Source organism: Panacagrimonas sp. (assembly GCF_965216805.1).
Classification (GTDB): domain Bacteria; phylum Pseudomonadota; class Gammaproteobacteria; order Nevskiales; family Nevskiaceae; genus Panacagrimonas.
The window spans coordinates 172,337-230,007 of the sequence record NZ_CBDCGN010000003.1 but is presented as its reverse complement, the minus strand read 5'-3'; the positions used below and the strand labels follow the sequence as shown (position 1 = coordinate 230,007).

The following is a 57,671-nucleotide window of genomic DNA, read 5'->3' as shown; positions in this document are numbered from 1 at the left end:
ACCTTCAGGCCCGGTTCGAGTTGCAGCAGATCCACCGCCCGTTGCGCGGCGGCGTCCTGCACCGACACCTGGCCTTCGATGAATCCGGGAATGCGTTCGACCGGGGTCGGGTGCTCCAGCACCAAGGCGTCGGGCGCGGCCTCCACGGGATGTGCGGCGAGGCCGGCGGCGGCCAGGGTGGCGCGGTAGGTGTCGCGATCCTGGCGCCGACGATTCACCCGCAGGGTCATCGGTGCTTGTTCGTTGTTGCGCTCCAGTATCGACTGCCAGTGTTCGGGCCAGTCGCGTTGCAGCGCTTCGATCAGCCACGACGGATGCGAATACTGCGCGGTCAGATCGCTGGCGATCGCGGCTTCCAGCGCTTCGCGTTCGCGCTGAAAACGTCGCAGCAAGGCATTGAGCAGCGGCTTGCGCTCGGGGCGGCCGAGAATCTCGCAGGCCAGCACGGTCTCGTTGACCGCGGCGTGCGGCGAGACCCGCAGCGAGCGCAACTGAAACAGCCCCACCTCGATCAGCGCGCAGATCAGGGTGTCGGCCTGCAGGGACGACTTGAGCATGCGCTGCGCCAGCGCCGCCAGGCGGCCATGGTCGCGCAGGGTGCCGTAGGCCAGCGCGCGCAGCAGGCTGCGATCACCCGGAGACAGGTTGGTTTCCAGCGGCGGCAGCGCATCGTCCAGGCTGCGGCCGGACAGCACGGCGGCCACCGCCAGTGCGGCGGCCGAACGGGGGGTGGGTTTCATGGCGCAATTGTGAGGGTGTGGATGCGAAACGTCGCGTGGGCGCTATCGTCCGCCGTGGCCCGGGCGCAGCCCGGGTTTTCGCAGCGGGCTGCCCCGGGTTGCACCCGGGCTGGTCTGTGCTGAAAAGTCCGCCGATCAACGCGCTACTGCGAAGGCTCCGCCCACGGCAGGCCGATGCAGAAATGCGCACCGCTGGGGCTGGGCTGCAGCGCGATGTGGCCGCCATGGGCCTGCAGCAGCGAACGCACGATGGACAGGCCCAGACCGGTGTGACCGCCGTCGCGTGCGGTGGTGAAGAAAGGCTCGAACACGCGCGCCGCGTTGTGCTCGGATATGCCCTTGCCGTTGTCGATGACGTCGATCGCCAGCTCGCCGCCGTGTGCATGCAGATGCAGCGCAACGCGGGTGTCGGCGCCGCCGTGCTGGCGAGCGTTGTCGAGCACGGTGCTGAGAATGGCGTCCAGCGTCTCGGCGTCGATGGCCGCGTGCAGGTTCGTTGCCGGGAGCTGCAGGTCCACTGCCAGGCCGCGCTCGCGGTAGCGCTGGGCCAGGGCCTGCAACAGCGGACTCAGCGCGGTGATGACGGGTTCCGCGCCCGGCCTGGCCATGTCGGCGCGCGCCAGTTCGAGCAGGCGGCTGACCAGCCGGTCCAGGCGCGCGGCGTCGGACTCCAGCAGGGCCAGAAACCGTTCGCGTTCGTCCGGGTTCATGGTGGCGGCGTGATCGCGCAGCAGTTCCACGGTGCCGCGGATGGCGGTCAGCGGCGTCTTGAACTCGTGCGAGACGTGGGCGGCGAAATCGCGGATGTAACGTGCGCGCTCTTCCAGGGTGCGCGCCATCGCCGCCACGGTTTGCGAAAGCTCGGCGATTTCGCGCGTGCCGGCGTGCCGCAGCGGCACCACCGCGCCGGACTCGCCGCGCGCCGCGCGTCGCGCCTGGCGGATCACCGCGCGCACCGGCCGGCCGATGGTGACCGCCGTGAGCAAGGACAGGCCCAGCACCGTCAGCAGCAGCGCGGCGCCGGCCCAGGCCAGCTCGCGACGCTTGCCGCGCAGCGCCTGCCAGATGTTGCCGGGTGTGCGCAGCAGGGTGACCGCGCCGATCACGCGATCATCGGCCAGAATCGGCACCGCCACCGCCACCCGAATCCGGGCGCCGCGCGAAATCGAATCCAGCGGCGGCGGCGGGCGCTGGCTGCCGCGCTGACGCATCAGGCTCACGTACTCGCCGGCCAGCGCGCGCTGCGCCTCCGGCAGTGCCGCCATCGACAGGCCCAGATCGCCGCCGGTGGTGGCGACGATGGTGCCGTGTACATCGAGCACACGGATGCCAGCCAGGGTGATGACCTGGGCGTCGCGCAGGATGGGTTCGATCTGGGCGCCGACGGCGGCGGCGATGGCGTCCGGGGCGATGGTTCCGGGCTGCGGTTCCGGCGGTGGTGGCAGCACCGGGTCGGTCGCCAGGTCCAGGCTGACCAGGCGCGGGCGCCACGGGCCGTCCGGGTCGGCGCGCGGCTCCACGTGGCGGCGTGGCACACCGTAATCGGCAGGCAGCGCAGGGCCATCGGCCAGCAGCGTGCGGTAGGTGGCGCTGATGAACACGCCCTGGGCGATCAGCTCGGATTCGGTCTGGCGGATCAGCGCGCTCTCATACACCCGCAGCACCGCGATACCGCCCAGCGGCAGCAGCAGGATCACCAGGTGAATCAGGATCAGGACGGTGGACAGGCGCGGGCGCATGCAGGGCATCGTCGGGTATCAGGGGTCTCGGGAACAAACCGCACGGTCGCCGCGTGCGTCGCGAAGCGGCCAATGACAGCGCCTGGTATCGCAACGCGCCAACATTGAAACGAGACCGGTCTTTGGTTCCCTTCTCCCGCAGGCGGGAGAAGGTGCCCCGCAGGGGCGGATGAGGGGTTTTACGAGCGTGGGCGAATCGAGAATCAAGGAAGCCCACGCGCTGAAAGCCCCTCACCCCTGCCCCTCTCCCGCCTGCGGGAGAGGGGTTCCCAGGGCAACGGATTACAGAACTCTGGTAGCGCAGCGCGCCAGTATCGAAACGGAACGAGTCATCGGATCCCTTCTCCCGCAGGCGGGCGGATGAGGGGTTTTCACGAGCGTGGGCGAACCGTGCAATCGAGAGCGCCCACGCCCTGAAAGCCCCTCACCCCTGCCCCTCTCCCGCAGGCGGGGAGAGGGGTTCCCAGGGCAACGGGTTCCGAACGGCGCAATGAAATCGAAACCGCGCTACGCGCAGGGCCCCAGCTTGTAGCCGATGCCGTGCACCGTCTCGATCGGGTCCACGCCCAGCGCCGCGAACTTGGCGCGCACGCGTCGCACGTGGCTGTCGATGGTGCGGTCGGAGACGATCTTGTGCAGCTCGTAGGCCTGATCCATCAGGTGCTCGCGCCGGCACACCTTGCCCGGCCGCGTCATCAGCGTACGCAGGATGCCGAACTCGGTCAGCGTGAGGACCAGCTCCCGCGCGTCCCAGAACGCCTTGTACTGCTCGCCGTCCAGACGCAGGCGGCCGTGTTGCAACTGCAGGCCGGGCGCGTCCGGCGCCGCGGCCTCCGGCGCCAGCGCGCCGCGACGCAGAATCGCGCGTACCCGCGCCACCAGTTCGCGTGGCGAAAACGGCTTGGAGACGTAATCGTCGCCGCCCAGCTCCAGCCCGACGATGCGGTCGATCTCGTCGTCCTTGGAGCTCAGGAACACGATGGGCGTGTGGCGGTCGGTGGCGCGGATGCGCCGACACACCTCGGTGCCGTCCAGTTCCGGCATCAGGATGTCCAGCACCACCAGCGCCGGCCGCACGGCGACGAACCGGCTCAGCGCCTGCTCGCCGGTGTCCGCCGTCACCGTCTCGAAGCCGGCCTTGCGCAAGGCAAAACACACCACCTCGCGGATGCCGGCGTCGTCGTCCACCACCAGGATGGTCTGCATGCGGCGAGCTTAATCGGCGGTGTGCGGCGCGTGCCAATGGCGTGGCGTGATCGGGCACGGCCCTTCGACCGGGATACTCCGGGGACGAGACGGGACGCGGCGGGCGCGGCCGCCCTACGAATCCGACTCGTAGGGCGGCCGCCGGCCGCTCTAGACCGCCGTCACGTCTGCGGCATCGAACGTCGACCCCACGGCTACCTGCACCGTGGCCAGCAGGTAATCGAAATCGCCGTTGTTGTCGGTATCGATGCGCAGTTCGAAGTTGCCGCCGGTCAGATCGACGATGTCGAAGATGTCGGCGTTGTTTCCCGGCAGCGAGTCCAGCAGCGCCACCAGATTGAACATGTCCTGTCCGTCGGTCCCGTCGCCATCGAAGTCGAGTATGGTGTCGGCGCCGCCGTCAAGTGCGTTGGGTTCGTAGACGATGGTGTCGTTGCCGGCGGAGACGTCGATGGTGTCGCTACCGGGGCCGCCGGCGACGTTGTTGCTGCCGGTGCCGCCGTGGATCAGGTCGTCGCCCATGCCGCCGCGAAGCCGGTCGTCATCCGCGTTGCCGTACAGGAAGTCGTCTTCGGGGCTGCCGAGCAGGCTGTCCTGGCCACCAAAGCCGTACAGGATGCTGCCGACGGCGGATGCGGTGGCGTCCAGGGTTTCGTCGAACGCGCCCATGCCGGCGCCGGTGGCTGCCGTGCCCAGAATCAGCCGTGCCACGTCGGTTTCGACCGTGCCGTCGGAAACCCGGTAGATGGCATCGGTCACCGCAGTCTGCGCGGCCACGTTCTGCGTGGTGGCGCTGCCGTCATTGGCCAGCGGATTGGGCAGCGTCAGGTTGCTGCCGGCGTACAGCGCGTTGATGACGGCTTCCGAATCGACGTCGGTGGCGGTGAACGAGAAGCTGTTGGTGGTGGTGGTCAGGTCCGTGACGACGGGGGCGTCGTTTTCGCCCTCGATTTCGAACGTCAGCGTGGCCTCGTTGGACACGGCGCCGAACTCGTCGATGGCGGTGTAGGCGAATACGTCGCTCACCATGTCGCCTTCGTTCAGAGCGAGCAAGGCAGCTTCGTTGTTCGATGCGTAGAAGTAGCTGCCGTCAGCATTCAAAACAAGGTTGCCGAATGCGCCGGCAAGCGGTTCTTCAACGGTGCCCGGCGTGTTGTCGAAGGACACGGAGTTGACGGTTCGCATCGCACCGTTGTCAGGGTCCATATCGTTGTCGAGTACGCTGCCAGTAGATGCGACAGCGGTAATCGTCAGATCGGTCGCCCCGATCGGGTTCCCATTATTAAAGTCATCGTTGTAATTGTTATTCATCGCTACCGGCGCATCGTTGGTGCCGGTGACGGTGATGGTCAGGGTGGCGGTGTCGTTGACGGTGCCGTCGCTGACGCGGTAGGTGAAGACCTCGTCAGCGGTGGTGCCCTGTGCTAACGCCTGGGTGTCGTCGTCATTGTCGTCCAGCATGTAGACGTAGCTGCCGTCGGATTCCAGCATCAGCGAGCCGAACATGCCGGTGACGGTGGCGTTGCCACCGGGGGTGATGACGCTGTTCGCCCCACCGGCAGGCGTCACGCGATTGACCACCAGCACGTCCGGATCGGGATCGTTGGCGAGGTCCGGATCGAGGTCGTTGTCCAGCACGCCATCGAGGCCCGCTTGGCCAATGGCCACCGACATCCCCGGCTCGGTGACGCCTGTCTCGGTCACCATGTTAGTGTCGTTGACCGCCATCACCGGATCGTTGACGTTGGCCACCGTCAGGTTGAACACGTCGGAGATCGACAGGCCGCCCGGGTCGGTGGCGATGACGCGGATCATCAGGTCCTGGACGTCGCCCGGGCCCGGGGTGCCGCCGAAAGTGCGGGTGGAGGGGTCGAACAGCAGCCAAGCGGGGCGGGGTGAGCCGTCGGCGAGGGTCGCGGTGAAGGCGAAGTTTTCCTGGTCGCCTATGTCGACGTCAGCAAAGCTGTCGGCGTCGAACTGGTAGGTGAAGGGCTGATTCTCGGTGGCCATCTGGTCCAGCAGCGGCATGGCCACGGTGGGCGGGTTGTTGGCGCCCACCGAGATGCGGAAGGTGTCGGTGGCGGTCAGGCCGCCGGTGTCGGTGGCGGTGACCTCGATGTCGAAGTCCATGTCGCCTTCTGCCTGGGTCGGCGTGCCGGTGAAGGTGCGGGTGGCCGCGTCGAAGTCCAGGAAGTCGGGCAGCGGGTCGCCGTTGGCCAGGGCGGCGGTGTAGGTGAGCATGTCGCCGGCGTCCTCGTCGGCAAAGATGGCGCCCATCTCGCCGAGGTCCGGGAACTGGTATTCCAGGTCCTCACCGATGTCGACGCCCTGGTCCAGCAGCAGGTTGGCGACGGTGGGCGCTTCGTTGACGTCCTGCACGTTGACCGTAATGGTCTGCACCGCCGTGCCACCGTCGCTGGCATCGGTGGCGGTGACCTGCACCACGTAGCCATTGTTCATGCCGGCGTCCTGCGGCATCTCGAAGTCGCGCGGCGTCTGGAAGGTCAGCGCGCCGGTCATCGGGTCGAGGTTGAAGAACTCCTCATCGGCGCCGCCGGTGATGGTGTAGGTCAACGGCTCCATGTCCGCGTCCGTCGCCATCACGGTGGTGACGACGGTTTCGTTCTCACCCACGTTCACGGTGCGGGCAGCGACCGCGAACTCGGTGGGATCGGCCGCGCCGGTGAGGGTGATGGTGAGGTTGGCCGGGCCGGATTCGGCGCCGAAGTCATCGATGGCGTTGTAGGTGAAGGTTTCGGTCACCACCTGGCCTTGATCGAGCGCCTCGGCCGCCGCGCCCAGGGTGTAGGTGTAGTTGCCGGTGGCCGCCATGTTCAGGGTGCCGTAGGTGCCGGCCACGCCGACGCCGACATTGCCGGCGTCGCCGTTGACCTGGGATACGGTCAGCACCAGCGGGCCGCCGCCCTCCGCCAGTCCGTCCGGGTCCACGTCGCTGAGCAGCACGTTGTTGGCGCCCGCGCCGGTGAGCGGCGCACCGCCCTCGTTCATGGTGCGGGTGTTGGCCACCGCCATCGGGGTGTCGTTGGTGCCGGTGATGGAGACGGTGAGCAGCGCGGTGGCGGTGTTGTCCTGGGGGTCGCTGACGGTGTAGCGGAAGACGTCGGTTGCGATTTCGTCCTGGTCCAGCGCCTGGGTGTCGGCGTCGGCGTTGTTCAGTGTGTAGGTCCAGGTGCCGTCGGAGGCGATCACCAGACTGCCGTAGGTGCCCACCAGGGCCGCGCCGCCGACGAAGCCGGCCTGGCCGCCGCCGCCCTCGGGCACGGTGCGGATGGCGGTGATGGTGAGGCCATCAGTTTCCATGCCCGGTGCGTTGTCCGGGTCGACGTCGTTGGCGATCACGTTGCCGGTGGCGGTGTCGTCGCCCGGGAACGCGGTGTTGCCGGGGTTGACGCCACTTTCGACGACCGGGTCCACCGGCGCGGCGAGGTTGCTGTCCGCGTTGGCGATGGGGGCGTCGGGCTCGCCGATCAGGGTGATGGTGCTGACGGCGGCCGGGTCGTTGTTGCTGGTGCCGTCGTTGATCACGAAGGTGGCGGTGCGGGTGGGGCCGGGCACCACGCTGTCACCGTCGTTCTGGTAGCTGACCGTTCGCAGCACCAGCTGGAAGTCCGCCACGGTGGCATTGAAGCCGGTGAAGGTGAGTACGCCGGTGTCGGGGTTGTACTCGCCGACGATGCGGCCGGCGGTGACCGGTTCGAGCATGTCGTTGAACACCAGGCGTTCGGCGCCCGGGTCCGGCAGGCCACTGGGCGCGGTGAGGGTGACGGTGGCGCTGGCCAGATTGGCATTGTCCGGATCGACCACGGTCAGCGCGTTGTCGTCGACGATGGGGATCAGCTCCGCATCGTCGGTGCCTTCGCGGAAGGTTGCCGAGTTGAAGTTGATGCCGTTGACCGCCGGGCCGTTGAGGTCCAGCACCGGGCGGTCGTTGGTGCCGGTGATGGTCAGGTTCAGGACCGCGGTGTCGCCGGCGGCCAGCGCCTGGGTGGCGGCGCGAGCATTGTCCAGGGTGTAGGTGTAGCTGCCGTCGGCTTCGATCAGCAGGTCGCCATAGGTGCCTTGCAGCACCGGGCCGCCCACCGTGCCGGCGGTGCCGGCGCCGAGGGTGTCGCCGGTTTCGATGGCGGTGATCTCGAGGCCGGTGATGTCGTCGGTGTCGGGGTCGACGTCGTTGTCCAGCACGTTGCCGACGGCGGTGTCGTCGCCGGCCACGGCCATCTCGCCGTTGACACCGGCCTCGACCAGCGGGTCGGCGTCCTGGTCGGCGGTTTCGAGGTTGGTGTCGTTGGCGGCGACGGGCGCATCCGGGAAGCCGATCAACGGGATGGTGCTGACGGCTTCCGGGCTGGTGTCCTGGCCGTCGAACACGGTGACGGTGACCACGCGGCTGTCGCCGGCGGTGACGTTGTCGCCCAGGTTGTCGTAGGTCAGCGTGCGCAGGGCGGCCTGGAAGTCGGCCAGGGTGGCGTTGAAGCCGGTCAGCGTCAGGACCCCGGTGTCGCGGTCGTAGGCCGCGGTCAGGCGGCCGGCAGTGAAGGCCGCGAGGCTCTCGTCCACCGCCAGGGATTCGTCCAGTGCGTCCGGCAAGCTGCCGTCGGCCAGGCGCAGGGTGACGGTGGCGCTGACCAGGCGCGGATTGTCCACGTCCGTCACGGTGCTCATGGTGGCGGCGACCAGCACCGGCCCGCCCTGTTCGGTGAAGGCCGAGGGCACGAAGTCGATGCCGTTGGCGTCGCCGTTGAGGTCCACTTCCGGCGTGTCGTTGGTGCCGTTGAGGGTGATGTCGAGCTGGCCGGGAACGCGCAGGGCGTCGACGGCGTCGTCGTTGGTCGCCTCGTAGACGAAGCTGTCGATCAGTTCGTCGCCGGTGTTGATGCTCTGCACGCCGGGCGTGGCGGTGTCGAAATCGAAGGCGTCGATCAGGTCCTGGTCCGGGGTGTAGGTGTAGCTGCCATCGGGACGGATCAGCAGAGTGCCGAACAGGCCCTGGATGGTGGTGCCGCCGCCGGGCATGCCGTTGTCGGTGACGTCGGTGGGCGCGTCGCCGGGCGCGTTGGCGGTGGCCACGGTCAGCGGCGCGCCGGCCTCGTCGGTGTCGTTGGTCAGCACGTTGCCGGACGCGGTTTCCACGTCGCGGGTGTTGTCGACGCCGCCGGCCTCGGATAGGTCGTTGACGTCGTCCACCACCTCGATGGCGTTGACGTCGAGCACGGTGATGGTCAGGCGCTGGTAGTCCACGCCGTCGTCGTCGCTGGTCTGGACGATCAGGTCGTACTCGTTGTCGCCGTTGAAACTGCCCGGCATCTCGAAGTCGGGCTGGAAGGCGTCGAGGAAGCTGAGGATGGCCGAGCCGGTGTTGGGACCGTTGGGCGCCGGTTCGATCTGCTCGATGCCGAACAGCTCGGCGTCGTCGCCGCCGGCGATGCGGAACACCAGCGTGTCATTGGCGCCGTCGAGGTTGATCAGCTGGCCGCCGTTGGCGTCGAGCTGGGCCACGAACAGGGTATTCTCGGGAATCTCGTACTGCGCCTCGTCGAGCCCGCCGCCGCTGGTGAACTGCGGCGGCAGTTCGCCGATCTCGCCGAGCAGGCCGTCGTTCTGGACCTGGACGGTCAGGGTCTGCTCGTCGGTCAGGCCGGTGTCGTCGGTGGCGGTGACGATGACTTCGTAGGAGTTGCCGAACAGGCCGGAGCCCTGGCCCTGCTCGGCGCTGGGCGGGGCCCAGAATTCGAGTACGCCGGTGTCTTCATCGATGCGGAAGAAGGTTTCCTCGGCGCCGCCGGTGATGCTGTAGGTGACGACCGCGCCAGTGTCTTCGTCCTCGGCTTCGACGGTGGTCACGGCCACGGTGTTCTCGACGATCTGGATGCTGGCCTCGTCACCGCCGCCGTTACTGACAATGACCGGGGCGTCGTCGTTGGCTTCTGTGACGTCGACCGACACAGTCTGTTCGGCGGTGCCGCCGTTACCGTCGGAGACGGTGACGACAAAGCTGTCGCGACCGACGAAGTCGGCGGCCGGCGTGTAGGTGAAGACACCATCGGCGCCGCCGGTGAGCTGGCCGCCTTCTTCGCGCGGGCCGGCGGTGTAGGTGAGGTCGTCGCCGTCGACATCCATGCCCTCGACGGTGATGGTGAGCGGCATGTCCTCGACGGTGGTGACGACTTGCGCGGCGTCTACCGCGGGGTCGTCATTGGCGCCGGTGATGGTGACGTCGACGGTGCCGACGCTGCCGTCCAGCGAGGTGACGGTGAAGCTGTCGCTGAGGGTGTCGCCCTCGGCGACGCCGTTGACGGTGGCGTTGTCGTTGTCGAGCGTGTAAGTCCAGATGCCGGCGGAGGAGACGCTGAAGCTGCCGTAGGTCGCAGTGCCGCCGCTGACCGGGCGGAACACGTTGTCGGGCCCGTCGGGATTGTCGGCGGTAAGTTGACCGCTGTCGGTGGGGGTGCCGTTGTTGTTGTCGCTACCGGCCTCGACGACGGCGCCGATCAGGTCGCCGCCGACGGTGGAGTTGGGCGTGGGGTCGATCACGCCGTCCTGGCCGTTGACCACGATGCTGACCGTGGCGGTGGTGCCGTCGATGGCGGTGACGGTGAAGCTGTCGGCCAGGCTCTGTCCGGTGTTGAGTACGGACACCGCCGGGTCGGAGCTGTCGAGGTTGTAGGTCCACAGGCCACCGGCGCTGACGCTGAACGTGCCGAACTGCGCGGTGCCGTTGGACACCACGAACATGTCGTCCGGCCCGTCGGGATCCGTGGCACTCATCTGGCCCGTGGCGGTGGGCACGCCGGGGTCGGTCGAAGTGGTTTCGGTGACGCTGCCGCTGAGCACGCCGCCGATGACGGTGTTGTCTTCGTCCTGATTGGTGACCGTGACGGTGAGGACCTGCGAGTCGGTCAGCTCGCCGTCGCTGGCCAGAATGGTGACGACGTAGGTGTTGTTGCCGTCGGCGTCTGCCGGGTCTTCCGAGTCCTGGGGACCCAGGGTGAGCACGCCCGCGGAGGTGATGGTGAACAGGCTCGCATCGGGCCCGGTGAGGCTGAAGGCCACGTCGTCGCCGTCGGGGTCGGATGCCACCACGGTGGTGATGAAGGTGGCGCCTTCATTGACGCTGCCGGTGGCGGTATCGCCGTCGCCGCTGATGATTTCCGGTGCGCGATTGGGCTGGCCTTCGTTGATGTCGGTGACGGTGATCACCAGGGCCTGGGTGTCGTTCAGTTCGCCGTCGCTGGCCTGCACGATGACGTTGTAGATGTTGTCGCTGCCGTTGTCGGCCGGCATCTCGAAGTCGGGCGCGGCCAGGAACGTCAGCGCGCCGGTGCCGGAGTTGATGCCGAAGCGCAGCGCATCGGCGCCGCCGACGATGCTGTAGGTGAGCGTGTCGTCGTCTGCGTCGCTGGCCACGACGGTGGCGACAACGGTGCTGTTCTCGGCGACCGAAACCGATCGGACGTCACTGCCGAAGAAGGGCGCGGAATTACCGGCCGGGGGCGGCGTGCCACCACCGCCGCCTCCGCCGCCACCGCTGTCGCTGGCGGCAATGGCGATCAGACCGACGCCGCCGACGCCGCCGGCGATCGCCCAGCCGTAATCGCCGGGCGCGAAGCCGCCACCGCCACCGCCGGAGGAGGCATTGGGATTGACCGGGATGGTCTCAACCGGCCGCGCCGATCCGCCCGGGCCGCTGGGATTGGTGGGGAAATTCTCGTAATTCGGGGCCGGATTGGACGCTGGGGCCTGCGCCGGGTTCTGCGCCTGGGCCACCAGCACTTCGGCACCTTCGGGCAGGAAGACGGTGTAGACCTCGCCGGACTCGTCGACCAGCACGACTTCTTCGGTCTGCTGCCCGTGGTCGACCTCGCTGTCGTCCAGCTCTTTCTTGCGCTTCAGGCCCTGGGGAATGATCAGCTTTTCGTCGGGCCCCAGTGCCAACCTTGCCTCGGCGTCCAGGTCCAAGGTTTTTTGCGTGCCGTCGGCGGCGATCAAAATCGTCTGCAGAGCCATCTTTATTCCCCCAATACAGCGTCTGGTGAGCATGTAAGTCGCGGCCCACGCAATGCGTGCGCCAAGTTACTGGACGCTACCACAATAAAATGGCGTAAAGCCATACACGGCGGATAGTTACCGCAAATAGTTAGCGTAGGTCTGCGCGGCTCGGAAGCGATCCCGGTTTGCGGTCAGTTGCGCCGCCCCGACCCGGGCTGCGCCCGGGCTGCTGTTCCTAGTCTGAGCGGCGGCGTCTGAGCAGCGGCGGATGCTTGCACTGCGCTTGCACCATGTTTCGCGGAGCTTGCACCGTCGCGGCGCCGATTCTGCAAGTCACGCGCAGACACTGGTCGCACTTGCACCAGAGCCCCTGTTCGCCATGAAAATCGCCGATCCCGTCCGTGCCGCAGCCTTGGGTCTACCGATCCTGTCGCTGGACAGGTCAATGGACCGGGCCGGGCCGATCGGCCCCGAGCTGTGAGCCCGCGCATGGCCGACATCCACGCAACCCGGTCGCGATTCGATCGTCTGCTCGGCGGTCCTGGCGCACGCCTGGCCGGCCTGGGCGCACTGGTACTGGTGTTGCTGATCCCGCTGGCGATGATCGAGGGCCAGGTGCAGGAACGCGGTCAGCGCCGCGACCAGGCCACGTTCGATGTCGCTTCGTCCTGGGGCCACGCGCAGATCGTGTCCGGTCCGCTGCTGCGTCTGCCGTATGTCGTGCGCTGGCAGGATCAGGAAGGGGAAGCGCGCAGCCGCCAGGGCTGGCTGGTGCTGACCCCGCAACGGCTGGAAGCGCAGGCGCAGCTCGACAGCCAGGTGCGGCGTCGCGGCATTTTCGAGATCCCGGTGTATCGCTCGACACTGAAGCTCAGCGGCCGCTTCGTGCTGCCCGATCCCGCCGGTCTGCCGGTGGGGTTGGCACAGGTGGACTTCGGCCGTGCGGAGTGGATGCTGGGGTTGTCGCAACCCGGCGCCTTGTCGGCCGACAGTCGTGTGCAGGTGGCGGATCAGGACCTGCGTCTGGAGCCGTCCGCTCTGTCGCTGGGGGCCCAAGGCGTCCACGGGCGCCTACCCGAAGGCGCTCCAGGGCTGCGATCCGGGCAGGCGCTGACGTTCCACGCTGAGCTTCAATTGCAGGGTTCCGGCAGCTTCCATCTGGCGCCGGTGGCGCGCGAGACGCTGCTGGACCTGCGCAGCGATTGGCCGCATCCGGCGTTTCGCGGCACCGGCTTGCCGCTGCGCAGCGACATTTCGGCGCAGGGCTTCGCCGCGCAGTGGTCGGTAGCGCATCTGGGGCGGGGGTTCGCGCCGGCCTGGCTGGACCAGGAGGTCACCCGCAAGCAGATCGACGCCGCCGCGTTCGGGGTGGAGCTGGCGGTGCCGGTGGACCCCTACCGCATGGCCGAACGCATTGCCAAGTACGGCGCCCTGGTGCTGCTGCTGAGTTTTGCCGCGATCTGGGCGATGGAAATGCTCGGCGGTGTGCCGCTGCACGCGGTGCAATACCTGCTGCTGGGCGCCTCGGTATGCTTGTTCGGTCTGCTGCAACTGGCCCTGGCCGAACACCTCGGCTTTGTCCCGGCCTTCGTGCTGGCGGCGGCAGCGGTGGTGACGCAGGCAGCGGGCTACGCCTGGATGGCCACTGGCAGCGCCCGGCGCGCAACGACGCTGGCGCTGGTGCTGTGCGGATGGTTCGCTTACCTCTACGTAGTGCTGCAGGCGCAGGACGTGGCGTTCCTGATGGGGGCCGTCGCCCTGTTCGCAGCCCTGACCGCGACCATGTGGGTCACGCGGCGCATGAATCGGTCCGCGCAAGCCGACACCTGGGACGTGGCCGACGCAACGGTGGAGTAGCGGTTGCCGTTCAGCCTCGCGGGCGCGACGCCGGTTGGCCTGGATAAGCGATTTGCCACGGATTTCACGGAGGACACGGATCGAAGCGGGCGGCTCGTGTGCAGCGATTCGATTCTGCGATCCCCTCTCCCGCAGGCGGGAGAGGCTGGGGGTGAGGGGCTTTCAGGGCGTGGGCTCACGTGACGACATGAGTCGCCCACGCTCGTGGCAGCCCCTCTTCCGCCCCTGCGGGGCACCTTCTCCCGCCTGCGGGAGAAGGGATCCGATGGCCCGACACGAACATCCTTGGATACGCTTGGATGATCGGTTCGATTGCGCTTTCTGCATGCTGATCGGACCGCTCCAACAGCCGCTTTTGCAGGTCAAGCGTCGCGCCCGGCCTGGTGCGCCTGTTCCAGTGCCTCCACCTCGGCCTGCCAGCGCATCAGTTCTTCCTGGTAGGTGTCGAGGACGCACACGGCGCAGCCGCCACCGCAGCAGTCGGGGCGTTCCGGCGGCGGCGGCAGTTGCGGGGACGGGTGGGGCTCTGGAGGCATCGGGAGCGGCAGGCCTTGGTAGTGCTACGGACCGGTTTTGCACCTCTTGTCGGCAATACGTCAACGCTCGGCCCCCGCGGCCGCTGCCCGCCACTGCCGGGTCTAGGATGCACGGTGTCGCGAGTTCGAACTTATGCCCATCCTTACTCGATTCATTCTTCGGTTTGCCGTGCTGCTGGTGCTGACCGTGGCGGTGCTGTCCAGCGTCAGCGTCAAGGCGTCGCGCGCGCCCGACACGCCTTCGCCGGCCGCTCAGGCCGCGGATTCGATGCCCCCGCAGTCGCCATCCTCACTGCAGCTCTAAGGTCGGCGGTGGCCTGCTGCCATAGGCTGACCATGGCGGCATCGCGCGACCGCCGGGGCGCTGCACTTCGCTGATGCGCAGCAGGCCGGCGCCGCTGGCCACGATCCAGCCGCGCTCGTCCGCGGCGACGATGTGACCCGGCAGGCAGCCGGGGGGCGGCGCAGCCGCCTCCAGTTGTGCCCTCAATACTTTCAGGCGTTCGCCGCCGCATTCGCACCATGCACCCGGTGCCGGGTTGTAGCCGTGCACGCGGCGCAGCAGCTCGGTTGCGTGCAGCGACCAGTCAAGCCGCGCCTCCAGCTTGCTCAATTTGGCGGCATAGGTGACGCCCTGAGCGGGCTGTGCCTGCGGCGACAACGTGCCGGCCTGCAGCCCCTGCAGCGCCTGCACGATCAGTTCGGCGCCGCAGGTCGACAGCCGGTCCTGTAACTCGCCAGCGGTGCTGTGCGACGGGATCGGCACCGCCCGTCGCAGCAGCATGGGGCCGGTGTCCAGGCCGGCGTCCATCTGCATGATGGTGACGCCAGTCTCCACGTCGCCGGCCAGGATGGCACGCTGCACCGGCGCCGCCCCGCGCCAGCGTGGCAGCAACGAGGCGTGGATGTTGAGACAGCCGAAGTCCGGAATGTCCAGCACCGCCTGCGGCAGGATCAGGCCGTACGCCACCACCACCATGCATTGCGGCCGCAACGCGGCGAGCTGGGCCAGGGCGGTGGGGTCACCGCGCAGTTTCTCCGGCTTGAACACCGACAGGCGCAGGCGCGCCGCGCATTCGGCGACCGCGGAAGGACTGAGCTTGCGGCCGCGCCCGGCGGGCCGGTCCGGCTGGGTGTAGACGCCGACGATGTCGTGACCGGCCGCGGCCAGAGCCTGCAGCGCCGGAACGGCGAATGCCGGCGTTCCGGCGAAGACCAGCCTCAAGCGGTCTGACGCTGCTTGCGCAGCTTCTTGTTGATGCGCTCTCGCTTGAGGCTGGACAGGTAGTCGATGTAGAGCTTGCCGTCGAGATGGTCGATCTCGTGCTGGATGGCCTGTGCCATCAGGCCTTCGGCCTGCACCTCGAAAGTCTGGCCGTGACGATCCAGCGCCCGCAGGTGCAAGCGGTTGTAGCGCGGCACTTTCTCGCTGGTATCGGGCACCGACAGGCAGCCTTCTTCCATGTCCTGGCGGTCGGCGCTCGAAAGGATGTCGGGATTGATGATGACCACCCGCTCCGGCGGTTCGTCCTTGGGCGCGCAGTCCATGACCGCGACCCGCAGCATCACGCCGACCTGGGTTGCCGCCAGGCCGACGCCGGGGGCGTCGTACATGGTTTCGAACAGGTCGTCGATGAGGGTCTGCAACCGGGCATCGAACACGGTCACCGGCGCCGCCTTCTGGCGGAGTCGCGGATCGGGGTGCTGGAGAATCGGAAGGAGCGCCATGGCAAGAGTTGCGAATCGACTGCTAGAGTTGAATCCAAGCCGGTGTCGCTGTTCGGCTTTGTGACAGAATCGGTCGGCAAACCAGGGGGAACGCCGTCATGCGAAATTATAGTCGGTCTGGTGGGGGGAATGATCGAGTCCCGGCTGCTTGGGCCGCCGCATTGGCGACGGTGCTGGTGTCCGGTTGTGCCAGCACCCGCGGCGTTTCCGAAACGACCTCTGCCGGTGAGGCGCCCTCGGTCTCCGGCCAGCCGGCCGACGACCCGACGCCGGCGGCTGCCGCGCCGCTGCAGACCTCCGCTGCCGCGCCCGGTTCGTTGTCCTCCGCCGGGCCGGCCACGCGCAGCGACGCCCCGCTGATCTACACGGTCAAGCCCGGCGACACGTTGTGGGGCATCGCAAACCGCTTCCTGCTGGACCCCTGGCAATGGCCCGAGGTGTGGTACGTCAACGACCAGATTGCTAATCCGCACCAGATTTATCCCGGCGATGTGCTCAAGCTGGTCTACGTAAACGGTCGGCCGCGCCTGCTGCGCGACAGCGATACAGCCTCGTTGGGCGTGGAGCGGCTGTCGCCGCAGGTGCGCGAACTGCCGCTGGACAGCGCCATACCGACGATTCCGCTGGAGGCAATCCGCAATTTTCTGCGCGGTCCGCGTCTGGTGACCAACGACGAGTTGAGCACCTCGCCGTACGTGCTGGCGTTTGCCGACGAACATCTCATCGGCGGGTCGGGGGTGCAGATATTCGTGCAGAACCTGCCGGAATCCAGCGCGTTCAATTACGCCGTGGTGCGACGCGGACAGATTTATCGCGACCCCGATAACGGCGATCTGCTCGGCTACGAGGCAATCCCGGTCGGCGAGGCCGAGGTGCGCGACTTCGGGGCGCCCAGTACCGCGGTGTTGTCGCGCACGTTCCGCGAAGCGCTGATCGGCGACCGCCTGCTGACCGCCGAGCCGGAAGCCTTCAGCGAGAATTTCTACCCGCGCGCGCCGGATGCTGACATCGACGGTCGCATCATCGCGGTCACCGACGGTGTCGCCCAGATCGGCCAGTACTACATCGTGGCGATGAACCGCGGCACCGACCACGGGCTGGAGCCCGGCCATGTGCTGGACATCCTGCAGGCCGGTCGCCGCGCGCCCGATCCCTACAGCATCCGCAGCATCGCGTTGCCCGAAACCTTCGCCGGCCAGCTGATCGTGTTCAAGGTCACCCCGCGGGTGAGTTACGGCCTGGTGATGTCGGTGACCGAGCCGGTACACGTGCTCGACAAGGTCGAAAAGCCCGTCGCCGGTCGTCGCTGAGTCCGGTGCCGCCGCCATCATGCCGCCGGAAGAACTGCGCGGCTGGCTGCGGCTGATCCGTAGCCCGGGGTTGGGAGCCAAGGCACTGCTGGCGCTGATCGAGCGGTTCGGCAGCGCGGCGGCGGCAGTGGACGCAGGGCGCGGGGGCTGGAAATCTTGCGGAGTCGGCGTCGAGAGCTGGGACGCGCAACAGGCCTTGGACGGCGAGCGCATCGAACGCGATCTGCAATGGTGCCTGCAGGAACGCTGCGGCCTGCTGACCTGCGCCGATGCGCGCTATCCGGCACGCCTGCGCGAAATCGCCCACTTCCCGCCGGCCCTGTTCTGGCGTGGCGATCCCGACCTGCTGGCACTGCCGCAACTGGCCGTGGTCGGCTCGCGCAACGCCACGCCGCAGGGCGTGGAAAGCGCCGACGGCTTCGCCGCCGAGCTGACCCGGCGCGGACTGGTGGTGACCAGCGGACTGGCGCTGGGCATCGATGCCGCCGCGCATCGCGGCGCGCTGCGCGCACAGGGATTGACCGTTGCCGTGTGCGCGACCGGGCTGGATCGCGTGTATCCGGCGGCACACCGCGAGTTGGCCCAGCAGATCGAGGGCAGCGGCCTGTTGATTTCCGAATTTCCACCCGGCACCTCGCCGCGGCCGGAGCATTTCCCGCGCCGCAATCGTCTGATCTCGGGCCTGTCGCTGGGCGTGTTGGTGGTCGAGGCGGCGCGCGAGTCCGGCTCGCTGATCACCGCGCGGCTGGCCGCCGAGCAGGGCCGCGAGGTGTTCGCGATTCCCGGTTCGATCCACAATGTCATGGCGCGTGGCTGTCACCAGCTGATCCGGCAGGGCGCCAAGCTGGTGGAGACGGTGGACGACATCCTGGAGGAGATCGGCGATCAGGTCGGCGCCTGGCTACGCGACGCCGTGCCCGTGCCGGCGAGGTCCGGATCGGCGCCGCACCGGTTGCAGGCCGTGCTCGATGCACTGGGCGACAAGCCCAGCGCGATCGACGAGCTGGTGGATCGGCTCGACATGGGCGTGGAAGACCTCAACGCAGCACTGCTGGAGCTGGAGCTGGAGGGGCTCGTGGCGAGCGCCGGCGGCGGTCGGGTCATGCGGCTGGGCAAGGCGCCTGCGCGACGTTGAGGCCGTCATCGAAACGACGTGGACAGCGGCTCTGTGGACCGTTAATGTCGAACGCGGACCGGCCGCACCGGTCCTGACGTCGACACGAGGCCCCCATGAAAGAGACCGTGCTGGACGTGCTGATGTACCTGTTCGAGAACTACCAGCACGGCGAGTTCTCCGATACCGGCAACCAGGCGACCCTGCGTGACGAACTGACCGCTGCCGGTTTTCCGGTGGACGAGGTCGACCATGCGTTCGCCTGGCTGGACGGCTTGTCCGATCAGCGCCAGCGGCCCCTGGTATTCGGGCCGGCCGGCGCGCTGCGCATCTATGCGCGCGAAGAGCAGGCGCGGTTGTCGTCGGAGTGCCGCGGCTTTCTGCTGTATCTCGAACAACTCGGCATCCTTGAAGGCACCGCACGCGAAGTCGTGATCGACCGTCTGATGGCGATCGAGGACGAGATCGACCTGGAGCGGGTGAAGTGGGTGTGCCTGCTGGTGCTGGTCAATCAGCCTGATGCCGAAGACGCCTTCGAGCATCTCGAAGACCTGGTCTACTACCAGGGCGATTACATGCACTGAAGGCGCACGGAAGGCGCGCGGACGGCTCCGGCCGTCCCGGCATCGGCGGCGCGCAGGCGGCAGTTGCAGGCGGCTTTGCCGCGCTTTGCGGTGGCGGCGACACGCAGGCCGAACACCCGGCCGCGCTGGACATCGACCGACACCACGCATATAAGCTTGCGCCCCGCTGGCCCTTTCGGCCGGCGCGAGATAGCGAGCGGATGAGCAAGAACCTGGTCATCGTCGAGTCGCCTGCCAAGGCCAAGACGATCAAGAAATACCTCGGTGCCGACTACGAAGTGCTGGCTTCGTACGGCCATGTGCGCGACCTCGTGCCCAAGGATGGCGCGGTGGATACGGCGCACGGCTTCGAGATGAAATACCAGTTGATCGAGAAGAACGAAAAGCACGTGCGAGCGATTGTCAGCGCGCTGAAGACGGCCGATAACCTGTTTCTGGCCACCGACCCCGATCGCGAGGGCGAAGCGATCTCCTGGCACCTGGTCCAACACCTCAAGGAAAAGGGCGCGCTCAAGAACAAGCCGGTCCGGCGCGTGGTGTTTCACGAGATCACCAAGAGCGCGGTCAACGAGGCCATTGCCAATCCGCGCGAAGTGGCCACCGATCTGGTCAACGCGCAGCAGGCCCGACGCGCGCTGGACTATCTGGTGGGCTTCAACCTGTCGCCGCTGCTATGGCGCAAGGTTTCGCCGGGTCTGTCGGCCGGCCGCGTGCAAAGTCCCGCGCTGCGTCTGATCTGCGAACGCGAAGAAGAGATCAAGAAATTCGTCGCCCAGGAATACTGGACGATCGAAGCGCGCGCGCAGAAAGAATCGCAGGGCTTCGCGGCACGCCTGATCGAGCTCGACGGCGCCAAGCTGGAACAGTTCACGCTGACCGATGCCGGCGGCTCCGAGGCGGCGCGCGCGCGCATCCTGGACGCCGCGCGCGGCGAGCTGATGGTCAAGAGCGTGGACAAGAAGCAGCGTCGCCGCTTTCCGTCGCCGCCGTTCACCACCTCGACCCTGCAGCAGGAAGCCAACCGCAAGCTTGGCTTCACGTCCAGCCGCACCATGCGCGCTGCGCAGCAGTTGTACGAAGGCGTGGACATCGGCGGCGAAACGGTCGGTCTGATCTCTTACATGCGTACCGACTCGGTGAGCCTGGCCAACGAGGCGGTCAACGAGATCCGTCACGTCATCGGCCAGCAGTTCGGGGCCAAGGGGTTGCCGGATGCCCCGCGGTACTACAAGGCCAAGTCGAAGAACGCCCAGGAGGCGCACGAAGCGGTGCGCCCGACCTCGGCGGCGCGTCTGCCGCAGCAGATGGCCCGGTTCCTGTCGCCCGATCAGGCGCGGCTGTACGAACTGATCTGGAAACGTGCCATCGCCTGTCAGATGGTGCCGGCGGTGTTCGACACGGTGGCGGTGGAGCTGCGCGCCGGCCAGCCGCATGCGTTCCGCGCCAATGGCTCGGTACTGGTGGACGCGGGCTTTCTGGCCGCCTACAACATCAAGGCCGACGATCCGGCCGACAAGGACGAGGAGGACGAGGACGACAAGCGCCTGCCGCCCCTGGCCGAGGGCGATCGGGTCAAGCTGCTTGAGTTGAGCGCCGACCAGCATTTCACCGAGCCGCCGCCGCGCTACACCGAAGCCAGTCTGGTCAAGACGCTGGAGGAGTACGACATCGGCCGGCCCTCGACCTATGCCTCCATCATCTCCACGCTGCAGGGCCGCGAGTACGTGCGCCTGGAGGGCAAGACGTTCATTCCTACCGATGTCGGCATGATCGTCAATCGCTTCCTGACCGATCATTTCGCCCGCTACGTCGACTACGACTTCACGGCCAATCTTGAAGGCGAGCTGGACGAGATCTCGCGCGGCGAGCGCGACTGGGTGCCGGTGCTGGAGTCGTTCTGGGGCGACTTCAAGAAGCGCGTGGACGAAAAGCAGGAACTGTCGCGCAAGGAGTCGGTGGCGGACGCCCGCGTGATCGGGACCGACCCGGTATCGGGCAAGCCGGTCACCGCACGGCTGGGACGCTATGGTCCGTTCGTGCAGATCGGCACCAAGGACGACGAGGACAAGCCCCGCTTCGCCAGCCTGCGTGCCAACCAGCGCATCGACACCATCACGCTGGAGCAGGCGATGGACCTGTTCAAGCTGCCGCGCAAGCTGGGCGCGTTGCCCAACGGCGACGAGGTTGAAGTCAATATCGGCCGCTTCGGGCCTTACGTGCGCCACGGCAAGAGCTTCGTATCGCTGAAGAAGGACGACGATCCGTTCACCGTGGAGCTGCCGCGAGCGATCGAGCTGATCGAGCAGAAGGCCGCTGCGCTGGCGGCTGCCACCATCAAGGATTTCCCCGGCACCGGCATCCGCATCATCAAGGGCCGCTTCGGCGCTTACATCACCGACGGTGAGCGCCGTGCCAACATTCCGCGCACGCGCGAGCCCGAGTCCCTGTCGGCACTGGACTGCGAATTTTTCCTGAACGAGGCAGCGCAAAAGCCGAAGACCGGGGCGAAGGGCAAGGCCGGCAAGGCGGCTGCAAAAGACAAGAAAGCCACCAAGACGGTGGCCAAGAAGGCGACCGGCAAGGCGGCGAAGAAGGCCACAGCCAAGTCGACCCGCAAGCCGACATCGAAAAAGAAGCCTGAAGCTTGACGCAAGGAGAGTGCGTCCCGAGAATACGCGGCCGTTTTGCGGGTTGCTCGCGCGGGAGGGATACTCAAGCGGCCAACGAGGGCAGACTGTAAATCTGCTGACTAACGTCTACGAAGGTTCGAATCCTTCTCCCTCCACCAGCGAACTCGGATGCAGGCAGGTGCGCGGTTAGCGGCGAAGCGGGTGTAGTTCAATGGTAGAACTTCAGCCTTCCAAGCTGATAGCGTGGGTTCGATTCCCATCACCCGCTCCAGTTTCCAGGTGGTGCGTAAAGAAGCAGCAAGGCAGCATCGCCCTCATAGCTCTAGTGGTAGAGCGCACCCTTGGTAAGGGTGAGGTCATCAGTTCGAATCTGATTGAGGGCACCAATTTTGACTTGAGAGGCATGGTTCGGAATCAGATTCGAACTGATGACCTCCCAAGGTCAGAGTCATCTGATGGTTGGCCGCAGGCCGAACATTGGTTCGAAACTGATTGAGGGCACCATTTTGTTGGGTGTTAGGCGTTAGGACGCTTGCTACACAAGCTTTGGCGGCAGCGGATGCGCTGGGCCGCCGTTGCTGTTCCTAACGCCTGATCGCTGACAGCTTGACACAAGGCGTAGGGCGGCCCGTGGCCGCCGCTACCCACGGTTTGATTGCAGTCGGCGGGTACGGCCCGCCCTACATCCGAAAGGTAGAGAGAGATGGCCAAGGAAAAATTCGAGCGCATCAAGCCGCACGTGAACGTGGGGACCATTGGGCATGTGGATCACGGCAAGACCACCACTACGGCGGCGCTGACCAAGATTTCGTCCGACAAGTACGGCAAGACCAAGTACGTGGCGTATGACGAGGTGGCCAAGGCCTCCGAAAGCCAAGGTCGTCGCGACAGCACCAAGATCCTGACCATTGCCACCAGTCACGTCGAATACGAGACCGACTCTCGTCACTACGCCCACGTCGACTGCCCGGGCCATGCCGACTACGTCAAGAACATGATCACCGGCGCTGCCCAGATGGACGGTGCCATTCTGGTCGTGTCGGCGGTCGACGGCCCCATGCCGCAGACCCGCGAACACGTCCTGCTGGCCAAGCAGGTCAACGTGCCCAAGATCGTCGTGTGGCTCAACAAGTGCGACCTGGTCGAAGACGAAGAACTGCTCGACCTGGTCGAGATGGAAGTGCGCGACCTGCTCAGCAAGTACGGCTTTCCGGGCGACGACACCCCCGTCATCCGTGGCTCTGCCACCAAGGCCATTGCCGGCGAAGCCGACTGGGTCAAGAAAGTCGAAGAGCTCTATACCGCCCTCGACACCTTCATCCCCGAACCCGCTCGCGAGACCGACAAGCCCTTCCTGCTGCCCGTCGAAGACGTCTTCTCCATCTCCGGTCGCGGTACCGTGGCCACTGGCCGTATCGAGCGCGGCATCATCAAGGTGGGCGAATCCGTCGAGATTGTCGGCATTCGCCCCACCGCGGTGAGCACCATCACCGGCGTCGAGATGTTTCGCAAGCTGCTCGACCAGGGTCAGGCTGGCGACAACGTCGGACTGCTGCTGCGCGGCACCAAGAAGGAAGACATCGAGCGCGGCCAGGTGCTGTGCAAGCCGGGCTCCATCACCCCGCACACCAAGTTCGAGGGCGAGGTGTACGTTCTGACCAAGGAAGAAGGCGGCCGTCACACCCCGTTCTTCAAGGGCTACCGGCCGCAGTTCTATTTTCGCACCACCGATGTCACCGGCAATGTGCAGCTGCAGGAAGGCACCGAGATGGTGATGCCGGGCGACAACGTCAAGGTCACGGTGGAACTGATCAACCCGATTGCGATGGAAGAGCAGGTTCGCTTTGCGATCCGCGAAGGCGGCCGCACCGTCGGCGCCGGCGTGGTCACCAAGATCCTGGCGTAACGTTCCAATCCCCGCCGCGAGCTTGATCGCGGCGGGGATTGAATGTAGGCACCTGGGCGCGTACAATCCGCGCCCCTTTTGTTGCACGTGGTCCGGCATCAACGCTAGGGGCGTAGCTCAACTGGTAGAGCGTCGGTCTCCAAAACCGAAGGTTGGGGGTTCGAAACCCTCCGCCCCTGCCATTCGAGCAAGCCCAGCGGTCCGAGCGACGTGCGGTTGGTATCGATGGAATCCCAGACAGAAGCTTCATCAGCGCCGCGCTACGACTCCCTGTTGCTTGCGGCAGCGGCCCTGCTGCTGGTCGGTGCCATGGGGGCTTTCTATTACTTTGCCAACGACATCAACGCGCTGGTCAGGACACTGCTGCTGATCGCGGCGATCGGCGTTTCCCTGGCGCTGGCGTATCAGACCCAGTTCGGGCGCACCATCTGGTCGTACATCTCCGGCGCACGCACCGAGTTGCGCAAAGTGGTGTGGCCTAGCAAGCAGGAATCGGTGCAGGCGACCCTGATGATTGCGGTGGTCGTGCTGATTACCGCCCTGCTGTTGTGGGGGCTGGACTCGCTGCTGCTGTGGGGCGTCAAGTTGCTGACCGGCCGGGGCTAAAGGGGCCCAATAACGCTATGAGCATGCGCTGGTACGTGGTTCACGCCTATTCGCAGTACGAAAACAGCGTCAAGAAGGCGCTGGTCGAGCGCATCAATCGCGCGGGGCTGCAGGAGCAGTTCGGCGACATCCTGGTTCCCACCGAGGAGGTTGTGGAAATCAAGGATGGCGTCAAGCGCATGACCGAGCGCAAGTTCTTTCCCGGCTACGTGCTGGTGAACATGGAGATGAACGAGGACACCTGGCATCTGGTCAAGTCCACGCCCAAGGTGCTCGGTTTCATCGGCGGCACGCCGGACAAGCCGGCGCCCATCTCCGAGAAAGAGGCGAACTCGATTCTCAACCGTGTCGAAGAAGCGGTGGAGAAGCCCAAGCCGAAGACGCTGTACGAGCCGGGCGAAGGGGTGCGGGTGGTCGACGGACCGTTTGCGGACTTCTCCGGCGTGGTCGAAGAAGTCAATTACGAAAAGAGCCGCCTGCGAGTGGCGGTGCTTATTTTCGGTCGGTCGACACCGGTCGAGTTGGAATTCAGCCAGGTCGAAAAGGGCTGAAAAGCTTGGGAATGGAGAATCGGGAATCGTAGAAGCACGCGGCTTTTGACGATTCCCGATTCCCGATTCTCGTTACACCCACCGGGGAGCCCTAAACAGGCGTTCGCACCCACCAGGAGTTTTGAATGGCCAAGAAAGTACAGGGCTACGTCAAGCTGCAGATTCCAGCTGGCAAAGCCAATCCCTCACCGCCCATCGGACCCGCATTGGGCCAGCAGGGCGTGAACATCATGGGTTTCTGCAAGGACTTCAACGCAGCCACCCAGAAGCTGGAGCCCGGCATGCCGATTCCCGTGGTCATCACGGTGTATTCGGACAAGAGCTTCACCTACATCATGAAGACGCCGCCGGCGACTTACTTGATCAAGAAGGCGGTGGGCATCGAGGCCGGCTCCAAGACGCCGCACACGGTCAAGGTCGGCAAGATCAAGCGTGCGCAGCTCGAGGAGATCGCCAAGATCAAGATGGCGGACCTCAATGCGGCTGACATGGACACTGCGGTGCGCATCATCGCCGGCAGTGCCCGCTCGATGGGCGTCGACGTGGAAGGGGTGAAGTAATCATGAAACTCACCAAACGACAGAAGCTGTTCGCGTCCAAGGTCACTCAGGGCAAGGTGTACCCGCTGGCCGAGGCGCTGGACCTAGTCACCGCCTGCTCCACCGCCAAGTTCAAGGAGTCGGTGGACATGGCTGTGAATCTGGGTGTCGACGCCAAGAAATCCGACCAGAACGTACGTGGTTCCACCGTGCTGCCGCACGGCAACGGCAAGACCGTGAAAGTCGCGGTCTTCACCCAGGGCGCCAAGGCCGAGGAAGCCAAGGCCGCCGGCGCCGATGCCGTGGGCATGGACGATCTGGCCGCCCGCATGAAGGCGGGCGAGCTGGATTATCAGGTGGTCATCGCCAGCCCCGATGCCATGCGCGTGGTCGGCCAGTTGGGCCAGGTGCTGGGCCCGCGCGGCCTGATGCCCAACCCCAAGACCGGCACCGTGACCGCCGACGTCGCTGGTGCGGTCAAGAACGCCAAGTCAGGTATGGCCAAGTTCCGCACCGACAAGGGCGGCATCGTGCACTGCTCGATCGGCGCCGCCAGCTTCGACAAGGACAAGATCCTGGAGAACCTGGCAGCGGTCGTCCGTGACCTGCGCAAGCAGAAGCCGGCGTCGAGCAAGGGCGTCTTCATCAAGAAGGTCACCCTGTCCACCACCATGGGTCCCGGCGTACGGGTGGATGTCGGCACGCTGCCAGAGTAATTCGAGGACGGGGCCGAAAGGCCCCGGTTGAAAGTAATTCGAAATGTGTGGCGCAAGCCACATCGTCGAAGACCGTAAGTGTCCCAAGCTCGTCAAGGGACCTAAAGGCGCAAGCCGCTTACGCAGACGGTGTCACCGGAAGCAGGACGTAGCAGCAACGCCGATGGCAGCACCGTGAAGTGAATCCGGTTCAGGCGGATTTTTGCGAAGCATGTTCGATTTGCTTGCTTCGTAAGGGTCCCGCCGCAGACCGGGTTTCGTTCGTGAACCGTAGCACCAGGAGCAGTTCCGATGGCACTTAGATTGGAAGACAAGAAGGCCCTGGTTGCGGAAGTCAACGAAGTCGCTACCAAGGCGCTCTCGGCGGTTGCCGCCGAGTATCGCGGTCTGACCGCCGGCAAGTTCGATGTATTGCGTCAGAAGGCCCGTGCCAACGGGATCTACCTGCACGTGATCAAGAACACGCTGGTGAAGCGGGCCGTGGAAGGCACGGAATTCGAGTGCCTGACGCCGGCCCTGACCGGCCCGCTGTTGCTGGGATTCTCGCTAGAGGATCCGGGTGCGGTGGGGCGCGTCATCAAGGACTTCGCCAAGGACAACGAAGCGCTGGTGGTCAAGGCAGTCGCGGTCGGCGGGACGCTGTACGGTCCCAGGGACATCGAACGCCTGGCCTCCCTGCCGACCAAGGAGCAGGCTCTGTCCATGCTCCTGGGCGTCATGCAGGCACCGGTCGCCAAGTTCGTTCGTACGCTTGCCGAACCCACCGCCCAGTTCGTGCGCACGGTCCAGGCCGTCGCCGACAAGCAAAAAGAAGCAGCGTAATCCGCATCCCGCATCCAGGCTTCAACACCACACATTCAACGTTTCAGGAGTCACACCATGTCGCTCAGCAATCAGGAAATTCTTGACGCGATCGCCGCCAAGTCCGTCATGGACATCGTCGAGCTGGTCAAGATGATGGAAGAGAAGTTCGGCGTTTCCGCCGCCGCCCCCGTCGCCATGGCCGCCGGTCCGGCTGCCGGTCCGGCTGCGGCCGCCGCCGAAGAGCAGACCGAGTTCACGGTCGTGCTGTCGTCGTTCGGCGAGAAGAAGGTCGAGGTCATCAAGGTGGTGCGCGAGCTCACCGGCCTGGGCCTGAAGGAGGCCAAGGATCTGGTCGAAGGCGCGCCCAAGGAAGTCAAGGACGGCGTGTCCAAGGCCGATGCCGATGCCATGAAGGCCAAGCTGGAAGGTGCCGGCGCCAAGGTCGAGATCAAGTAAATCTTGACGCGCGCGGTCCCAGTTGTCGTCAGGCCGTCCGGGGGGCTCTCTCCCCGGACGGCTTGGCTGTTGCCGTCGAGTCGTTAGCCCTCAGCGCTTTGCAAGCAGGACAGCCGCGGTGCTGTTCCCGACCGCCAAGCGCTTACGCATACCGACTTGTATTGCCCATTGCCGTAACCCGAGGTGCCGTCGAAATGACGTATTCGTTCACCGAAAAAAAGCGCATCCGCAAGGATTTCAGCAAGCTGCCTGAAACGCGCGAAATCCCCTTCCTGCTCGCTACGCAGCTCGATTCCTACCGCGAGTTTCTGCAGGCCGAACTACCCCAGGCCAAGCGCCGCGAAAACGGCCTGCAGGCGGCGTTCAAATCCGTGTTTCCGATGGTGTCGTACAACGGCGCCGCTGCGCTGGAGTTCGTCAAGTACCGTCTCGACGAGCCGGTGTTCGAGGAGGTCGAGTGCCGTGTGCGCGGCCTCACCTATGCCGCCCCGCTCAAGGTCACCGTACGCCTGGTGATCTTCGACCGCGAGTCCAAGGAGAAGAAGGTCAAGGACGTGCGCGAGCAGGAGGTCTATCTCGGCGAGATCCCGCTGATGACCGACCATGGCACCTTCATCATCAACGGCACCGAGCGTGTTGTGGTGAGTCAGCTGCACCGCTCGCCGGGCGTGTTCTTCGACCACGACAAGGGCAAGACGCACAGCTCGGGCAAGCTGCTCTACAGCGCACGCATCATTCCTTATCGCGGCTCCTGGCTGGATTTCGAGTTCGATCCCAAGGACAACGTGTTCGTGCGTATCGACCGTCGCCGCAAGTTGCCGGCGACCATCCTGCTGCGCGCGCTCGGGTACGACAACCAGCAGATGCTGGAGATGTTCCACGAGATCAACGGATTCCAGTTGCAGACCGAAGGGGCGCTGCTGGAGCTGGTGCCCGAACGCCTGCGCGGCGAAAAAGCCCAGTTCGATATCAAGGCCGGGTCCAAGCTGATTGTCGAAGCGGGCCGCCCCATCACCGCACGTCACATCAAGCAGATTCGCGAAGCGGGCATCCAGTCGCTGGAAGTGCCGGACAGCTACATCGTCGGCCGCATCCTGGCGCGCGATCTGATCGTGCAGGACACCGGCGAGGTGCTGGCGCCTGCAAACACCGAGATCAAGGAAGTCGATCTGCCCAAGTTCCGCGCCGCGGGCATCACCGAACTGCCGACCTTGTACGTCAACGACGTCGACAAGGGCCCGTACATCTCCACCACCCTGAACATCGACCCCACGCGTACGCGACTGGAAGCGCTGGTCGAGATCTATCGCATGATGCGCCCGGGCGAGCCGCCCACCAAGGACGCCGCGGAAACGCTGTTCGCCGGCCTGTTCTTCGCGCCGGAGAAGTACGACCTGTCAGGCGTCGGCCGCATGAAGTTCAACCGCCGTTTGCGCCGTGACGAGATCACCGGACCCGGCGTGCTGGACAACGCCGACATCGTCGCCGTGCTCAAGCAGATCATCGCCATCCGCAACGGCGAGGATCAGACCGACGACATCGATCACCTCGGCAACCGTCGCATCCGCGCGGTGGGCGAAATGGCCGAAAACGTGTTCCGTACCGGTCTGGTCCGGGTGGAGCGCGCGGTGCGCGAGCGCCTGGCGCTGGCTGAAGCCGAGAACCTCACGCCGCAGGACCTGATCAACGCCAAGCCGGTGGGTGCCGCGATCAAGGAATTCTTCGGGTCCAGCCAGCTGTCGCAATTCATGGATCAGAACAACCCGCTGTCTGAAGTCACCCACAAGCGGCGCGTGTCGGCCCTCGGGCCGGGCGGTCTGACCCGCGAGCGTGCCGGCTTCGAAGTGCGCGACGTGCATCCGACGCACTACGGCCGCGTCTGCCCTATCGAGACGCCGGAAGGCCCGAACATCGGTCTGATCAACTCGCTGGCCTGCTACGCCCGCACCAACGATTACGGTTTTCTCGAAACGCCTTATCGCAAGGTCATCGACGGCGTGGTGACGGCGGAGATCGAGTATCTGTCGGCCATCGAAGAAGGCCGCTACGTCATTGCCCAGGCCAACTCGGAGCTGGACGCCAAGAACCGCTTCAAGAGCGATCTGGTTTCGGCGCGTTTCCAGAACGAATTTGCGATGATGACGCCCGACCGCATCCAGTACATGGACGTGTCGCCGCGCCAGATCGTGTCGGTGGCCGCGGCGCTGATCCCGTTCCTGGAACACGACGACGCCAACCGCGCGCTGATGGGTTCCAACATGCAGCGTCAGGCGGTGCCGACCCTGCGCACCGAGAAGCCTCTGGTCGGCACCGGCATCGAGCGCCGCGTGGCGATCGACTCCGGCAACGCCATCACCGCGCGTCGCGGCGGCGTGGTCGACAAGTGCGATGCCTCGCGTGTCGTGGTCCGCGTCAACGACGACGAAACCGTCGCCGGTGAAGCGGGCGTCGACATCTACAACCTCGTGAAGTACACGCGCTCGAATCAGAACACCTGCATCAACCAGAAGCCGCTGGTGCAGCCGGGCGACAAGGTGGCGCGCGGCGACGTGCTGGCCGACGGCCCCTCGACCGATCTCGGCGAGCTGGCCCTGGGTCAGAACATGCTGATCGCGTTCATGCCCTGGAACGGCTACAACTTCGAGGACTCGATCCTGATCTCGGAGCGCGTGGTCGAAGAAGACCGCTTCACCACGGTCCACATCGAGGAACTCACCTGCGTCGCACGCGAAACCAAGCTGGGTCCCGAAGAGATCACCGCGGATATCCCGAACGTTAACGAGACCGCGCTGCGCAAGCTCGACGAGAGCGGCATCGTGTTCATCGGCGCCGAGGTCAAGGCCGGCGACCTTCTGTCGGGCAAGGTCACACCCAAGGGCGAGACCCAGCTCACGCCTGAGGAAAAGCTGTTGCGTGCGATCTTCGGCGAGAAGGCCAGCGACGTGAAAGATACCTCGCTGCGCGTACCGGCCGGCATGGACGGCACGGTCATCGACGTGCGCGTCTTCACCCGCGAAGGCGTGAAGAAGGACAAGCGCGCGCTGGCCATCGAAGAGTCCGAACTGGCCGCGGTGCGCAAGGATCTCAACGACCAGCAGCGCATCTTCGAAGACGACATCTATTCCCGACTCAACAAGCTGCTGCTGGGCAAGGCTGCCGACGGCGGTCCCAACAAGCTCAAGAAGGGGTCCAGGCTCGATGCCGAGTATCTGGATTCGGTGGAGCGCGACAAGTGGTTCGAGATTCGCCTGCAGGACGAGGACGCACAGAGCCAGCTGGAGGCGGCCGCCAAGCAGCTCAAGGATCAGCGCGCCTACTTCGATCAGCGCTTCGAGTCCAAGCGTCGCAAGATCACCGCCGGTGACGAGCTGTCGCCGGGCGTGCTGAAGATGGTCAAGGTGTATCTGGCGGTGAAGCGCCGCATCCAGCCGGGCGACAAGATGGCCGGCCGCCACGGCAACAAGGGTGTGATTTCGCAGATCGTGCCGGTGGAAGACATGCCGCACATGGAAGACGGCACCCCCGTCGACATCGTGCTCAACCCGCTGGGCGTGCCCTCGCGCATGAACATCGGGCAGCTGCTCGAAGTGCATCTGGGCTGGGCCGCCAAGGGCATCGGCAACAAGATCGACGAGATGCTCAAGCAACAGAAAGCGGTGGGCGAGCTGCGCAAGTTCCTGGACAAGATCTACGTCGGCAAGAGCACCAAGAAGGAAACCCTGTCGGAGCTCAACGACGCTGAGATTGTCTCGCTGGCGCGTAATCTCACCTCCGGCCTGCCGGTGGCGACGCCGGTGTTCGACGGCGCGGCCGAAGAAGAGATCAAGGATCTGCTGGAGCTGGCGGGTCTGCCGCGTTCCGGTCAGGCGCAATTGATCGACGGACGCACCGGCGATCCGTTCTCGCGCCCGGTCACCGTGGGCTACATGTACATGCTCAAGCTCAACCATCTGGTCGACGACAAGATGCACGCGCGCTCCACCGGACCCTACTCGCTGGTCACTCAGCAGCCGCTGGGTGGCAAGGCGCAGTTCGGCGGCCAGCGCTTCGGCGAAATGGAAGTGTGGGCGCTGGAAGCCTACGGCGCGGCCTACACCCTGCAGGAGATGCTGACGGTGAAGTCCGACGACACCAATGGCCGTACCCGCATGTACAAATCCATCGTCGACGGCGACCACCGCATGACCGCCGGGATGCCGGAGTCGTTCAACGTGCTGGTCAAGGAAATTCGCTCGATCGGACTGAATATCGAGCTTGAGCAGAATCCCTGACCGTAGACCGTAGGGCGGGTTAGGCGCGCAGCGCCGTACCCGCCAGCCGCCGGACAAAACGGCGGGTTACGCGGTGAAACCGCCAACCCGCCCTACGCAGAATCGAGTTGTTGGAGCGAACATGAAAGAGCTATTCAATCTTCTCCGCCCGACCGAAGAGTACGAAGACTTCGACGCAATCAAGATCGGGCTGTCCAGCCCGGAAGTGATCCGTAGCTGGTCCTTCGGCGAGGTCAAGAAGCCGGAAACCATCAACTACCGCACCTTCAAGCCGGAACGCGATGGCCTGTTCTGCGCCAAGATCTTCGGGCCGATCAAGGACTACGAGTGCCTGTGCGGCAAGTACAAGCGCCTCAAGCATCGCGGCGTGGTGTGCGAGAAGTGCGGCGTGGAAGTCACCGTTGCCAAGGTGCGCCGCGAGCGCATGGGTCATATCGACCTCGCCTCGCCGGTCGCGCACATCTGGTTCCTGAAGTCGTTGCCGAGCCGCATCGGCCTGCTGCTGGACATGCCGCTGCGCGCCATCGAGCGCGTGCTGTATTTCGAAGCGCACATCGTGGTCGACCCGGGTCTGACCCCGCTGGAAAAGGGCAAGCTGCTGACCGAAGAGGACTACCTCGACGCCGTCGAGAAGTACGGCGACGAGTTCGATGCGCGCATGGGCGCCGAGGCCGTGCATGACCTGCTCAAGGCCATCGACCTGCAGAAGGAGGCGATCAAGTTGCGCGAGGAACTCGCCGGCACCTCCTCCGAGACCAAGATCAAGAAGCTGGGCAAGCGCCTCAAGCTGATCGAGTACTTCATCAGCTCCAACAACAAGCCCGAGTGGATGGTGATGACGGTGCTGCCGGTGCTGCCGCCGGATCTGCGCCCGCTGGTGCCGCTGGATGGCGGACGTTTCGCCACCAGCGATCTGAACGATCTGTACCGCCGCGTCATCAACCGAAACAACCGCCTCAAGCGTCTGCTGGAACTGACCGCGCCCGACATCATCGTGCGCAACGAAAAGCGCATGCTGCAGGAATCGGTGGACGCGCTGATCGACAATGGCCGCCGCGGCCGTGCGATCACCGGCACCAACAAGCGCCCGCTCAAGTCGCTCGCCGACATGATCAAGGGCAAGCAGGGTCGCTTCCGCCAGAACCTGCTCGGCAAGCGCGTCGACTACTCCGGCCGTTCGGTCATCGTGGTCGGCCCGACCTTGAAGCTGCATCAGTGCGGCCTGCCCAAGAAGATGGCGCTGGAGCTGTTCAAGCCCTTCGTGTTTTCCCTGCTGCAGCGCAAGGGTCACGCCACCACCATCAAGGCCGCCAAGAAAATGGTGGAGCGCGAAGAGGCGGTGGTATGGGACTGCCTGGAAGAGTGCATCAAGGAGCATCCGGTGATGCTCAACCGCGCACCGACCCTGCATCGCCTGGGCATCCAGGCGTTCGAGCCGCTGCTGATCGAAGGCAAGGCCATCAACCTGCATCCGCTGGTATGCACCGCGTTCAACGCCGACTTCGACGGCGATCAGATGGCGGTGCACGTGCCGCTGTCGCTCGAAGCGCAGTTGGAAGCGCGCGTGCTGATGATGGCCTCCAACAACATCCTGTCACCGGCCTCCGGCGACCCGATCATCGTGCCTTCGCAGGACGTGGTGCTGGGTTTGTACTGGATGACCCGCGAGCGCGTGAACGCGCTGGGCGAGGGCATGGTGCTGGCCGACGTGGCGGAAGTGCATCGCGCCTACGAGTCCGGTGCGCTCGACCTGCAGGCCAAGATCAAGGTGCGCCTGCGCGACTACGACGACGACGGCAACGAGCTGTTCCATCTGGTGGAGACCACCACCGGCCGTGCGCTGATGTCGGAGATCCTGCCCGAAAAGATTCCCTTCTCGGTCATCAACAAAGCGTTGACCAAGAAGGAGGTGTCGCGGGTGCTCAACCGCGTCTACCGCATCTGCGGGACCAAGGACACGGTCGTGTTTGCCGACCAGATCATGTACACCGGCTTTCGCATGTCCACCAAGTCGGGCATCAGCTTCTGCCTGGACGACATCGTGATTCCAGACGAGAAGGTCGCCATTCTTGCTGCGGCCGAAGCCAAGGTGAAGGAAGTCGCGCGTGAATACACGGAAGGCTTGACCACCCAGCAGGAGCGCTACAACCGCGTGGTGGATCACTGGTCGCGTGCCAACGACGACATCGCCAAGGCGATGATGAAGCGCATCGGCAAGGAAAAGGTCACCACCAAGGAAGGCGTCGACACCGAGCAGCCGAGCTTCAACTCGGTGTTCATGATGGCCGACTCCGGTGCGCGTGGTTCGCAGGCGCAGATCCGTCAGCTCGCCGGCATGCGCGGCCTGATGGCCAAGCCCGACGGATCGATCATCGAGACGCCGATCACCGCGAACTTCCGCGAAGGCCTCAACGTTCTGCAGTACTTCATCTCGACGCACGGCGCTCGCAAGGGTCTGGCCGATACCGCGCTCAAGACCGCCAACTCGGGTTACCTCACGCGCCGTCTGGTCGATGTCGCGCAGGACGTGGTGGTGACCGCACAGGATTGCGGTACCGACCAGGGTCTGCTGATCATGCCCATCGTCGAGGGCGGCGACATCCTGGAGGCGCTGCGCGATCGCGTACTCGGTCGCGTGACTCTGCGCGATGTCTACAAGCCGGCAACCGAGGACCTGATCATTCCCGCCGGCACCATCATCGACGAAGCCTGGGCCGACGTGCTCGAGCGCAATTCGGTGGACGAGGTGTGGGTGCGTTCGCCCATCACCTGCGAGCTGCCGTTCGGCATCTGCGCCAACTGCTACGGTCGCGACCTGGCCCGCGGCCATCGCGTCAACATCGGCGAATCGGTGGGCGTCATTGCAGCGCAGTCCATCGGCGAGCCCGGCACCCAGCTCACCATGCGCACGTTCCACGTCGGCGGCGCCGCCTCGCGTGCGGTGTCCAGCGACGGCGTCGATGCGCGCGCTGCAGGTACGGCGCGCGTGCACAACCTGAAGACCGTGACCAACAAGGAAGGTCTGCTGGTGGCGGTGTCGCGCTCCGGTGAAATCGGCGTGCTGGCGGCCGACGGCCGCGAGCGCGAGCGTTACAAGATCCCCTACGGCGCCACCATCCTGGCCAAGGACGGCGAAGCCGTGCAGGCCGGTCAGCGTCTGGCCAAGTGGGACCCGCACATGCATCCCATCGTCACCGAGCTGGCCGGCTTCGTGAAATTCCAGGACTTTGAAGAAGGCGTGACGGTGACGCGCGAATCCGACCCGGTCACCGGCGTCACCAACCTGGTGATCACCGAGCCGAAGTCGCGTGGCTCCGCCGGTAAGGATCTGCGTCCGACCTTGATGCTGGTGGACGCCAAGGGCCAGCAGTTGAGCTTCCCCGGCACCGACATCCCGGCCAGCTATTCGCTGCCGCCCAAGGCGGTGGTGACCGTCGAGGACGAGGCCGAATGCAAGGTCGGCGACGTGGTGGCGCGTATCCCGCAGGAGTCGTCCAAGACCCGCGACATCACCGGCGGTCTACCGCGCGTGGCGGATCTGTTCGAAGCGCGCAAGCCCAAGGAACCGGCGGTGCTGGCCGAGGCCAGCGGCACGATCAAGTTCGGCACGGCGACCAAGGGCAAGCAGCGCATCAAGATCGTCGACGGCGACGGTAACGAGACCGAGACGCTGGTGCAGAAGTGGGTGCAGATTCGCGTGTTCGAAGGCGAGTCGGTGGAGAAGGGCGAGATCATCTCCGACGGCGAACCGAGCCCGCACGACATCCTGCGTCTGCAGGGCGTCACCGCGCTGGCCAACTACCTGGTCAAGGAAATCCAGGACGTGTATCGCCTGCAGGGCGTGAAGATCAACGACAAGCACATCGAGACGATCATTCGCCAGATGCTGCGCAAGGTCGAGATCAGCGAACCCGGCGACTCCAAGTTCCTGCAGGGCGAACAGGCCGAGATCTTCCACGTGCTGGCGGAGAACCGGAAGCTCAAGAGCGAGAACATGCGGTCGGCCAACTACGAGCGCCAGCTGCTCGGCATCACCAAGGCCTCGCTGTCGACCGAAAGCTTCATCTCGGCGGCCTCGTTCCAGGAGACCACGCGCGTGCTCACCGAAGCCTCGGTGCGCGGCTCGCGTGACGAGCTGCGTGGCCTGAAGGAGAACGTGATCGTGGGCCGTCTGATTCCGGCGGGTACGGGTCTGGCGCACCACGAGCAGCGTCGCAAGGCACGCGGCGGCAGTCTGCTGGCCGACCTGCAGGCGTCCGCGCTGTCGGGCGGCGGCAGCTTTGAGGCAACCGGTGGCGAACGCCTGGCCCGACTGGCTCCGGCCAGCGATGGCGGGGCGGACGACACACCGGAAGAAGAGGCTTCGGACGAAGGTGCTGAGGAGTAAGCGGCGGCGGCCTTGACGGCCGCACATCAGCCGCAGGCTGTACGACAAGGCCCCGCGATGCGGGGCTTTGTCGTGTCAGCACAATGGGACGCGCTTTTTCGGTCGGTGCCCGGTCGAGGCTACAGCGTCCAGCGCCGGGTAAGCGCAAGCGCAGCCTGCGGTTCCGGCAGCGGCCGCGAGAAGAAGTAGCCTTGCGCGTAGTCCAGGCCCAGGGCGCGCAACACCTCGGCTTGCGCGGCGGTCTCGACACCTTCGGCAACGACATCCATCTGCAGCGCCTGCGCCAGGTGAACAATGGCGCCGACGATCTTGCGACTGGCGTCGTCGTCGACCAGGCGAGCGACGAAAGCGCGATCGATCTTGAGCGTGTCGACCGGGAAGCGGTGCAGGTACGCCAGCGACGAATAGCCGGTGCCGAAATCGTCCACCGCGACCTTGAAACCGGTGGCGCGTAAATCCTGCAGCACCGCGCAGATCGGTTCGAAGTCGCTCATCAACAGGGTCTCGGTGATCTCCAGCTTGATCTGCGCAGGCGGCACTGCGGCGCTGCGCGCAGCCTCCATCACCGACAACTGCAACCCGGGATGGATGAGCTGCCGGGCCGACAGGTTGAGATTGAGGATGGGCGCGCGACCGCTGGCCGCCATCATCCGGGCGCAGGCACGACAGCTCTCGGTGAACACCCAGACGCCGAGGTCTACGATCAGCGCCGAGGCCTCGGCCACCGCGATGAAATCGCCCGGGGCAACCCTTCCGCGTCGAGGACAGTTCCAGCGCAGCAGCGCTTCGAACCCGGCGGTGGTCAGGTCCTGCAGCCGTACGATCGGCTGGTAGTGCAGCTCGAACTCGCCCCGCTCCAGCCCCAGCGCGAGGTCGTGCTCCAACTGCAGGCGGGTCAGCACTTCGGCGCGGTCACGGTCGTCCGGCTTGCTCGCGACCTGCGCGGTCGTCGGCGCCAGGGTATCCCGGTAGCGGCCTAGAATGCCCTTGAGCAGCACGCGCAGCACAGGGTCGGCCTGCGCCAGCCGGTCGGTGAAATGATCGGCCGTGATGCGACGCAGATGCGTCGGCTCTCGGGCACGCGCCGACGCCGTGCGCGGCCGGCCGTCGATCAGGGCCATCTCGCCCAGCAGTTCGCCGGGGCCCAGGATGGCGACGACAGTTTCATTCGCATCGCGGCCCATCACCACCTCGATGGAGCCGGCCTCGATGGCCCAGGCGCACTGCCCGGCATCGCCCTCGCGGAACAGCCACTGGCCGGGTTCCAGCCGCTGGTGAAAGCGGTCGTCGCCGACGGATGCGTGCAGGTTGCTCACCGACTGACCTGGGATGTGGCGGGGCCTGTCGGCTACTTGAACACAGACCTGGGCGGGAAGGAACGGCCGGCACGTCTGCGTGGCCGCATCGGCACCAATGTCTGCCTGAATTGTCCGACAATCACCTGCATGTTACGGTCCGGCATTCAGCGTTCACGCGATCAATAAAACAGAACCTGGAGGAGACAGCATGACCGGGAAAGTCCTGATTGCCGGAGCCAGCGGGGTGGTCGGCGCGGCGGCGGTGGACGAGTTTCTGGCACAAGGCTGGCAGGTCGTCGCCTTGTCGCGGCGCAAACCCGAAGTTGCCAGCCGCTCGCCGTTCGAGCATCTGTCGGTGGACCTGCGCGATTCTGCGGCCAGCCGTGAGGCGCTGTCTGCACTGGCCGGAATCACCCATGTGGTGTACGCCGCACTGTTCGAAAAGCCGGGCCTGATCGCGGGCTGGTCGGAGCGCGACCAGATGGACACCAATCTGTCGATGCTCAAGAACTGCCTGGAGCCGCTGCAGGGCGCTGCCAACGATCTGCAGCATGTCAGCCTGCTGCAGGGCACCAAGGCCTACGGCATTCACCTGCACCCGATGCCGATCCCTGCGCGCGAGCGTGCACCGCGCGATGCCCACGACAATTTCTACTGGCTGCAGGAAGATTATTTGCGCGCCGTCGCGGATCGGGCGGGGTTCCGGTTTTCCATCCTGCGTCCGCAGCTGATCATCGGATCGGCCTACGGCGTGGCGATGAATCTCGCGCCCATCATCGGCGCCTATGCCGCGGTGTGTCGCGAAAAGGGCGAGCCCTTCGGCTTTCCCGGCGGCATTTCCTACGTGTGGGAAGCGGTGGATGCGCGCCTGCTGGCGCGTGTGTTCGCCTGGGCCGCGGTGACGCCGGCCGCGGCAGGGCAGCATTTCAATGTCACCAACGGCGATGTCTTCGAGTGGCGCAACCTGTGGCCCGCCATGGCCGACACGCTGGGGGTGAAGACCGGACCCGATCTGCCGCGCTCCATGGCGACCTATCTTCCCGAGCAGGCGGCGGTGTGGGACGCAGTGGTGCGCAAATACAAGCTGCGCCCGGTGACGATGACCGAGCTGGTCGGCGAGTCGCATCATTACGCCGACTTCTGCTTCGCCTACGGGGCTACCACGCCGCCACCGCCGGCCTTCGTCAGCGCGATCAAGCTGCGCCAGGCGGGCTTCACCGAGGTCTGCGATACCGAGGACATGTTCTGCCACTGGCTGGGCAACTTCATCGAGCGCGGCATTCTGCCTGCGCCCTGACCTTTCGACGGGCGCGCGGCCTGCCCGTCAGAAAAGTCTGGCGGCGCGAACCGGTAAAATCGGGCGATGCAGGATCTCGTCGATATCGCACCGCTGGTCGCCTCGCTCAATCCTGCGCAGAAAGAGGCCGTCACTGCACCGCCCGAGCACCGCCTGGTGCTGGCCGGTGCAGGCTCCGGCAAGACGCGCGTGCTGGTGCACCGCATCGGCTGGCTGATCGCGGTGGAGGGCGTCTCGCCACTGTCCATCCTCGCCGTCACTTTCACCAACAAGGCCGCGCACGAGATGCGCGGACGCATCGAGCAGTTGGTGACCGTACCGGTGCGGTCGATGTGGGTCGGCACCTTTCATGGCCTGGCGCATCGCATGCTGCGCCTGCATTGGAAAGAAGCGCGGCTGCCGCAGAACTTCCAGATCCTCGATGCCGACGACCAGTTACGCCTGGTCAAGCGCGTGCTCAAGGGGCTGGACATGTCCGACGAGCAGTGGCCGCCGCGAGCGGTCACCGGCTGGATCAATGCGCAAAAGGAAGAAGCGCGACGGCCGCAGCATCTGTCCGACCTGGGCGACTACACCCAGCGCCAGTATCAGCGCGTGTACACCGCATACGAGGAAGCCTGCGCGAGTTCCGGCATGGTCGACTTCGCCGAACTGCTGCTGCGCGCGTTCGAGTTGACCCGCGATGTCGCTGAGATCCAGCAGCACTACCGGCGTCGCTTCCGCCACATTCTGGTCGACGAATTCCAGGACACCAACACGCTGCAATATTCCTGGCTGAAGGTGCTGGCGGGCGACACGGCGACGATGTTCGCGGTCGGTGATGACGATCAATCGGTTTACTCCTGGCGCGGCGCAAAAATCGAGAACATGATCCGCTTCGAGAAGGATTTCGCCGGCACCGAAGTCGTCAAGCTCGAACAGAACTACCGCTCCACCGGCACCATTCTCAAGGCCGCCAACGGACTGATCGCCAAGAACACCAACCGCCTCGGCAAGAATCTGTGGACCGACGGCGGCGAAGGCGAGGCGATCCAGCTCTATGCCGCGTTCAACGAGTACGACGAGGCGGAGTTCGTCGCCAACCGTCTGCGCGAGCACCTGGACGGGCGTTGCCGGCATGCGGATCTGGCCATTCTGTATCGCTCCAACGCGCAGTCGCGGGTGCTGGAGGAAATCCTCATCCGCGCGCGCATCCCGTATCGGATTTACGGTGGGCTGCGTTTCTTCGAGCGTCAGGAAATCAAGGACGCGCTCGCCTATCTGCGGCTGCTGCACAACCGCGACGACGACACCAGTTTCGAGCGCGTCGTGAACACGCCGACGCGCGGCATCGGCGCGACCACCATGGAGAAGCTCCGCGAGATCGCGCGCGCCAGCCAGGTGTCGCTGTGGATGGCGGCGAAGAACGCATCGAGTCAGCTTGGCCGCTCCGCCGGCAAGGTCGCCGAGTTCCTCAAGCTGATCGACGATCTGCACGGCGAGACGTGTGCGCTGCCGCTGTCGCAGGCGACCGAACTCGTCATCGCGCGCACCCTGCTCAAGGAGCACTTCAAGAAGGAGAAGGGCGAACAGGCCGAGGCGCGCCTCGAGAATCTCGACGAGTTGATCAGTGCGGCCCGCTCCTTCGAGCGCGATCCGAACGCGGGGGCCGCGCTGGAAGATCCGGACGAGCCGGTGCTCGATCCGCTCACCGCGTTTCTCACCCATGCCGCACTGGAGTCGGGCGAGGAGCAGGCCGGCCCCGGCGAGGACTGCGTGCAGCTGATGACTCTGCATGCGGCCAAGGGCCTGGAGTTTCCGGTGGTGTTCATCGTCGGTGTCGAGAACGGGCTGTTCCCGTCGATGCGCGCGGTCGACGAAGGCAATCTGGAAGAGGAACGCCGCCTGTTCTACGTTGGCATCACCCGCGCACGGCGCAAGCTGTACCTGAGCTACGCGGAAATCCGCCGCGTGCACGGCGTGGAGCAGATCGGCGCGCCGTCCATGTTTCTCAAGGAAGTGCCCGCCGAGTGTCTGATGGAGACCCGCCCGCGTGCGGGCGTGCTGCGCCCGGCTTTCGGTGCCAGAGAGCCGTCTGCCGGCTACGGGAGCGGCGCCCGTCGGGACTACGGTTCGGCGCGGCCCTCGCCGCGTACGGCATCCCCCCGCGACGGGCTGGGGCCGGGCGGCTTTCGCCTGGGCCAGCGCGTGCAGCACGCAAAGTTCGGCGAGGGCGTGATCCTCAGCTTCGACGGTGACGGAGATCGGGCGCAGATCGAGGTTCGATTCCGCGATGCGGGAGTGAAGCGCCTGGTGCTGGGTTTTGCCAACCTGCGCGGTCTGTAAGGGCCTGCTCATGCCGAGTGAAGCGATCTGGCTGATCCTGTTCGTCGTCGCCATGCTGGCCGCGCCGTTTGCAACCCTGCGCGCGCTTTCGCACCTGCGTGCGCGCAAACTCAAGCGCAAGCCGCCGCCCGAGGAGCCGGACGAACCCGACCGGCCATCGGGCTACTGGTGAAGCCGATCCGACCATGCCCGCCGACGCCCTGATCGGACTGGCTGCCCTGGTGGCCGCCATCTTCTTCTTCGCCGGCCGCCGCCAGCGTGCGCGGCAATACCCCCTGCCGGATCGATCGCCGCTGGATGCCGGCGATCTGCTGGAAGACCGGCTGGGCTGGCTGGCGCGGCTCAGTCCCGCGCAGCGCGAGCGCTTCGGCGAGCAGGTGCAGCGGTTTCTGCGCGAGAAGCGCTTCGTCGGTTGTGGCGGACTGGAGGTCACCGACGAAATGCGCCTGCTGGTGGCCGGCATGGCGAGCCTGCTGGTGCTGCGGCCGGGTGCCGAGCCCTTTCCGCAGTTGCGCGAAGTGCTGCTCTACCCCGGACCGTTCCTGGTGCCGGTCACCGAACCCGACGAGTTCGGTCTGGTGCCGGACGAGCCGGACGAGCGCATCGGCGAGTCCTGGCAGGGCGATCGGGTGATCCTGTCCTGGCCGGACGTGGAAGCCGGCCTGGACGGCGACGAGGTCAACGTGGTGGTGCACGAATTCGCTCACCAACTGGACGACGACAACGGTGCCGGCGACGGTGCGCCGCGTCTGGCGGATTACGGCGAGTGGTCCGAGGTGATGCAGACCGAGTTCGAGCGGCTGCGCCGGCACCGCCGTCCACGCGTGCTGGACCCCTACGGCGCCGAGAGTCCGGCCGAGTTTTTCGGCGTGGTCAGCGAGGCGTTCTTTCAGCGTGGTCCGGAATTGGCCCGGCACCACGCGCGCCTGTACGCGCTGCTGCGCGATTACTACGGCTTCGAGACGGCCTGAGCGAGCCTGCATGCGCCAGATGAGACCCTGGTCACGCGCCCGTCGGGGTCGCGATAGGCTAAGGCCCTCGTCACCGGTAGGATGATCAGGTCCCTTACGTGCCGGTCCCATGAGCGAGCGCCGCACCGCTGCAATCTTGTTTCTCGATATCGTCGCTGCCACCGAGCTGCGGGCGAATTTCGGCGACGCGCGCACCGATGCCATGCTCGACCCGCTGCTGGACGAGCTGAACCTGTTGATCGAACAGGGCGGTGGCGAGGCGCTCAAGGCCGACGGCGACGGCCTGCTGGCGGTGTTCGATCACCCCGATCGCTGTGTCGCCGATGCCGCCCAGGTCGCCGTCGACAGCCAGCGCGCGGCTCGTGCAGTGGGTCGCAAGCTCTACGCCGGCCTGCACGCCGGCGTGGTGGAGTTTCGTGAGGTGCTCGGGCGTCCCGATGTATCGGGGATGGCGGTAAACGTGGCCGCGCGCCTGCACAAGCTGGTGCCGGGACTGGGCGGCTACGTGTTCGTGGCGGCGGAGACGGTTCCCATGCTGCCCCCGGATCTGCGCCGGCTGGTCCGGCCTTACGGGGTGCGGCCGATCCGCGGGCTGGGCGACATCGAGATCCACACCCTGGACTGGGACGAGGCGGTGACGCTGATGCGCACTCAGTTTGCGCCGCCGCCCGCGGCCACCGAAACGCGTGCCGCGCTGATCCTGAACCACATGGGCCGCCAGTTGCAGCTGGTGGCACCATCGCCACCGTTGAACGTCGGGCGGGGCGGCCTCAACGAACTGCGTATCCACGACGCCGAACAGCGCATGTCCTCGCAGCACCTGCGGCTGGTATGCCGGCACTCGGGTTGGGTGGTGCAGGACATCAGCCGCAACGGCACCTGGGTGCGATTCGAGATCGGCGCCTCGGCACCCATCCGCCTGCTCGGAGACGAGCTCAAGCTGCTCAGCAATGGTCAGCTGTGCCTGGGCCGGCCGTTTTCCAGCGATCCCGGCGGGCGCTACATCCTGAACTTCCAGTTGCTCAAAATCTGAGCAACCCAGGCGTCGCTCGACTTCGGGATCAGGGCAGCTTGACGACTCGGCCTTCGAATCCGTTGGCCTGCAGTTGCGCCATCAGGTTTTCGGCCTTGCTCAGGTTGTAGGGGCCGCTGCGCACGCGGTGCCAGATCTGGCGGTCCTGGCCGGTGATGCGCTCGATGTCGGACTCGATGCCGGCGAACGCCAAGCGGGCCTTGTGTTCTTCGGCATTGTCCGCCTCGCGGAAAGCGCCGGCGACCACCAGATACTGCGCGCCCGATGGAGCCGACATCGCCGGAATCGAAACTGTGGTCTCGGGCGGTTCGACCGCGGGCGGCGGCGCGGCCGGCGCTGGCGCGGCTTGCGGCAACTCGGGTTCCTGCACCGGCACGACGACCTGCTCCTTCTCCAGCAGGGTGTAGAAATCGAAACGAGGCGTTTCCACGGGCGGAATTTCCACCTTGGGCCGGGCCGCTGCCGCCGCCGTCGGCGTGCGGGCCTGCTGGCTCATCGGCAGCGGCTGCGGCGGCCGGCCGATGTAGACGATGGTGGCGATCACCAGCCCCATCGACAGCCCGGCAACCAGCCATACCCAGCCGGGCAGGCCGGCAGGTCGTGGCGGCGGGCGACGATTGCGGGCAACGTAATCGCGCGCCATTAACGCTCACCTCGCGCAGCGCGACATGCGTCCCTCGCCCGCGCAGCGGTATAGCGGCGGATCGCTCGTGCAACGAGCGGTAGGGTGAGGGTGACGCCGCCGCCGAACCAAGTCATCGCGTTGGGTCCTGTCTGCGTCACATCGACTCGGGCGCGCCAACGCCAAGCAGCTCCAGCGCATTGCCCAGCACTTGTCGCGTGGCCGCGATCAAGGCGAGTCGCGCCGTCTGCAACTCGGTGTCATCGACTTCGGGGTCCCCGCCCGGGGGATTTTCACTTCGCGGGGTGGTCAGGAACTTGTGGGCGTTGTAGTAACTGTGCAGAGCATCGGCTAGCTCCCGTAGGTAGAACGCCAGCTGGTGCGGTGCAAACTGGGCCGCCGAAGCTGCGAGCACTTCGGGATACTTCTGCAGGACAGTGAGCAGGTGCTTTTCCTGCGGCTCGCTCAGGCGGTGCAGGCTGGCCGCGGCCGCCTCCATGGCAAAGGTCTGGCCCCGCTCCGCCAGTTGGCGGAACACCGAACAGATGCGCGCGTGCGCGTACTGCACGTAGAAGACCGGGTTGTCGTTGGACTGCGAGCGCGCCAGTTCGATGTCGAATTCCAGATGCTGATCGTGCGAGCGCAGCAGGTAGAAGAAACGCGTGGCGTCCTTGCCTGCCTCGTCGATCAGGTCCTGCAGGGTGACGAAATTGCCGCTGCGTTTGCCCATGCGTCCGGACGACAGGGTGACGAACTGCATGAGCTGCACATGCAGCGCATCGGTGCGCCCGGTCAGCGCTTCGATGGCGGCGCGCACGCGCGCGATGTAACCGTGGTGATCGGCCCCCCACACGTCCAGCAGTACCGGGTAGCCGCGGTCTAGCTTGTCGACGTGGTAGGCCAGGTCGTTGGCGAAATACGTGGCCGCGCCGTCGGCCTTGAACAGCACGCGGTCTTTCTCGTCGCCGAAGCTGGTCGTGCGCAGCCAGGTGGCGCCGTCCTGCGCGTAGACGTGGCCAGCGGCGCTGAGCCGCTCGATGGCGGTCCTGGCGAAACCCGAGTCGACCAGGCTCTTTTCCGAGTACCACCGGTCGAAGCGAACGCCGAAGGCTTCGAGCGTGGCACGGATGGCCGCGAGCTGGTCTTCCAGCCCCGCCCGCTGCACCCGGGCGTAATCCGCGCCCAGCAAGCTGCGCGCGCGCTCGATCAGCGCATCGATGTAGTTTTCCTGCTGCGTCTTGAGCGCCGCCTTGGTTTTCTCGTCGGCCCCGGCCGGCACGATGGGTTCGGCCGGAATGCCGGCGAGCACGGCCTCGGCGGGGTGACGCAGTGCGTCGCCCAGGCTCTGCTTCAGTCGTTCGCTGGTCTGGCGGATGTAATCGGCCGGATAGGCGCGCTGCGGAAACGGCAGGTTCTCGCCGCAGGCCTGCAGGTAGCGCAGCCATACGCTGACGGTGAGGATGTCCACCTGCCGACCGGCGTCGTTGATGTAGTACTCCCGATGCACGTCCCAGCCGGTGGCCGCCAGGATGTTGGCCAGCGAATCGCCGTAGGCGGCACCACGACCATGACCCACGTGCATGGGGCCGGTCGGGTTGGCCGACACGAACTCCACCAGCATCCTGCCGCGCGCCCCGCTGCGGTCGCAGCCGTAGGCCGCCCCCTGCTGCAAGATCTGCGGAATCACGGCCTGGAATGCCGCCGGGGTCAGAAAGAAATTGATGAAGCCCGGCCCGGCGATCTCTACCCGCTCGACCATCTCCGATGCCGGCAGGTGCTGTACCAGCAACTCGGCGACTGCGCGCGGGGGCCGCCCCAGCCCCTTGTTGACGACCAGCGCGAGGTTGGTCGCGAAGTCGCCATGGCGCGCATCCTTGGCCGCGTCGATCTGCAGACCCGGGGGCAGGTCCATGGGTTTGCCAAGCGCGGAAGACGCGGATGCCAGGGCGCTGCCGAGCAGCGCCTGCAGGTGAGATTTCATCAAGGGGAAGCAGTGGACCGAAGCGGCCGGAAGTGTAAACGCTCGCCCCCCGAGCGTCATGCCGAAGGGCATGCTCCCAAGCGACCTTACGCTCCAGCAGCGACGCGGCTGGACGGTAGCCTGAAGGCGACAGGCGGAGGCCCATGGCAGTCGAATCGGGGCGCTGTGCGCGGCTGTCGGTCGCGCCGCCGCTTTCGTCGGCGGCAGGCCCCGCACCCGCCACGGCAGGCGGATCATGGCTCATCGCTGAAGCAGCGGGGACTTCTCAGGAGCCTCCCCAGCTGCACAGCCTTCGATTTCTCCGGTGCAGATCCAAGCGCACCGGGCGGCTCCGAGAGGCCGCAAACGATCTCTCCCCCCTGACCGGGTCTGGCTTGCGCCGATCCGGTTCTTTTTTGCCCGCTGCACGGGCGTCAGGTCCTTTCCCAAACCGCGTAAAATCCGCGCCGTTCGCCGGCACCGGCCGCGAACCCACGACCTACGTGTTGTTCAACCGATTCTGGGGTAAACGATGAAGAAGTGGCGCTGCCTGGTGTGCGATTTCGAGTACGACGAGGCCAAGGGCCTGCCGGAAGAGGGCATCGCGCCCGGTACCGCCTGGGAAGATATTCCCGACAGCTGGACCTGCCCCGATTGCGGCGCCGGCAAATCGGACTTCCAGATGGTCGAGGTGTAAAGCAGGACGCGCTGCGCGCTGTAGGTGTTAGGACGCTCGCTGCAGGCGTTAGCCAAGCACCACACTGCACGCCTAACGCCTGCTTTTCAGAACGCGCAGCACTGCAGCTTGAACGCGATGTCCCGGTGCGCCTGGCCGGAACGCTGGTTGACGTCGCGCAATTGCATGAAGCGCAGGGTGAAGCGGTGAGCGCCAGCGCTGATTTCCGGATACACGCCCGCATCGACCGGCACGAACACGCGGATCAGGCTGCATGCCGTCTGCGGGGCGTGGATATAGGTGCCGCCGGGGGCCATCGCATCGGTCAGCGGCACGCTGCCACGCAGCAGCCGCAGGTCCAGCAGAATGGCCTGCGCGAACGGCACCAACTCGGCGAACCAACCGTCCAGGTCCGCGCCGACCTGCTCGGGCGCCTGCGACAGCCAGTAGTGGTAGGCCGGCAGGTCGAACGCGCAGGTGCCGCCGGGAATCGAACTGCGGTTGTGGATGGACATCAGGAATTCGTTGTCGCGCAGGGCCATCGAGGCGAGCTGGCTGGAAAGCTGCTGCAATTTGGCGATGGCGCCGACGATCTCGGTAAGCACCACCTGCAGCCGCGAATTGTCCACCCCCGGGCGGTTGGACAGGCGTCCCAGCACCGCGTGCTGCTCGTGCAGGTCCTTGAGCACATCCTTCTTGAGGTCCGAGCGTCCCAGCACGGTGAGGATGTCCAGGAGCACGCTCAGACGCGCGCGCGCGCCGAACGGCGAGGCGTCCGCGCGGTGATGCTCATACTGTCCGAACAGGAACTCCAGACGCAGGAAGGTCCGGATGCGCTCGTTGAGCGGCTGTTCAAAGACGATTGCTTCCAATCCTGGGCTCACGCCGCACCGGTGGGGCAAAAGTGCGTTTAGTGTGACGCAGCGCACGGTTGCCGGCAATGAAATGACCCCGCGAAAATTACGGGAACGAATGACCCGCTCGGGCTGCCTCCGCCCGTGCCAGATACAGGTCGTGGAAACGCAGCACGCTGTCCGCAGTCTGATCGGGCGTGCCTGTGTTGACCAGCACATCGTCGGCACGTTCCAGGCGCAGGGCGCGCGGACTCTGTGCGGCCAGCATCTGCTCCACCAGGGCGAGGTCGATTTCGTCACGCTGCTGCAGACGCTGTCGCTGCACCGATTCGGGTACATCCACCACCAGCACGCGATCCACCAGCCGATCCATCCCGGATTCGATCAGGATCGCGTTCTCCAGCATGCTGTAGGGCGCGGTCTGCCGATCCATCCACTGGCGGATTGCAGCGCGTATCGGCGGATGGGTGATGCGCTCCAGGTCGCGGCGCGCATCGGCGTCGGCAAACACGATCTGACGCAGGCGGCGACGGTCGAGCCGCCCGTCCGCGAGCAGGACGTCCTCCCCAAAGCGTTGGGCGATCGCCATCAGTGCCGGCTGCCCGGGCTCGACGACTGCGCGCGATACCTGGTCGGCATCCAGCACCGGCACGCCCAGCGCACGGAACTGCGCGCTGACCAGCGATTTGCCGCTGGCCACGCCGCCGGTCAGGCCTACGGTGAATCGCGACATCAGCCGGCTGCGCCTAGGTACAGGGTGTTGATCGTCTCGCCCCAGATCAGCGCGATCCAGCCGGCGCCGGCGATATAAGGGCCGAACGGAATGCGCGAGGACCACTCGGCCTTGCGCGCCGCCATCAGCGCAATGCCCACGGCTGCGCCGACCACGGCCGACAGCAGCACGATCTGCGGCAGTGCCTGCCAGCCCAGCCAGGCGCCGAGCGCACCCATGAGCTTGAAGTCGCCATAGCCCATGCCTTCCTTGCCGGTGACGAGCTTGAACGCCCAGAAGATGCTCCACAGCATCAGATATCCCGCCGCCGCGCCGGCGATCGCCGCGACCGGTTCGGCAAACACGGGGCCGATACTCAGCAGCAGGCCCAGCCACAACAGCGGCAGGGTCAGATTGTCCGGCAGGTACATCGTCCGCAGGTCGGTCACCGTCAGCGCAATCAGCGACCAGGTCAGAATCAGGCTCGGCAGCAACTGCAGCGAGTACCCGAAGCGCCATACGCAGACCGCCGACAGCACGCTGGTGGCCAGTTCCACGGCCGGATACTGGATCGAGATGGGTGCACGGCAAGCTGCACAGCGCCCGCGCAGCACCAGCCAGCCCAGTATCGGCAGGTTGTGCCAGGGCTTGATCGGCGTCCTGCAGGCAGGGCAGGCCGAACCCGGACGGACCAGCGAGACTCTTGGCTCGCCGGTATCGACCGGCACCCCGAACTGTTCCCGGCAGGCCTCGGCAAAATCCTGCTCGATCATCTTCGGCAGCCGATACGCCACCACATTGAGAAAACTGCCCACGCACAGGCCGAGCAGGACCACGAAGACGGTCAGGATCGCGGGACTGGATTGGAGTAGTTCGAGCATCGGAGAGGTACGCCGTATCCGCTAGGCGGATACGGCGATTGAAAGTGATGACCGCAGCGATCTGACTCGCCGGCCGCGCCGGCGAATCAGATCGCCTGCCCCAACTTGAAGATCGGCAGGTACATCGCCACCACCAGCCCACCCACCAGCACGCCCAACACCGCCATGATCATCGGTTCCAGCAGGCTGGTCAGCGAATCGACCAGGCTGTCGACCTCGTCCTCGTAGAACTCCGCGACCTTGGCGCACATCTGGTCCAGCGAGCCGGACTCTTCGCCGATGGCGACCATCTGGGTGGCCATCGGCGGAAACAGCGCGCTCTGCTGCATGGCGAGCTGCAGCTGCTGGCCGGAGGCGACCTGTTCGCGCATGACGTTGATGGCGTCTTCGAACACGATGTTGCCCGAAGCCTTGGCCACCGACCCCATCGCCTCCACCAGCGGCACGCCGGCGGCGAACATGGTCGACAGCGTGCGGGCGAACCTTGCGACCGAGGACTTGTAGAGGATGTCGCCCACCACCGGCACCTTGAGGCCCATGCGATCGAGCGCACGCCGGAACTTGAGCGAGCGCTTCTTGAAATAGCCGAAGAAGAACACGCTCCCGATGACGACCACCAGCATCAGCCACCAGTATTCGCGCACGAAATCCGATAGCGCCACCACCATCTTGGTGAACGCCGGCAGGTCGGCGCCGAAGCCTTCGAACAGCGACTGGAACTGCGGTACCACGAAGTACAGCATGATGCCGGTGACGATGAAGGCCACCACCATCACCGCCGAGGGATACACCAGCGCTTTCTTGACCTTCTTCTTGATCTTCTCGGTCTTTTCCTTGTAGGTGGCGATTTTGTCGAGCAGAGTTTCCAGGGTGCCCGAACGCTCGCCGGCGTCGACCAGATTCACGAACAGATCGTCGAAATGCAGCGGGTACTGCGCCAGCGATTCGGCCAGACTGCGGCCCGATTCGATGTTGGTTTTGATGCCCAGGATCAGCTCGCTCATCGCCGGGTTCTCGTGCCCGCGGCCGACGATCTCCAGCGACTGCACCAGCGGTACCCCGGCCGCCATCATGGTCGCCAGCTGACGGCTGAAGATGGCGATGTCGGCGCTGCCGATCTTGCGCTTCTTGCTGAACAGCTCGATGTTGCGCCGCACGCGGATCGGGTTGACGCCCTGGCGCCGCAGTTGCATGCGCACCATGGCCTCGCTGGGCCCCTGGGTGACGCCCTTGACGCGCGTGCCCCTGCGATCGGTGCCTTCCCACTGGAAGTTGTATTCCTTGACGACGCTAGCTTCGGCCATCCTGCGATCCCCTTACCGCGCGAACCCCGTATGTCCGGCCCCGCTGTACGCAGGCCCTGTAATCGTCGATCTGCTCAGTCCGCCATGGTCACGCGGTTGGCTTCCAGCAGATCGATCACCCCGTTCTTCACCTTCAGCAGCGCCGATGTCCGCAGGTCGCTGACATTTTCCTTGCGGGCCTGGTCGGCGATCTCCATGGCGCTGCCGCCTTCCATGATGATGCGGCCCATCGCTTCGGAAAACGGCATCACCTCGTAGATGCCGGTGCGGCCCTTGTAGCCGCGGTCGCACTGGTCGCAACCCACCGCCTTGTAGAGCTTGAAGCCTGGCGTGTCGACCTCCTCGGCGGTGAAACCTTCCTTGATCAGTTCCGGCCGCGGAATGTCTGCCGGCTTCTTGCATACCGGGCACAGTTTGCGCGCCAGGCGTTGCGCGATGATGAGCGTGAGCGTTGACGCCAGATTGTAGGCCGGCACGCCCATGTTCATCAGGCGCACGATGGTTTGCGGCGCATCGTTGGTATGAAGGGTGGACAGCACCAGATGGCCGGTCTGCGCAGCCTTGATCGCGATCTCCGCGGTTTCCAGGTCGCGGATCTCGCCGACCATGATCACGTCCGGATCCTGGCGCAGGAAGGCCTTGAGCGCCGAGGCGAAGGTCAGGCCCACGCGCGGGTTGACGTTGACCTGATTGATCCCCGGCAGGTTGATTTCCGCCGGGTCCTCGGCGGTCGAGATGTTGACGTCCTCGGTGTTGAGGATGTTCAGGCCGGTGTACAGCGACACCGTCTTGCCCGAGCCGGTCGGGCCGGTCACCAGGATCATGCCCTGCGGCCGTTCCAGCGCGTAGAGGTAGTGCGCCTTCTGTTCGGGCTCGTAACCCAATGCGTCGATGCCGAGCTTGGCCTGGGTGGCGTCCAGGATGCGGCAGACGATCTTTTCGCCCCACAGAGTCGGACAGGTGCTGACGCGAAAGTCGATGGCCTTGTTGCGAGAAATCTGCAGCTTGATGCGGCCGTCCTGCGGCACGCGGCGCTCGGCCAGATCCAGCCGGCTCATGACCTTGACGCGTGCCGAGATGCGCACCGCCAGTTGCTGCGGCGGGCTGGCCACGATGCGCATCTCGCCATCCTTGCGGTAGCGGATGCGAAAGATTTTCTCGTAGGGCTCGAAGTGGATGTCGGAGGCCCCCTGATTGATGGCGTCCACCATGATCTTGTTGACGAACTTGACGATAGGCGCGTCGTCGGCGTCGGATTTGGTGACGTCGCCGGCATCGGCGTCGGTGTCCAGCACTTCCAGATTGGACAGCTCTTCTTCGGAGCCGAAACTCAGATTGGCCGATTCGACCTGCGAGGCAGCGGTTTCGATCGCCTTGGCGAGCTTGTCTTCCTCGACCAGGATCGCCTCGGTGGTGAGCCCGGTGGCGAACTTGATCTCGTCCAGCGCCTGCAGATTGGTGGGGTCGGAAACGCCCAGGAACAGGCGGCGCCCGCGTTTGAACAGCGGCAGCGCGTGACTCTTGCGCAGCAGCTTTTCGCCCACTTCCAGCATCAGCGCGTGATCCAGCGCAATCGAACCCAGGTCCAGCAGCGGTACCCCGAACTCCTGGCTGGCCGCTTCGGCCAGCCGCAAAGCCGGCACGCTGCGCCCCTCCACGATCACCGACACGATCGGCGTGTTGGTACGCAGCGCCTTGGCCTGCAGATCGCGTGCCTGCTCTTCGGAGAGCAGCTTGTCCGCCACCAGCCGTCGCGCCAGGCCACCGATGAACGGCGCGGCATTGCCGGAAGGCTGGGCTTGCGGATTCAGAGCCATGAGCGTGGGTTCAGTGGATGGACGACCGGAGTTGGAGAGTACGCACAATCAGCGGACGTTTGAATCCTTTGTCGGGTCGCCGTTGCCGACATAATCGAGACCCCAGGGGCCTTCGGTGGTGATCTGCACCACGGTGTCCTCGGCAAAGCCCAGGTAATGCACCACACCCGCCGGGGTCATGTAGTAATCGCCGGCGCGAAAGACCTTGAGCCGGGTCTGGTCGTAGGTGTCGCCAAACCCCAGACCGAGCGCTCCGCTGAGCACCGTGATGCGTTCCGGGCGAGGGTGCGTATGCGGCATCAGGCGGGTCCCGGCCGGCACCCGGATGCGCAGGGTGAACAGTCCCGGGCCCCGCGGGTCGCCTTCCAGCAGGCTGCTCTCGGAGCCTGCCGGCAGCGACGGCGGAGCGGGCGTCCAGCGCAGTTGCTCGGCGTGCGCCTGGACCGCGCCGGGCGGCAACGGCGGCGGCGCGTCGGCCTGCAGGGTGCCGGCAGCCAGCAGCGCCAGGCCGGCGATCGGACAGGGGATTCTCATTCGGTAGTCCGTGGCGGATGGATCGCCGACACTATAGGCCCATCGTCGTTCGCGACGATGCTGCACACGCACGTCACTTCTTTTATCAATACCCATGACCTATTCCCGCATCGTCGGCACCGGCGGCTACCTGCCGGCCCAGATCGTGACCAACCAGGACCTCGAATCGCGCATCGAGACCAGCGACGAATGGGTGTTCCAGCGCACTGGCATCCGCAGCCGCCGCGTCGCCGCCGAAGGCGAACTGACGTCCGATCTCGCTGTGCAGGCTTCGCTCAGAGCCATGGAGATGGCGGGGGTGGCGGCTGCCGACATCGATCTGATCGTGGTCGCCACCACCACGCCGGACATCGTATTCCCGTCCACCGCCTGCATCCTGCAGCGCAAGCTCGGCGTCAAGCGCGGCGCCGCCTTTGACGTGCAGGCGGTCTGCACCGGCTTCGTCTACGCCCTGGCGGTGGCCGACAAGTTCGTCGCCAGCGGCCAGAGCAAGTGCGCGCTGGTGGTGGGGGCCGAAGTATTTTCACGCCTGCTGGACTGGACCGACCGGCGCACCTGCGTGCTGTTCGGTGACGGCGCTGGCGCGGTGGTGCTCAAGCCGTCGGATGAGACCGGCATCCTGTCCACCCACTTGCACGCCGAAGGCGACCAGGGCGATATCCTGTGCGTGCCGGGCAGCGTGCACGGCGGTGAGCATGTGGGCCATCCCTTCGTGCAGATGGACGGCCAGGCCGTGTTCCGCTTTGCGGTGCGCGCGCTCGATCAGGTGTGCCGCGAAACCGTGGAGCACAACGGCATCCAGGGCAGCGACATCGACTGGCTGGTGCCGCACCAGGCCAACATCCGCATCATCGTCGCCACCGCGCAGAAGCTGGGGCTGCCGCCCGAACGCGTGGTGACCACGCTCGAACACCAGGGCAACACTTCGGCTGCGTCGGTGCCGCTGGCGCTGGACGTGGCGGTACGCGACGGGCGCATCCAGCCGGGGCACCTGGTCATGCTCGAAGCCGTCGGCGGCGGGATGACCTGGGGGTCGGCACTGCTGCGGTGGTAGTTGCTGGCCCGGTTCAAGGGCGCGCCGGCGGGTCCAGCAGGCGCAGTTGTTCCAGCGCCTTTTCCTGGATGTCGGCGGAAAAATAATCCGCGTAGCCCAGCCAGATCATCTGCACCTTGCCGTCGGCATCGAGCAGGAAGGTGGCGGGCAGTTTCCACGGGCCCCACTGCTTCATGATGATGCCGATGGGATCGCCGATCACCGGATAACTCACCCCGATCCGTTCCAGAAACTGGCGCGCCTTGGGAATGTCGTTGTCGACGTTCACCCCGACCACCTCGAAGCGTTCGCCCCAGCCCAGGCGCGTCATCTCGGCGCGCATGGCGTCGAGCTCGGGCATCGCCTGCAGGCAGGGCGCACACCAGGTCGCCCAGAAATCCACCACCACCACGCGGCCACGGAACTGCGACAGCCTGGTGCCGCGCTCGCCGTTGAGCACCAGTCCGGCAACCTCCGGCGCCTGCGCGCCAAAGGCCAGCAACTCGCTGCGATCGGGTTTGGGCTGCGCATTGGCGGAAGCGGCCACGGCGCTCAGCAACAGCAGTGCGCAAAGGGCGGAGCGAAGCTCGATCATGCTGCGGGTGTTCGGGTAGGGGACGATCCGGCACCCTAACCGGCTTGCGCTTCGCGCGAAAGATCCTCGATCCGCGCAAGACCTCGCGCGGATCGGTGCCCGCCAGTCCAGCGCAACGTGCTTGAATCCGCATTCATCCATGCCCTCTGCGGCAACAGCACTCGGCTCAAACTACCGATGAGCACCTTGATCCTCCTGCGTCATGCCCAGGCTTCGTTTGGAGCCGACCGCTACGACAGCCTGTCCGAACTGGGCCATCAGCAGGCGCGCGTCACCGGCCAGCATCTCGCGCAGCGCCAGCGGCGGTTCACCGACGTCCATATCGGCCCGCGCGAACGTCACCGGCTGACCGCCCGTTACGCGCTGGGCGCGCTGGGCGTGGATGACGCGCCCTATCCCGGCATCGCCGCATTGGACGAGTTTGCCGAAGGCCAGCAGATCCTGGCCGCCGCGGAGGCCCGGCAGGGCGTGCGCCTGCGCGGTGCGGGTGCGGTCACCGGCGTCGAGGCGCGGCGCCGCTATGCCGAGGAGATCGCTGCCTGGACGCAGGGCCGCACGGTGATCGAGGGCGTGCCGGATGTCGGCAGCTTCCGTCGTGCAGTGGCGGACTGGCTCGCCCAGGCGACCGCCGCGCCGGAGTCCGGCCAGCGCGTTCTGGCGGTGACCTCCGGAGGCGTGATCGCCGCCATCATGGCCACCGTGCTGGGCTTGCCGGATGCCAGTGTCGGGCCCTTCATGAGCGCCATCCACAACGTCTCACTGACCGAGCTGGCGTTTTCGCGCGGGCGCCCGCCGTCGCTGGTGTCGTTCAACGCCACCGGACACTTGCCCGATGCGCTGCTGGCGAGGGTCTGAGCGAGCTTGCGGTCTCAGGCGCGCCCGGCGTTGGCCGCGGCCAGCTCGGCCCAGCGCGGCATCAGCGTGGGCGCGAAATCGTGGCCCATGCCCTCGATCAGCTCCAGGCGCGAGTTGCGAATGAGCTGCGCACTGCGACGGCCGCAGGCCGGGCGCAGCAGCGGATCGGCCAGGCCGTGGACGATCTGGGTGGGTACGCGAATCTGCGGCAGCAGGTGCTCGAAGCTGCCGGTGGAGACGATGGCGTGGGTCTGGCGCAGGTGCCCGGCCGGCCGAAAGGCGCGGTCGTAGGCACGCCCCACCAGGTTCATGCGGTGCTCGATCGGCGTGGGAAAGCCCGGGCTGCCGACCCGTCGCAGCAGTTGTACCGAACGCCGGATGACCTGATCGCGCGTGCGCGGCCGCGGCCCGATGCCGGCCATGCGCCACAACACGTCCAGTCGCGCGGGCGGCAGGTCGGGATGATTGGTGCTGGACATGATGGACGTCAGGCTGCGTACGCGCTGTGGCCGCGAGCCGGCCAGGATCTGCGCGATCATGCCGCCCATGGACACGCCCAGCAGGTGCGCGCTGCGAATCCCCAGGGTGTCCAGCAGGCCCAGCGCATCTCGCGCCATGTCGTGCAGGTTGTAGTTGCTGGGCGCGGCGCGACCCAGGCGCGAGCGCAGCCAGTCGCCCAGCAGGTGAAAGCGCACGCCGCGGTCGGAGTCGGCCGACAAGCCGCTGTCGCGGTTGTCGAAACGGATCACGCGAAAGCCGCGCCGAACCAGATCCGCCGCCAGGTTGTCAGGCCAGTGGATGAGTTGTCCGCCCAGGCCCATGACCAGGAGCAGCGGCTCGCCACGGGCCGGTCCGGTCACCTCCCAGTGCAGCCTCAGGCCGTTCACGCAGGCGCTGTCCGCGGACCAACACATTTCCATGACAGCCGCGTTGCACTCCGATGAAGATTAGGTGAAGGGCCGCGGAAGGTACCAACGAAAATTTTTCGATGTCACCGTGCCGGACCGCCAGGCGACGAACGGTAGGCGGGCGGCCCTGCGCGGTCCCCGTGGGGGCGGCCAGCGCCTTCACCAAAGCTTCTCTGGCCAGCTGCCAGCGTCGCCGCGACAATGGCACGGCATTCGCTTGGGCCCATTTGCGTACGGCATAACCGGACTTTTGATGAAACGACTGACCTCGCTGGACTCGGGCTTCCTGTTCCTGGAGAAGCGCAACCAGCCGCTGCACGTGGCCTTTCTGACCCTGCTGCGGCCGCCGCCGGACGCACCGGAGGATTTCGCCAGGAAAATGGTGGAACGCCTGCGTTCCTACGGCGCGCCGCTGCCGCCGTTCAACCAGCGCCTGGAGCGGCGCCTGGGCGCCGGCTACTGGGTGGAGGACCCCGAATTCGATATCGACCAGCACGTCATTCATCTGTCGCTGCCACCACCGGGCCGCGTTCGCGATCTGCTGGCGATGGTTTCGCGCATGCATGCCAGCCACCTGGACCGCGCCTACCCGCTATGGCGCCTGTACGTGATCGAGGGCGTCGAAGGCGGCCGCATCGCCACCTATTCCAAGGTGCATCACGCGGTGGCCGACGGCGTCGCCGGCACCCGGTTGATGCTCAAGTCCATGTCCACCGATCCCGAGCAGATTCTGCCGCCGACCTGGGCGCTGCCGCCGCGCGGACGCCGCGAGCGCCCAGCCGGCCTGCTGGCCGCGCCGGTGGGCCGCGCCGCCAAGCTGGCGGCCGGGTTCCGCGCCGCCTTTGGCAGCGTGCCTGGAGTGGCGCGAGAACTGCGCGAGACCTGGCACGAGGCGCGCATCGGACATCCCGATGTGGTGACCGGCGCCGCCGCGCCAGGCTGCGTGCTCAACCAGCCGGTCAGCGCTTCGCGGCGCTTTGCCGCACAGACCTATTCGCAGTTGCGCGCCAAGAAAGCAGCGCGCGCGCTGGGTTGCACCGTCAACGACGTGGTGCTCGGCATGTGCGCCAGCGCCTTGCGGCAATATCTGAGCGGCCTGCAGGCCCTGCCGGCGGCGCCGCTGATCGCCGGCGTGCCGGTGTCGACCCGGCGCGATCACAGCGAGTCGGGCAACCAGATCGCCTTCATGCTGGTGAACCTGGGCACGCACCTGGCCGACCCGGCTTCGCGCCTGGCGGCGATCCGCGCTTCGGTGGATCACAACAAGCAAAGGTTCGTGCGCATGAAGGCGGCCGAGATTCTGGGGTATTCGGTGGGTCTGATGGCGCCGGGCCTGTTCAACATGCTTACGGTCAAGCGGCCGCAGCACCTGGCCTTCAACCTGGTGATCTCCAACGTCCCCGGCCAGCGCTCGACGCTTTACTGGCAGGGCTGCGAGGTGGAATCGATGTACCCGGTGTCGGTGGTGGCCGACGGCATGGCCTTGAACATCAGCCTGACCAGCCGCGCCGACGGCCTGGACTTCGGTCTGATCGCCTGTCGCCGCACCTTGCCGCACGTGCAGCGGCTGCTAGATTACCTGGAGGTGGGCCTGCAGGAGATTGAGGCGCTGGCCGAGCGGACGGGCTGATTCAAGCCCTGGCCGCGTTGGCGGCGATCAATTCCGCAAAGCGGGGCAGCAGGGCGGTAGGCAGGTCGTGGCCCATGCCCTCGATCATTTCCAGCCGCGCACCGGGGATGAAGCGCGCGCTGCGACGGCCGCAGGCAGGGTAGAGCAGCGGGTCGACGCTGCCGTGGATGACCTGGGTCGGGGCGGTGATCTGCCCCAGGCGGTCCTCGAAGCAGGGTGTGGCGACGATGGCGTGCATCTGGCGCAGCACGCCGCCGGGGCGGAAGGCGCGGTCAAAGGCGCGGCCGGCGAACGCGCGCAACTCGGTTTCCGGCGTCGGATAGCCGGGACTGCCGATCAGCTGCATGGTGCGCGTGCTGCGCGCCACGATGGTGTCGCGCGCATGGTCCGGCGGCGGTGTGGCCAGCCGCAGCAGCAGGTCCATGCGCGACTGCCGCGTCCACGGATGATTGGTCCCGGACATGATCGAGCACAGCGAGCGCACCCGCTGCGCGAAGGTGGCGGCGACCAGCTGGCCGATCATGCCGCCCATCGACACGCCGGCCAGATGCGCGCGGGCGATGCCCAGCGCGTCCATCAGGCCGACCACGTCCTGCGCCATGTCGTACAGCCGGTAGTTGGCCGGCCCCGGCTTGAGGCCCAGGCGCACGCGCAGGAAATCGGCGCGCAGGTTGAAGCG

The 57,671-nt window shown here is 66.0% G+C and carries 43 protein-coding genes and 4 tRNA genes (2 of these 47 running past the window's edge); 28 read left to right on the top strand and 19 right to left on the bottom strand.

Going from position 1 to position 57,671, the window contains the following annotated elements:
* The 4 genes from rsmB to ACOOHP_RS14295 all read right to left on the bottom strand — a co-directional run.
* Nucleotides 1–740, bottom strand: the 5' portion of a protein-coding gene (gene rsmB / locus ACOOHP_RS14310; protein ID WP_420467158.1) for a 16S rRNA (cytosine(967)-C(5))-methyltransferase RsmB. The gene continues 562 nt to the left of window position 1, outside the view; the window shows 740 of its 1,302 coding nt (coding positions 1–740); its start codon is at nucleotides 738–740; its stop codon lies beyond the left edge, outside the window.
* Nucleotides 741–883: 143 nt separating this feature from the next.
* Nucleotides 884–2,479, bottom strand: a complete 1,596-nt coding sequence (locus ACOOHP_RS14305) for a sensor histidine kinase (protein WP_420467157.1) — start codon at nucleotides 2,477–2,479, stop codon at nucleotides 884–886.
* Nucleotides 2,480–2,986: 507 nt separating this feature from the next.
* Nucleotides 2,987–3,685: a response regulator transcription factor gene (locus ACOOHP_RS14300; RefSeq protein ID WP_420467156.1), complete on the bottom strand. Its 699-nt coding sequence runs from the start codon at nucleotides 3,683–3,685 to the stop codon at nucleotides 2,987–2,989.
* A gap of 150 nt (nucleotides 3,686–3,835) precedes the next feature.
* A complete protein-coding gene (locus ACOOHP_RS14295; protein ID WP_420467155.1) occupies nucleotides 3,836–11,710 on the bottom strand; it encodes a VCBS domain-containing protein in 7,875 nt (2,624 codons plus the stop codon).
* A 471-nt stretch (nucleotides 11,711–12,181) separates the two neighbouring features.
* Here ACOOHP_RS14295 and creD point away from each other — a divergent pair, with 471 nt between their 5' ends.
* Nucleotides 12,182–13,549: a cell envelope integrity protein CreD gene (gene creD / locus ACOOHP_RS14290; RefSeq protein ID WP_420467154.1), complete on the top strand. Its 1,368-nt coding sequence runs from the start codon at nucleotides 12,182–12,184 to the stop codon at nucleotides 13,547–13,549.
* A gap of 362 nt (nucleotides 13,550–13,911) precedes the next feature.
* Here creD and ACOOHP_RS14285 read toward each other — a convergent pair whose 3' ends face one another.
* Nucleotides 13,912–14,085, bottom strand: a complete 174-nt coding sequence (locus tag ACOOHP_RS14285) for an oxidoreductase-like domain-containing protein (protein WP_420467153.1) — start codon at nucleotides 14,083–14,085, stop codon at nucleotides 13,912–13,914.
* Nucleotides 14,086–14,218: 133 nt separating this feature from the next.
* Here ACOOHP_RS14285 and ACOOHP_RS14280 point away from each other — a divergent pair, with 133 nt between their 5' ends.
* The gene (locus tag ACOOHP_RS14280; RefSeq protein ID WP_420467152.1) at nucleotides 14,219–14,389 is read left to right on the top strand and encodes a hypothetical protein; all 171 of its coding nucleotides are present in this window, start codon (nucleotides 14,219–14,221) and stop codon (nucleotides 14,387–14,389) included.
* Here ACOOHP_RS14280 and fmt read toward each other — a convergent pair.
* Nucleotides 14,375–15,310, bottom strand: coding sequence for a methionyl-tRNA formyltransferase (gene fmt / locus ACOOHP_RS14275; RefSeq protein WP_420467151.1), 936 nt, complete (start codon nucleotides 15,308–15,310; stop codon nucleotides 14,375–14,377). The genes ACOOHP_RS14280 and fmt overlap by 15 nt on opposite strands.
* Nucleotides 15,307–15,813, bottom strand: coding sequence for a peptide deformylase (def, locus tag ACOOHP_RS14270; RefSeq protein WP_420467150.1), 507 nt, complete (start codon nucleotides 15,811–15,813; stop codon nucleotides 15,307–15,309). Before def ends, fmt begins: the two co-directional genes overlap by 4 nt.
* Before the next feature lie 170 nt (nucleotides 15,814–15,983).
* Between def and ACOOHP_RS14265 the strand changes: the two genes are divergently transcribed.
* The 17 genes from ACOOHP_RS14265 (at nucleotide 15,984) to rpoC (ending at nucleotide 35,687) form a co-directional block, all read left to right on the top strand.
* Entirely contained in the window at nucleotides 15,984–17,123 is a 1,140-nt protein-coding gene (locus tag ACOOHP_RS14265; RefSeq protein ID WP_420468718.1) for a LysM peptidoglycan-binding domain-containing protein, read from the top strand.
* A 19-nt stretch (nucleotides 17,124–17,142) separates the two neighbouring features.
* Nucleotides 17,143–18,258: a DNA-processing protein DprA gene (gene dprA / locus ACOOHP_RS14260; RefSeq protein WP_420467149.1), complete on the top strand. Its 1,116-nt coding sequence runs from the start codon at nucleotides 17,143–17,145 to the stop codon at nucleotides 18,256–18,258.
* A gap of 95 nt (nucleotides 18,259–18,353) precedes the next feature.
* Nucleotides 18,354–18,821, top strand: coding sequence for a DUF494 family protein (locus ACOOHP_RS14255; RefSeq protein WP_420467148.1), 468 nt, complete (start codon nucleotides 18,354–18,356; stop codon nucleotides 18,819–18,821).
* A gap of 200 nt (nucleotides 18,822–19,021) precedes the next feature.
* Nucleotides 19,022–21,469 carry a DNA topoisomerase I gene (locus ACOOHP_RS14250; RefSeq protein ID WP_420467147.1) on the top strand — a complete coding sequence of 816 codons (2,448 nt, stop codon included), beginning with the start codon at nucleotides 19,022–19,024 and terminating at the stop codon, nucleotides 21,467–21,469.
* Between the two features lie 54 nt (nucleotides 21,470–21,523).
* A tRNA-Tyr gene (locus ACOOHP_RS14245) sits at nucleotides 21,524–21,609 on the top strand.
* 39 nt (nucleotides 21,610–21,648) lie between these two features.
* A tRNA-Gly gene (locus ACOOHP_RS14240) sits at nucleotides 21,649–21,722 on the top strand.
* Nucleotides 21,723–21,761: 39 nt separating this feature from the next.
* Nucleotides 21,762–21,837: transfer RNA gene (locus ACOOHP_RS14235), tRNA-Thr, on the top strand.
* 317 nt (nucleotides 21,838–22,154) lie between these two features.
* Complete coding sequence (tuf, locus tag ACOOHP_RS14230) at nucleotides 22,155–23,357, top strand: elongation factor Tu (protein WP_420464846.1); 1,203 nt, start codon at nucleotides 22,155–22,157, stop codon at nucleotides 23,355–23,357.
* 106 nt (nucleotides 23,358–23,463) lie between these two features.
* Nucleotides 23,464–23,539, top strand: a tRNA-Trp gene (locus ACOOHP_RS14225).
* 43 nt (nucleotides 23,540–23,582) lie between these two features.
* Nucleotides 23,583–23,963, top strand: coding sequence for a preprotein translocase subunit SecE (gene secE / locus ACOOHP_RS14220; RefSeq protein ID WP_420467146.1), 381 nt, complete (start codon nucleotides 23,583–23,585; stop codon nucleotides 23,961–23,963).
* A 17-nt stretch (nucleotides 23,964–23,980) separates the two neighbouring features.
* Nucleotides 23,981–24,514 (top strand): transcription termination/antitermination protein NusG, encoded by a 534-nt coding sequence (gene nusG / locus ACOOHP_RS14215; protein ID WP_420467145.1) that lies wholly within the window; start codon nucleotides 23,981–23,983, stop codon nucleotides 24,512–24,514.
* 125 nt (nucleotides 24,515–24,639) lie between these two features.
* Entirely contained in the window at nucleotides 24,640–25,074 is a 435-nt protein-coding gene (rplK, locus tag ACOOHP_RS14210; RefSeq protein WP_420467144.1) for a 50S ribosomal protein L11, read from the top strand.
* A 2-nt stretch (nucleotides 25,075–25,076) separates the two neighbouring features.
* Nucleotides 25,077–25,769: a 50S ribosomal protein L1 gene (rplA, locus tag ACOOHP_RS14205; protein WP_420467143.1), complete on the top strand. Its 693-nt coding sequence runs from the start codon at nucleotides 25,077–25,079 to the stop codon at nucleotides 25,767–25,769.
* A gap of 291 nt (nucleotides 25,770–26,060) precedes the next feature.
* Nucleotides 26,061–26,591, top strand: coding sequence for a 50S ribosomal protein L10 (gene rplJ / locus ACOOHP_RS14200; RefSeq protein ID WP_420467142.1), 531 nt, complete (start codon nucleotides 26,061–26,063; stop codon nucleotides 26,589–26,591).
* Between the two features lie 57 nt (nucleotides 26,592–26,648).
* Entirely contained in the window at nucleotides 26,649–27,029 is a 381-nt protein-coding gene (gene rplL, locus ACOOHP_RS14195) for a 50S ribosomal protein L7/L12 (RefSeq protein WP_420467141.1), read from the top strand.
* A gap of 194 nt (nucleotides 27,030–27,223) precedes the next feature.
* The gene (rpoB, locus tag ACOOHP_RS14190) at nucleotides 27,224–31,300 is read left to right on the top strand and encodes a DNA-directed RNA polymerase subunit beta (protein WP_420467140.1); all 4,077 of its coding nucleotides are present in this window, start codon (nucleotides 27,224–27,226) and stop codon (nucleotides 31,298–31,300) included.
* A 121-nt stretch (nucleotides 31,301–31,421) separates the two neighbouring features.
* Nucleotides 31,422–35,687 carry a DNA-directed RNA polymerase subunit beta' gene (gene rpoC, locus ACOOHP_RS14185; RefSeq protein WP_420467139.1) on the top strand — a complete coding sequence of 1,422 codons (4,266 nt, stop codon included), beginning with the start codon at nucleotides 31,422–31,424 and terminating at the stop codon, nucleotides 35,685–35,687.
* 119 nt (nucleotides 35,688–35,806) lie between these two features.
* Here rpoC and ACOOHP_RS14180 read toward each other — a convergent pair whose 3' ends face one another.
* Nucleotides 35,807–37,003 carry an EAL domain-containing protein gene (locus ACOOHP_RS14180; RefSeq protein WP_420467138.1) on the bottom strand — a complete coding sequence of 399 codons (1,197 nt, stop codon included), beginning with the start codon at nucleotides 37,001–37,003 and terminating at the stop codon, nucleotides 35,807–35,809.
* A 190-nt stretch (nucleotides 37,004–37,193) separates the two neighbouring features.
* On the opposite strand from ACOOHP_RS14180, the gene ACOOHP_RS14175 reads away from it, so the two are divergent.
* The 5 genes from ACOOHP_RS14175 to ACOOHP_RS14155 all read left to right on the top strand — a co-directional run bounded on the left by ACOOHP_RS14175 (nucleotide 37,194) and on the right by ACOOHP_RS14155 (nucleotide 42,611).
* Nucleotides 37,194–38,282, top strand: a complete 1,089-nt coding sequence (locus tag ACOOHP_RS14175; RefSeq protein WP_420467137.1) for an SDR family oxidoreductase — start codon at nucleotides 37,194–37,196, stop codon at nucleotides 38,280–38,282.
* A gap of 66 nt (nucleotides 38,283–38,348) precedes the next feature.
* A complete protein-coding gene (gene uvrD, locus ACOOHP_RS14170; protein ID WP_420467136.1) occupies nucleotides 38,349–40,607 on the top strand; it encodes a DNA helicase II in 2,259 nt (752 codons plus the stop codon).
* 10 nt (nucleotides 40,608–40,617) lie between these two features.
* Entirely contained in the window at nucleotides 40,618–40,779 is a 162-nt protein-coding gene (locus ACOOHP_RS14165) for a hypothetical protein (protein WP_420467135.1), read from the top strand.
* Nucleotides 40,780–40,792: 13 nt separating this feature from the next.
* Nucleotides 40,793–41,578 (top strand): zinc-dependent peptidase, encoded by a 786-nt coding sequence (locus ACOOHP_RS14160; protein WP_420467134.1) that lies wholly within the window; start codon nucleotides 40,793–40,795, stop codon nucleotides 41,576–41,578.
* A 109-nt stretch (nucleotides 41,579–41,687) separates the two neighbouring features.
* The gene (locus ACOOHP_RS14155) at nucleotides 41,688–42,611 is read left to right on the top strand and encodes an FHA domain-containing protein (protein WP_420467133.1); all 924 of its coding nucleotides are present in this window, start codon (nucleotides 41,688–41,690) and stop codon (nucleotides 42,609–42,611) included.
* A 28-nt stretch (nucleotides 42,612–42,639) separates the two neighbouring features.
* On the opposite strand, the gene ACOOHP_RS14150 is transcribed toward ACOOHP_RS14155, so the two are convergent.
* Both ACOOHP_RS14150 and argS read right to left on the bottom strand, forming a co-directional pair.
* Nucleotides 42,640–43,254: an SPOR domain-containing protein gene (locus ACOOHP_RS14150; protein ID WP_420467132.1), complete on the bottom strand. Its 615-nt coding sequence runs from the start codon at nucleotides 43,252–43,254 to the stop codon at nucleotides 42,640–42,642.
* Nucleotides 43,255–43,390: 136 nt separating this feature from the next.
* Nucleotides 43,391–45,214: an arginine--tRNA ligase gene (argS, locus tag ACOOHP_RS14145; RefSeq protein WP_420467131.1), complete on the bottom strand. Its 1,824-nt coding sequence runs from the start codon at nucleotides 45,212–45,214 to the stop codon at nucleotides 43,391–43,393.
* Nucleotides 45,215–45,725: 511 nt separating this feature from the next.
* Here argS and ACOOHP_RS14140 point away from each other — a divergent pair.
* Nucleotides 45,726–45,890, top strand: coding sequence for a rubredoxin (locus ACOOHP_RS14140; protein ID WP_420467130.1), 165 nt, complete (start codon nucleotides 45,726–45,728; stop codon nucleotides 45,888–45,890).
* Between the two features lie 86 nt (nucleotides 45,891–45,976).
* Here the strand turns inward: ACOOHP_RS14140 and zapD are convergent, their stop codons facing one another.
* The 6 genes from zapD to ACOOHP_RS14110 form a co-directional block, all read right to left on the bottom strand.
* Nucleotides 45,977–46,741 carry a cell division protein ZapD gene (zapD, locus tag ACOOHP_RS14135; protein ID WP_420467129.1) on the bottom strand — a complete coding sequence of 255 codons (765 nt, stop codon included), beginning with the start codon at nucleotides 46,739–46,741 and terminating at the stop codon, nucleotides 45,977–45,979.
* 88 nt (nucleotides 46,742–46,829) lie between these two features.
* Nucleotides 46,830–47,456, bottom strand: a complete 627-nt coding sequence (gene coaE, locus ACOOHP_RS14130; protein WP_420467128.1) for a dephospho-CoA kinase — start codon at nucleotides 47,454–47,456, stop codon at nucleotides 46,830–46,832.
* Nucleotides 47,456–48,316 (bottom strand): prepilin peptidase, encoded by an 861-nt coding sequence (locus ACOOHP_RS14125; RefSeq protein WP_420467127.1) that lies wholly within the window; start codon nucleotides 48,314–48,316, stop codon nucleotides 47,456–47,458. The genes coaE and ACOOHP_RS14125 overlap by 1 nt, the downstream gene beginning before the upstream one ends.
* Nucleotides 48,317–48,402: 86 nt before the next feature.
* Entirely contained in the window at nucleotides 48,403–49,620 is a 1,218-nt protein-coding gene (locus ACOOHP_RS14120; RefSeq protein ID WP_420467126.1) for a type II secretion system F family protein, read from the bottom strand.
* Between the two features lie 74 nt (nucleotides 49,621–49,694).
* Nucleotides 49,695–51,437 (bottom strand): type IV-A pilus assembly ATPase PilB, encoded by a 1,743-nt coding sequence (pilB, locus tag ACOOHP_RS14115; protein WP_420467125.1) that lies wholly within the window; start codon nucleotides 51,435–51,437, stop codon nucleotides 49,695–49,697.
* 48 nt (nucleotides 51,438–51,485) lie between these two features.
* Entirely contained in the window at nucleotides 51,486–51,971 is a 486-nt protein-coding gene (locus ACOOHP_RS14110) for a cupin domain-containing protein (RefSeq protein WP_420467124.1), read from the bottom strand.
* A 94-nt stretch (nucleotides 51,972–52,065) separates the two neighbouring features.
* Between ACOOHP_RS14110 and ACOOHP_RS14105 the strand changes: the two genes are divergently transcribed.
* Entirely contained in the window at nucleotides 52,066–53,025 is a 960-nt protein-coding gene (locus ACOOHP_RS14105) for a beta-ketoacyl-ACP synthase III (protein ID WP_420467123.1), read from the top strand.
* A gap of 13 nt (nucleotides 53,026–53,038) precedes the next feature.
* On the opposite strand, the gene ACOOHP_RS14100 is transcribed toward ACOOHP_RS14105, so the two are convergent.
* A complete protein-coding gene (locus ACOOHP_RS14100; protein ID WP_420467122.1) occupies nucleotides 53,039–53,599 on the bottom strand; it encodes a TlpA family protein disulfide reductase in 561 nt (186 codons plus the stop codon).
* A 177-nt stretch (nucleotides 53,600–53,776) separates the two neighbouring features.
* On the opposite strand from ACOOHP_RS14100, the gene ACOOHP_RS14095 reads away from it, so the two are divergent.
* On the top strand, nucleotides 53,777–54,454 hold the full coding sequence (locus ACOOHP_RS14095) for a histidine phosphatase family protein (RefSeq protein WP_420467121.1): 678 nt from the start codon (nucleotides 53,777–53,779) through the stop codon (nucleotides 54,452–54,454).
* A 14-nt stretch (nucleotides 54,455–54,468) separates the two neighbouring features.
* On the opposite strand, the gene ACOOHP_RS14090 is transcribed toward ACOOHP_RS14095, so the two are convergent.
* The gene (locus tag ACOOHP_RS14090; RefSeq protein ID WP_420467120.1) at nucleotides 54,469–55,341 is read right to left on the bottom strand and encodes an alpha/beta fold hydrolase; all 873 of its coding nucleotides are present in this window, start codon (nucleotides 55,339–55,341) and stop codon (nucleotides 54,469–54,471) included.
* A 274-nt stretch (nucleotides 55,342–55,615) separates the two neighbouring features.
* Here ACOOHP_RS14090 and ACOOHP_RS14085 point away from each other — a divergent pair, with 274 nt between their 5' ends.
* Complete coding sequence (locus tag ACOOHP_RS14085; protein ID WP_420467119.1) at nucleotides 55,616–56,992, top strand: WS/DGAT/MGAT family O-acyltransferase; 1,377 nt, start codon at nucleotides 55,616–55,618, stop codon at nucleotides 56,990–56,992.
* 1 nt (nucleotide 56,993) lies between these two features.
* Here the strand turns inward: ACOOHP_RS14085 and ACOOHP_RS14080 are convergent, their stop codons facing one another.
* Nucleotides 56,994–57,671, bottom strand: partial view of an alpha/beta fold hydrolase gene (locus ACOOHP_RS14080; protein ID WP_420467118.1) — the 3' portion only. 240 nt of this gene lie beyond the right edge of the window; the window shows 678 of its 918 coding nt (coding positions 241–918); the start codon falls outside the window, past its right edge; the stop codon is at nucleotides 56,994–56,996.

Excerpts from the sequence above, each read along its gene's own strand:
- ACOOHP_RS14305 (WP_420467157.1), bottom strand. The coding sequence starts at position 2,479 with ATGCGCCCGCGCCTGTCCACCGTCCTGATCCTGATTCACCTGGTGATC.
- ACOOHP_RS14300 (WP_420467156.1), bottom strand. The coding sequence starts at position 3,685 with ATGCAGACCATCCTGGTGGTGGACGACGACGCCGGCATCCGCGAGGTG.
- ACOOHP_RS14295 (WP_420467155.1), bottom strand. The coding sequence starts at position 11,710 with ATGGCTCTGCAGACGATTTTGATCGCCGCCGACGGCACGCAAAAAACC.
- creD (WP_420467154.1), top strand. The coding sequence starts at position 12,182 with ATGGCCGACATCCACGCAACCCGGTCGCGATTCGATCGTCTGCTCGGC.
- ACOOHP_RS14285 (WP_420467153.1), bottom strand. The coding sequence starts at position 14,085 with ATGCCTCCAGAGCCCCACCCGTCCCCGCAACTGCCGCCGCCGCCGGAA.
- ACOOHP_RS14280 (WP_420467152.1), top strand. The coding sequence starts at position 14,219 with ATGCCCATCCTTACTCGATTCATTCTTCGGTTTGCCGTGCTGCTGGTG.
- def (WP_420467150.1), bottom strand. The coding sequence starts at position 15,813 with ATGGCGCTCCTTCCGATTCTCCAGCACCCCGATCCGCGACTCCGCCAG.
- dprA (WP_420467149.1), top strand. The coding sequence starts at position 17,143 with ATGCCGCCGGAAGAACTGCGCGGCTGGCTGCGGCTGATCCGTAGCCCG.
- ACOOHP_RS14255 (WP_420467148.1), top strand. The coding sequence starts at position 18,354 with ATGAAAGAGACCGTGCTGGACGTGCTGATGTACCTGTTCGAGAACTAC.
- ACOOHP_RS14250 (WP_420467147.1), top strand. The coding sequence starts at position 19,022 with ATGAGCAAGAACCTGGTCATCGTCGAGTCGCCTGCCAAGGCCAAGACG.
- tuf (WP_420464846.1), top strand. The coding sequence starts at position 22,155 with ATGGCCAAGGAAAAATTCGAGCGCATCAAGCCGCACGTGAACGTGGGG.
- secE (WP_420467146.1), top strand. The coding sequence starts at position 23,583 with ATGGAATCCCAGACAGAAGCTTCATCAGCGCCGCGCTACGACTCCCTG.
- nusG (WP_420467145.1), top strand. The coding sequence starts at position 23,981 with ATGAGCATGCGCTGGTACGTGGTTCACGCCTATTCGCAGTACGAAAAC.
- rplK (WP_420467144.1), top strand. The coding sequence starts at position 24,640 with ATGGCCAAGAAAGTACAGGGCTACGTCAAGCTGCAGATTCCAGCTGGC.
- rplA (WP_420467143.1), top strand. The coding sequence starts at position 25,077 with ATGAAACTCACCAAACGACAGAAGCTGTTCGCGTCCAAGGTCACTCAG.
- rplJ (WP_420467142.1), top strand. The coding sequence starts at position 26,061 with ATGGCACTTAGATTGGAAGACAAGAAGGCCCTGGTTGCGGAAGTCAAC.
- rplL (WP_420467141.1), top strand. The coding sequence starts at position 26,649 with ATGTCGCTCAGCAATCAGGAAATTCTTGACGCGATCGCCGCCAAGTCC.
- rpoB (WP_420467140.1), top strand. The coding sequence starts at position 27,224 with ATGACGTATTCGTTCACCGAAAAAAAGCGCATCCGCAAGGATTTCAGC.
- rpoC (WP_420467139.1), top strand. The coding sequence starts at position 31,422 with ATGAAAGAGCTATTCAATCTTCTCCGCCCGACCGAAGAGTACGAAGAC.
- ACOOHP_RS14175 (WP_420467137.1), top strand. The coding sequence starts at position 37,194 with ATGACCGGGAAAGTCCTGATTGCCGGAGCCAGCGGGGTGGTCGGCGCG.
- uvrD (WP_420467136.1), top strand. The coding sequence starts at position 38,349 with ATGCAGGATCTCGTCGATATCGCACCGCTGGTCGCCTCGCTCAATCCT.
- ACOOHP_RS14165 (WP_420467135.1), top strand. The coding sequence starts at position 40,618 with ATGCCGAGTGAAGCGATCTGGCTGATCCTGTTCGTCGTCGCCATGCTG.
- ACOOHP_RS14160 (WP_420467134.1), top strand. The coding sequence starts at position 40,793 with ATGCCCGCCGACGCCCTGATCGGACTGGCTGCCCTGGTGGCCGCCATC.
- ACOOHP_RS14155 (WP_420467133.1), top strand. The coding sequence starts at position 41,688 with ATGAGCGAGCGCCGCACCGCTGCAATCTTGTTTCTCGATATCGTCGCT.
- ACOOHP_RS14150 (WP_420467132.1), bottom strand. The coding sequence starts at position 43,254 with ATGGCGCGCGATTACGTTGCCCGCAATCGTCGCCCGCCGCCACGACCT.
- argS (WP_420467131.1), bottom strand. The coding sequence starts at position 45,214 with ATGAAATCTCACCTGCAGGCGCTGCTCGGCAGCGCCCTGGCATCCGCG.
- ACOOHP_RS14140 (WP_420467130.1), top strand. The coding sequence starts at position 45,726 with ATGAAGAAGTGGCGCTGCCTGGTGTGCGATTTCGAGTACGACGAGGCC.
- coaE (WP_420467128.1), bottom strand. The coding sequence starts at position 47,456 with ATGTCGCGATTCACCGTAGGCCTGACCGGCGGCGTGGCCAGCGGCAAA.
- ACOOHP_RS14125 (WP_420467127.1), bottom strand. The coding sequence starts at position 48,316 with ATGCTCGAACTACTCCAATCCAGTCCCGCGATCCTGACCGTCTTCGTG.
- ACOOHP_RS14120 (WP_420467126.1), bottom strand. The coding sequence starts at position 49,620 with ATGGCCGAAGCTAGCGTCGTCAAGGAATACAACTTCCAGTGGGAAGGC.
- pilB (WP_420467125.1), bottom strand. The coding sequence starts at position 51,437 with ATGGCTCTGAATCCGCAAGCCCAGCCTTCCGGCAATGCCGCGCCGTTC.
- ACOOHP_RS14110 (WP_420467124.1), bottom strand. The coding sequence starts at position 51,971 with ATGAGAATCCCCTGTCCGATCGCCGGCCTGGCGCTGCTGGCTGCCGGC.
- ACOOHP_RS14105 (WP_420467123.1), top strand. The coding sequence starts at position 52,066 with ATGACCTATTCCCGCATCGTCGGCACCGGCGGCTACCTGCCGGCCCAG.
- ACOOHP_RS14100 (WP_420467122.1), bottom strand. The coding sequence starts at position 53,599 with ATGATCGAGCTTCGCTCCGCCCTTTGCGCACTGCTGTTGCTGAGCGCC.
- ACOOHP_RS14095 (WP_420467121.1), top strand. The coding sequence starts at position 53,777 with ATGAGCACCTTGATCCTCCTGCGTCATGCCCAGGCTTCGTTTGGAGCC.
- ACOOHP_RS14085 (WP_420467119.1), top strand. The coding sequence starts at position 55,616 with ATGAAACGACTGACCTCGCTGGACTCGGGCTTCCTGTTCCTGGAGAAG.